This window comes from Budvicia diplopodorum, assembly GCF_009800925.1.
GTDB lineage: Bacteria > Pseudomonadota > Gammaproteobacteria > Enterobacterales > Enterobacteriaceae > Budvicia > Budvicia diplopodorum.
In genome coordinates this window covers 115,343-173,013 of the sequence record NZ_WOYF01000007.1, presented here as the reverse complement: position 1 = coordinate 173,013, position 57,671 = coordinate 115,343, and the positions used below count along the sequence as shown (strand labels likewise).

General features: G+C 49.1%; 47 protein-coding genes, 2 tRNA genes, 1 other RNA gene, 1 CRISPR repeat array and 1 riboswitch (2 of these 52 running past the window's edge). Of the genes, 22 read left to right on the top strand and 28 right to left on the bottom strand.

The window, feature by feature from the left end; all coding sequences use genetic code 11:
- The 6 genes from GVI43_RS09395 to larB all read left to right on the top strand — a co-directional run.
- Nucleotides 1-122 carry the final stretch of a UxaA family hydrolase gene (locus GVI43_RS09395; protein ID WP_159566601.1) on the top strand. The gene continues 1,399 nt to the left of window position 1, outside the view, so 122 of the gene's 1,521 nt are visible here — the last part of the coding sequence; its start codon lies beyond the left edge, outside the window; the stop codon is at nucleotides 120-122.
- 118 nt (nucleotides 123-240) lie between these two features.
- Nucleotides 241-1,536 carry a nickel pincer cofactor-dependent isomerase, group 22 gene (locus tag GVI43_RS09390; protein ID WP_159566600.1) on the top strand — a complete coding sequence of 432 codons (1,296 nt, stop codon included), beginning with the start codon at nucleotides 241-243 and terminating at the stop codon, nucleotides 1,534-1,536.
- Between the two features lie 354 nt (nucleotides 1,537-1,890).
- Complete coding sequence (locus tag GVI43_RS09385) at nucleotides 1,891-3,147, top strand: MFS transporter (RefSeq protein WP_159566599.1); 1,257 nt, start codon at nucleotides 1,891-1,893, stop codon at nucleotides 3,145-3,147.
- Between the two features lie 97 nt (nucleotides 3,148-3,244).
- Complete coding sequence (gene larC / locus GVI43_RS09380; protein ID WP_159566598.1) at nucleotides 3,245-4,504, top strand: nickel pincer cofactor biosynthesis protein LarC; 1,260 nt, start codon at nucleotides 3,245-3,247, stop codon at nucleotides 4,502-4,504.
- A gap of 50 nt (nucleotides 4,505-4,554) precedes the next feature.
- Nucleotides 4,555-5,397 (top strand): ATP-dependent sacrificial sulfur transferase LarE, encoded by an 843-nt coding sequence (gene larE, locus GVI43_RS09375; RefSeq protein ID WP_159566597.1) that lies wholly within the window; start codon nucleotides 4,555-4,557, stop codon nucleotides 5,395-5,397.
- Complete coding sequence (gene larB, locus GVI43_RS09370; protein ID WP_211959078.1) at nucleotides 5,384-6,076, top strand: nickel pincer cofactor biosynthesis protein LarB; 693 nt, start codon at nucleotides 5,384-5,386, stop codon at nucleotides 6,074-6,076. The genes larE and larB overlap by 14 nt, the downstream gene beginning before the upstream one ends.
- 94 nt (nucleotides 6,077-6,170) lie before the next feature.
- Here the strand turns inward: larB and GVI43_RS09365 are convergent, their stop codons facing one another.
- The gene (locus GVI43_RS09365) at nucleotides 6,171-6,908 is read right to left on the bottom strand and encodes a hypothetical protein (RefSeq protein ID WP_159566596.1); all 738 of its coding nucleotides are present in this window, start codon (nucleotides 6,906-6,908) and stop codon (nucleotides 6,171-6,173) included.
- A 398-nt stretch (nucleotides 6,909-7,306) separates the two neighbouring features.
- On the opposite strand from GVI43_RS09365, the gene cspE reads away from it, so the two are divergent.
- The 4 genes from cspE (at nucleotide 7,307) to GVI43_RS09345 (ending at nucleotide 13,455) form a co-directional block, all read left to right on the top strand.
- Complete coding sequence (gene cspE, locus GVI43_RS09360) at nucleotides 7,307-7,516, top strand: transcription antiterminator/RNA stability regulator CspE (protein WP_036015188.1); 210 nt, start codon at nucleotides 7,307-7,309, stop codon at nucleotides 7,514-7,516.
- A gap of 510 nt (nucleotides 7,517-8,026) precedes the next feature.
- Complete coding sequence (locus tag GVI43_RS09355) at nucleotides 8,027-9,124, top strand: NapC/NirT family cytochrome c (RefSeq protein WP_246201650.1); 1,098 nt, start codon at nucleotides 8,027-8,029, stop codon at nucleotides 9,122-9,124.
- 16 nt (nucleotides 9,125-9,140) lie between these two features.
- Nucleotides 9,141-11,597 (top strand): trimethylamine-N-oxide reductase 2, encoded by a 2,457-nt coding sequence (locus GVI43_RS09350; protein WP_159566595.1) that lies wholly within the window; start codon nucleotides 9,141-9,143, stop codon nucleotides 11,595-11,597.
- 262 nt (nucleotides 11,598-11,859) lie between these two features.
- The gene (locus tag GVI43_RS09345; RefSeq protein WP_159566594.1) at nucleotides 11,860-13,455 is read left to right on the top strand and encodes an ABC-F family ATPase; all 1,596 of its coding nucleotides are present in this window, start codon (nucleotides 11,860-11,862) and stop codon (nucleotides 13,453-13,455) included.
- An 84-nt stretch (nucleotides 13,456-13,539) separates the two neighbouring features.
- Here GVI43_RS09345 and rhlE read toward each other — a convergent pair whose 3' ends face one another.
- The 8 genes from rhlE to moaA form a co-directional block, all read right to left on the bottom strand.
- Nucleotides 13,540-14,979: an ATP-dependent RNA helicase RhlE gene (rhlE, locus tag GVI43_RS09340; RefSeq protein ID WP_159566593.1), complete on the bottom strand. Its 1,440-nt coding sequence runs from the start codon at nucleotides 14,977-14,979 to the stop codon at nucleotides 13,540-13,542.
- 289 nt (nucleotides 14,980-15,268) lie between these two features.
- On the bottom strand, nucleotides 15,269-15,973 hold the full coding sequence (locus tag GVI43_RS09335) for a Bax inhibitor-1/YccA family protein (protein ID WP_159566592.1): 705 nt from the start codon (nucleotides 15,971-15,973) through the stop codon (nucleotides 15,269-15,271).
- 174 nt (nucleotides 15,974-16,147) lie between these two features.
- Complete coding sequence (locus GVI43_RS09330) at nucleotides 16,148-16,723, bottom strand: flavodoxin family protein (protein ID WP_159566591.1); 576 nt, start codon at nucleotides 16,721-16,723, stop codon at nucleotides 16,148-16,150.
- A 217-nt stretch (nucleotides 16,724-16,940) separates the two neighbouring features.
- The gene (moaE, locus tag GVI43_RS09325; protein WP_159566590.1) at nucleotides 16,941-17,402 is read right to left on the bottom strand and encodes a molybdopterin synthase catalytic subunit MoaE; all 462 of its coding nucleotides are present in this window, start codon (nucleotides 17,400-17,402) and stop codon (nucleotides 16,941-16,943) included.
- A 1-nt stretch (nucleotide 17,403) separates the two neighbouring features.
- Nucleotides 17,404-17,649 carry a molybdopterin synthase sulfur carrier subunit gene (moaD, locus tag GVI43_RS09320; RefSeq protein WP_159566589.1) on the bottom strand — a complete coding sequence of 82 codons (246 nt, stop codon included), beginning with the start codon at nucleotides 17,647-17,649 and terminating at the stop codon, nucleotides 17,404-17,406.
- A gap of 13 nt (nucleotides 17,650-17,662) precedes the next feature.
- Nucleotides 17,663-18,151 carry a cyclic pyranopterin monophosphate synthase MoaC gene (gene moaC / locus GVI43_RS09315; RefSeq protein WP_159566588.1) on the bottom strand — a complete coding sequence of 163 codons (489 nt, stop codon included), beginning with the start codon at nucleotides 18,149-18,151 and terminating at the stop codon, nucleotides 17,663-17,665.
- A gap of 14 nt (nucleotides 18,152-18,165) precedes the next feature.
- Nucleotides 18,166-18,681, bottom strand: a complete 516-nt coding sequence (moaB, locus tag GVI43_RS09310; protein WP_159566587.1) for a molybdenum cofactor biosynthesis protein B — start codon at nucleotides 18,679-18,681, stop codon at nucleotides 18,166-18,168.
- 49 nt (nucleotides 18,682-18,730) lie between these two features.
- Nucleotides 18,731-19,714 carry a GTP 3',8-cyclase MoaA gene (gene moaA / locus GVI43_RS09305; RefSeq protein ID WP_159566586.1) on the bottom strand — a complete coding sequence of 328 codons (984 nt, stop codon included), beginning with the start codon at nucleotides 19,712-19,714 and terminating at the stop codon, nucleotides 18,731-18,733.
- A riboswitch (molybdenum cofactor riboswitch) is annotated at nucleotides 19,703-19,839 on the bottom strand. Its footprint overlaps the gene before it by 12 nt.
- A 264-nt stretch (nucleotides 19,840-20,103) precedes the next feature.
- Between moaA and GVI43_RS09300 the strand changes: the two genes are divergently transcribed.
- The gene (locus tag GVI43_RS09300; RefSeq protein ID WP_159566585.1) at nucleotides 20,104-21,015 is read left to right on the top strand and encodes a gluconeogenesis factor YvcK family protein; all 912 of its coding nucleotides are present in this window, start codon (nucleotides 20,104-20,106) and stop codon (nucleotides 21,013-21,015) included.
- A gap of 75 nt (nucleotides 21,016-21,090) precedes the next feature.
- On the opposite strand, the gene GVI43_RS09295 is transcribed toward GVI43_RS09300, so the two are convergent.
- From GVI43_RS09295 to GVI43_RS09255, 8 genes are all read right to left on the bottom strand, one after another.
- Nucleotides 21,091-21,354, bottom strand: a complete 264-nt coding sequence (locus GVI43_RS09295) for a helix-turn-helix domain-containing protein (RefSeq protein ID WP_159566584.1) — start codon at nucleotides 21,352-21,354, stop codon at nucleotides 21,091-21,093.
- 508 nt (nucleotides 21,355-21,862) lie between these two features.
- Nucleotides 21,863-25,971: direct repeats of the CRISPR family, unit length 28 nt; unit sequence TTTCTAAGCCGCCTATGCGGCGGTTCAG.
- 187 nt (nucleotides 25,972-26,158) lie between these two features.
- Nucleotides 26,159-26,761 (bottom strand): type I-F CRISPR-associated endoribonuclease Cas6/Csy4, encoded by a 603-nt coding sequence (gene cas6f / locus GVI43_RS09285; protein ID WP_159566582.1) that lies wholly within the window; start codon nucleotides 26,759-26,761, stop codon nucleotides 26,159-26,161.
- A gap of 4 nt (nucleotides 26,762-26,765) precedes the next feature.
- Entirely contained in the window at nucleotides 26,766-27,773 is a 1,008-nt protein-coding gene (csy3, locus tag GVI43_RS09280) for a type I-F CRISPR-associated protein Csy3 (protein ID WP_159566581.1), read from the bottom strand.
- Nucleotides 27,774-27,803: 30 nt separating this feature from the next.
- Complete coding sequence (csy2, locus tag GVI43_RS09275) at nucleotides 27,804-28,778, bottom strand: type I-F CRISPR-associated protein Csy2 (protein ID WP_159566580.1); 975 nt, start codon at nucleotides 28,776-28,778, stop codon at nucleotides 27,804-27,806.
- On the bottom strand, nucleotides 28,775-30,061 hold the full coding sequence (gene csy1 / locus GVI43_RS09270; protein WP_159566579.1) for a type I-F CRISPR-associated protein Csy1: 1,287 nt from the start codon (nucleotides 30,059-30,061) through the stop codon (nucleotides 28,775-28,777). The genes csy2 and csy1 overlap by 4 nt, the downstream gene beginning before the upstream one ends.
- Before the next feature lie 252 nt (nucleotides 30,062-30,313).
- Entirely contained in the window at nucleotides 30,314-33,727 is a 3,414-nt protein-coding gene (gene cas3f / locus GVI43_RS09265; protein ID WP_159566578.1) for a type I-F CRISPR-associated helicase Cas3f, read from the bottom strand.
- Entirely contained in the window at nucleotides 33,724-34,689 is a 966-nt protein-coding gene (gene cas1f, locus GVI43_RS09260; RefSeq protein ID WP_159566577.1) for a type I-F CRISPR-associated endonuclease Cas1f, read from the bottom strand. Before cas1f ends, cas3f begins: the two co-directional genes overlap by 4 nt.
- 69 nt (nucleotides 34,690-34,758) lie before the next feature.
- Nucleotides 34,759-35,073 (bottom strand): VF530 family protein, encoded by a 315-nt coding sequence (locus GVI43_RS09255; protein ID WP_159566576.1) that lies wholly within the window; start codon nucleotides 35,071-35,073, stop codon nucleotides 34,759-34,761.
- 318 nt (nucleotides 35,074-35,391) lie between these two features.
- Between GVI43_RS09255 and GVI43_RS09250 the strand changes: the two genes are divergently transcribed.
- Nucleotides 35,392-38,079 carry a hypothetical protein gene (locus GVI43_RS09250; protein WP_159566575.1) on the top strand — a complete coding sequence of 896 codons (2,688 nt, stop codon included), beginning with the start codon at nucleotides 35,392-35,394 and terminating at the stop codon, nucleotides 38,077-38,079.
- Between the two features lie 55 nt (nucleotides 38,080-38,134).
- On the opposite strand, the gene uvrB is transcribed toward GVI43_RS09250, so the two are convergent.
- Nucleotides 38,135-40,156 carry an excinuclease ABC subunit UvrB gene (gene uvrB, locus GVI43_RS09245; RefSeq protein WP_159566574.1) on the bottom strand — a complete coding sequence of 674 codons (2,022 nt, stop codon included), beginning with the start codon at nucleotides 40,154-40,156 and terminating at the stop codon, nucleotides 38,135-38,137.
- A 925-nt stretch (nucleotides 40,157-41,081) separates the two neighbouring features.
- Here uvrB and GVI43_RS09240 point away from each other — a divergent pair.
- A complete protein-coding gene (locus tag GVI43_RS09240; protein ID WP_159566573.1) occupies nucleotides 41,082-41,900 on the top strand; it encodes a pyridoxal phosphatase in 819 nt (272 codons plus the stop codon).
- A 73-nt stretch (nucleotides 41,901-41,973) separates the two neighbouring features.
- Here GVI43_RS09240 and modC read toward each other — a convergent pair whose 3' ends face one another.
- From modC to GVI43_RS09220, 4 genes are all read right to left on the bottom strand, one after another.
- Nucleotides 41,974-43,041 carry a molybdenum ABC transporter ATP-binding protein ModC gene (modC, locus tag GVI43_RS09235; RefSeq protein ID WP_159566572.1) on the bottom strand — a complete coding sequence of 356 codons (1,068 nt, stop codon included), beginning with the start codon at nucleotides 43,039-43,041 and terminating at the stop codon, nucleotides 41,974-41,976.
- Nucleotides 43,041-43,730, bottom strand: coding sequence for a molybdate ABC transporter permease subunit (modB, locus tag GVI43_RS09230; RefSeq protein ID WP_159566571.1), 690 nt, complete (start codon nucleotides 43,728-43,730; stop codon nucleotides 43,041-43,043). Before modB ends, modC begins: the two co-directional genes overlap by 1 nt.
- Complete coding sequence (gene modA / locus GVI43_RS09225; RefSeq protein WP_159566570.1) at nucleotides 43,730-44,506, bottom strand: molybdate ABC transporter substrate-binding protein; 777 nt, start codon at nucleotides 44,504-44,506, stop codon at nucleotides 43,730-43,732. The genes modB and modA overlap by 1 nt, the downstream gene beginning before the upstream one ends.
- A 189-nt stretch (nucleotides 44,507-44,695) precedes the next feature.
- The gene (locus GVI43_RS09220) at nucleotides 44,696-44,836 is read right to left on the bottom strand and encodes an AcrZ family multidrug efflux pump-associated protein (RefSeq protein WP_159566569.1); all 141 of its coding nucleotides are present in this window, start codon (nucleotides 44,834-44,836) and stop codon (nucleotides 44,696-44,698) included.
- 203 nt (nucleotides 44,837-45,039) lie between these two features.
- Between GVI43_RS09220 and modE the strand changes: the two genes are divergently transcribed.
- The 9 genes from modE to gpmA all read left to right on the top strand — a co-directional run bounded on the left by modE (nucleotide 45,040) and on the right by gpmA (nucleotide 54,558).
- Nucleotides 45,040-45,825 (top strand): molybdenum-dependent transcriptional regulator, encoded by a 786-nt coding sequence (modE, locus tag GVI43_RS09215; protein ID WP_159566610.1) that lies wholly within the window; start codon nucleotides 45,040-45,042, stop codon nucleotides 45,823-45,825.
- 274 nt (nucleotides 45,826-46,099) lie between these two features.
- The gene (gene modF / locus GVI43_RS09210) at nucleotides 46,100-47,566 is read left to right on the top strand and encodes a molybdate ABC transporter ATP-binding protein ModF (RefSeq protein ID WP_159566568.1); all 1,467 of its coding nucleotides are present in this window, start codon (nucleotides 46,100-46,102) and stop codon (nucleotides 47,564-47,566) included.
- Between the two features lie 268 nt (nucleotides 47,567-47,834).
- On the top strand, nucleotides 47,835-48,401 hold the full coding sequence (locus tag GVI43_RS09205; protein WP_159566567.1) for a cysteine hydrolase family protein: 567 nt from the start codon (nucleotides 47,835-47,837) through the stop codon (nucleotides 48,399-48,401).
- A 243-nt stretch (nucleotides 48,402-48,644) separates the two neighbouring features.
- Entirely contained in the window at nucleotides 48,645-49,127 is a 483-nt protein-coding gene (locus GVI43_RS09200; RefSeq protein WP_159566566.1) for a hypothetical protein, read from the top strand.
- A gap of 248 nt (nucleotides 49,128-49,375) precedes the next feature.
- Nucleotides 49,376-50,395, top strand: coding sequence for a UDP-glucose 4-epimerase GalE (gene galE / locus GVI43_RS09195; protein WP_159566565.1), 1,020 nt, complete (start codon nucleotides 49,376-49,378; stop codon nucleotides 50,393-50,395).
- On the top strand, nucleotides 50,388-51,449 hold the full coding sequence (galT, locus tag GVI43_RS09190) for a galactose-1-phosphate uridylyltransferase (protein ID WP_159566564.1): 1,062 nt from the start codon (nucleotides 50,388-50,390) through the stop codon (nucleotides 51,447-51,449). The genes galE and galT overlap by 8 nt, the downstream gene beginning before the upstream one ends.
- The gene (gene galK / locus GVI43_RS09185; RefSeq protein WP_159566563.1) at nucleotides 51,442-52,593 is read left to right on the top strand and encodes a galactokinase; all 1,152 of its coding nucleotides are present in this window, start codon (nucleotides 51,442-51,444) and stop codon (nucleotides 52,591-52,593) included. The genes galT and galK overlap by 8 nt, the downstream gene beginning before the upstream one ends.
- Complete coding sequence (galM, locus tag GVI43_RS09180; RefSeq protein WP_159566562.1) at nucleotides 52,587-53,630, top strand: galactose-1-epimerase; 1,044 nt, start codon at nucleotides 52,587-52,589, stop codon at nucleotides 53,628-53,630. The genes galK and galM overlap by 7 nt, the downstream gene beginning before the upstream one ends.
- Nucleotides 53,631-53,805: 175 nt before the next feature.
- A complete protein-coding gene (gpmA, locus tag GVI43_RS09175; RefSeq protein ID WP_159566561.1) occupies nucleotides 53,806-54,558 on the top strand; it encodes a 2,3-diphosphoglycerate-dependent phosphoglycerate mutase in 753 nt (250 codons plus the stop codon).
- Between the two features lie 68 nt (nucleotides 54,559-54,626).
- On the opposite strand, the gene aroG is transcribed toward gpmA, so the two are convergent.
- The 6 genes from aroG to pal all read right to left on the bottom strand — a co-directional run.
- Nucleotides 54,627-55,679: a 3-deoxy-7-phosphoheptulonate synthase AroG gene (gene aroG / locus GVI43_RS09170; RefSeq protein WP_159566560.1), complete on the bottom strand. Its 1,053-nt coding sequence runs from the start codon at nucleotides 55,677-55,679 to the stop codon at nucleotides 54,627-54,629.
- Between the two features lie 522 nt (nucleotides 55,680-56,201).
- A non-coding RNA gene (locus GVI43_RS09165) (RtT sRNA) lies at nucleotides 56,202-56,325 on the bottom strand.
- Between the two features lie 44 nt (nucleotides 56,326-56,369).
- A tRNA-Lys gene (locus GVI43_RS09160) sits at nucleotides 56,370-56,445 on the bottom strand.
- Between the two features lie 55 nt (nucleotides 56,446-56,500).
- Nucleotides 56,501-56,576: transfer RNA gene (locus tag GVI43_RS09155), tRNA-Lys, on the bottom strand.
- A gap of 176 nt (nucleotides 56,577-56,752) precedes the next feature.
- Nucleotides 56,753-57,502 carry a cell division protein CpoB gene (gene cpoB / locus GVI43_RS09150; protein ID WP_159566559.1) on the bottom strand — a complete coding sequence of 250 codons (750 nt, stop codon included), beginning with the start codon at nucleotides 57,500-57,502 and terminating at the stop codon, nucleotides 56,753-56,755.
- A gap of 9 nt (nucleotides 57,503-57,511) precedes the next feature.
- A protein-coding gene (pal, locus tag GVI43_RS09145) for a peptidoglycan-associated lipoprotein Pal (protein WP_159566558.1) crosses the window boundary here: on the bottom strand, nucleotides 57,512-57,671 show its 3' end. It continues 365 nt past the right edge of the window; only the last 160 of its 525 coding nucleotides appear in the window; its start codon lies beyond the right edge, outside the window; it ends in the stop codon at nucleotides 57,512-57,514.

Below are 57,671 nucleotides of genomic sequence, written 5' to 3'. Positions count from 1 at the left end.
AAGCGGGCGAGCGTTTATATACCATGATCCTCGAAATGGCGTCGGGCAAGAAAACCAAGAGTGAGCAATTCGGCTACGGTGGTCTGGAATTTGTCCCTTGGAATATCGGCTCAATCATGTAATTACTGATTATTGATGCACGGCTATGAATCTATGCCGTAAGACAGGAACAGATAGCGGTGCATCAATAACAAAAAGAATAGCTAATTATTTTGATAAGCATGAATAGGAGTTATTACCATGTCTTTTATTGACGAACTATTACAAGATGTCCCCTTGCCCAATATGATAAAAATTCGTCAGCACTTCGCCTCTCCGGACGAAATTGCTGATATTGAGTCGGTCGTCAGGGAACAGCTAAATAAGCCAGAAATAAGACAAACCATTAAACCTGGCATGACGATTGCCGTTGGCGTTGGCAGCCGCGGAATTGCGCAAATCCCCAGAATAGCCCGAGCAGTCATTACAGAACTAAAAGCCCTCGGCGCTAAGCCTTTTGCCGTTCCGGCAATGGGTAGCCACGGCGGAGCCACGGCTGAGGGACAGCGACACGTGCTGGAAAACCTCGGCATGACCGAAGAAACGCTGGGCTGTGAAATTCGCTCATCGATGGAAACGGTCAAGCTCGGCGAACTGGATAACGGCCTGCCGATCTTAATGGATAAGAATGCCATGCAGGCTGACGGCATTATTGCCATTAACCGCATCAAAGCGCACAACGCCTTCACCGCACCGATAGAAAGCGGCATTATCAAAATGATTACCATCGGTTTTGGTAAACAGGACGGTGCCGATTCTTGCCATACCCATGGCTTTGGCAATATGGCAAAAAACATTGTCGATATGGCCAGAATTAAGGTGAAAAAAGCTCCGTTCTTATTCGGCGTGGGTACGGTTGAAAATGCCTATGACCAAGTCGTTAAGATTGAAGCTATTGCCGCTGACCGCTTAGAAGAGCGCGAAACTGCCCTGCTGGCGGAGTCAAAAACTTACTTTCCTAAGATCATGTTTGATAACGTAGATATTGCGGTTATCGATCTCATGGGCAAGATCTATTCCGGCGGCGGTATGGACGGACACGTGATGGGACGGGCTCCTACGCCTTTCGTTGAACCTATCGCGACCATCAGGCCTGACCGCATAACCGTATTAGACCTACACCACCAAAGCGGCGGTAACGCCACCGGTATGGGATGGGCAGATTACTGTACTCAGCGCCTGTATGACAAGGTCGACCTGCCGGAAACTTATCCAAACGTGATTACGTCTCGGCTGGCCCGCGATGGCTTTATCCCGGTTATCATGTCGTCGGATAAACGAGCCATTCAGGTAGCCATTAAAACCTGCATTATATTAGACGGCCGGACTGAAGCTCGAATGGTCAGAATAGCCAACACCTTGCACGTCGGTGAAATATATATTTCTGAAAATATGCTGGAGGATGCCAAAGCAAATAATAACATTGAAATACTAACTGAACCGACTCAATTTATTTTTGACCAACAGGATAACTTTACTGATATAGGTCAATGGTAATAATTAATACGTAATAATGATAAGAATTAAAAAACCAATAATAAACCGTTTATTTAGGCTGATGACAAAGTTTAACGATTGAACGCTTGCTCTTAAAAATAGTCAATCGGAGGGAAAGCGTGACAGGCTATGTCCTCGCACTCCATAACGGCCGGTAGAAAGGCTTGGCCCTGAGCCCGTAGCATTTAACGTGCTGGCTCTCGGCCGCCTGAAAGTGACCGTATTCCGATAGTCTATTGGCAAGTAAAACTAACAAAACAATGTAATTAAACGCTTTTATCGGTAACTAAAAATAAGAATTCGGTTTATTTAATCCTAACAACATATAACTACATAATTTTATAAGGACATACTATGTCTATATCTTTACCGTCGATCGTTAATAAAACTAAATGGCGACTAATACCATTTATGCTGATGTTATATATATTAGCCTTTTTGGATCGATCAAATATCGGTTTTGCCAAACAAACCTATCAGCTAGACATCGGCCTAAGTAACGAAGCCTATGCTCTGGGTGCTGGACTGTTTTTCGTGGTTTACGCCTTTTTAGGCGCACCGGCAAACCTATGTTTAAGAAAGTTTGGCGCTAAACGCTGGATCGGTGTCACCACCCTAGCCTGGGGTGCGCTTTCAATGGCGATGGGCTATGCCGATAGCGAAGCAAAATTCCTTACCGTACGCGTATTACTGGGTATTGCCGAAGCCGGCTTCTTCCCTGGTATGATCTACCTGACCTCCCAATGGTTCCCGCAGTCTAACCGCGCCAGCGTTATGGGCCTGTTCTATATGGGTGCCCCCTTAGCCATGGCCTTTGGTTCCCCGTTATCCGGTGCGCTGCTTGAACTGCACGGCCTGCTTGGTCATCCGGGATGGTTCTGGATGTTCATTATTGAAGGTGGGCTGGCGTTTGCCGCCGGTCTGTGGACATTCTACTACTTAGACGATGCGCCAACCTCTGCCCGCTTCCTGTCTGCGGAAGAAAAGACGGTGCTGATAAATCAGCTCAGAACCGAAGAGAGCAAAAAGGAAGCCTCCAGCATTATTGAAGCGCTGAAAAACCCTAGAATATGGCATTTGGCCCTGATTTACGGAACAATCCAGTGCGGCGTGTATGGTCTGATCTTCTTTTTACCGACCCAAGTTGCCTCGATTATGGGCAGTTCAGTTAACTTCATGACCTCCGTTGTTACCGCTATTCCGTGGATTTGCGCGCTGTTCGGAACGTTCTTTATTCCTCGTTATTCAGACCGCACTCAGGAAAGACGCAAAATTGCAGCCGCAACCCTATTCGTCGGCGGTATCGCAATTATGAGCTCTTCCGTTGCAGGCCCGTATGGCGCTATCATTGCACTATGCTTAAGCGCAACCGCGTTCTTTGCCTGTCAGCCAATATTCTGGGCTATCCCGACCAGTATTCTTTCTGGTAGCGCACTGGCCGTTAGTATAGGCTTTATCAATATGTTCGGCGCTTTCTTCAGCTTCGCGGCCCCAATTATCCGCGTTCATGCAGAAACCGTGTTTAATAGCCCAGCCGCCGGACTGGTTGCCATTGGTTCCGTCGCCTGTATTGGTTCGATAGCCATTATGGCGCTAAGAAAGCAGAAGTAATAACGACAAGAAACAGGGCCGGTTATTACCCCTTTCGGGCCTAATAACCGGCTATTCTGATCAAGGTCGATAAATGAAAAAACAGCCCAGAGACCCTATGCATATACACCTTGACGCGGTCGGCGGTATTGCCGGAGACATGTTTTGTGCCGCCATGCTTGATACCTTCCCCGAACTGTCTACGCCGTTGTTTAACCAGCTTAATCAGCTAGCGTTAAGCTCATCGTTAGATATTGAACTGGAACCGGCACAGGATAAAGGGCTGAACGGGAAGCGTTTTCAGGTTCGGCTCAAAGGAAAAAACGTTAAAGACACCACCCACTTTGTTTTCCACAGTCATCAACAGCACGCCTGTGTATTAACGCCCGCGGCCAGCCAGCACCAGCACAACAGTTGGCAAAAAATTATCCATACCCTAGAACACGCACCGCTTGCCGACGACGTACGGCAGTGCGCTATCGAGATTTATACCCTGCTGGCTCAGGCTGAAAGCCAAGTCCATCAGGTTGAGCTATCGCAGATTCATTTGCATGAAGTCGGCGCACTGGATGCGTTGGCCGATATCATCAGCGCCGCATTTCTGATTATCCACTGTGGCGCTAAAAGCTGGTCGTTTTCCTCCCTGCCTTGGGGCGGAGGAACGGTACGCTGCGAGCACGGTGAGATACCGGTTCCGGCCCCCGCAACGCTAAAGCTACTCGAAGGTTTTAACTGGCATGATGACGGAGAAAGCGGCGAGAGAGTCACGCCCACCGGTGCCGCCATTCTGGTATGGCTAAAACAGTTTCAACGCCCCATCGGCGGCCACGCCGAACGTGCTGGCTATGGTTTTGGTAACAAACGCTTGAAACAGCGAGCCAACGTATTGCGGCTCTGCCCGTTCACAGCTGAACGCCCTCTTGCGCCAAGTGATAAACCCAATAATAACTACTTGAGCCAGACGGTCTGCGTGATTCAGTGCGACATTGATGATATGACGCCAGAACTGCTGGCGATTGCCCAACAAAAACTGCGTGCATTAGGCGGCCTAATCGACCTTACCAGCCAAACGTTACAGGGCAAAAAACAGCGCTGGGTAGTGAGGCTAGAAGCTATCTGCCTGCCTGAAAATTTATCTGAAATATGCGATGCGATATTCATTCAAACCTCTACTCTCGGCGTGCGCTATTGGGAAACTCAGCGTTTCATTTTGCCACGCACTCAAGAGCAGGTTGAGTTTAACCAACAAAACTGGCCGGTGAAGTATGCCCTGCGCCCCAACGGTGAACGCAGCTGCAAGCTAGAGGCCGATTCATTGCTCGACCACTTTGTCAGCCACTACCAACGACAAACCATGAAGGGCAGTATTGAAAAATAGCAGTGACCCAAGATAGAGAATCATTTATTAGTGCAGGTTAAGGAGACAACATGAACAGCAATGACCGCGCTCGGTCAGCCTTACAACGGTTGGAAGATTGGCTGATGTCCATCGGGCAATGTACCGTTGCCGTCAGCGGCGGCATCGACAGTATGTTGATGGCTTACGTTGCCCACCGGGCGCTTGGCGATAGCGCGCTGATGGTTCATGCCACTTCGGCGGCCGTCCCTCAGGCCGATGGTCTGCGGGTCGAAGAATATGCCCGTCGCTATCAGTGGAACTTTAAGCGGGTCGTCACCGGCGAAATGGATCAGGAAAACTACCAAAAAAATCCGGTTAACCGCTGTTATTACTGCAAAAGCAGCCTTTATCTTAACCTGCGTCATTTAGATCACGGTCAGACCGTCAGCGGTACCAATCTGGATGACCTCGGAGACTATCGCCCGGGGTTAATTGCCGCCCAAGAACAGAATATCCGTCATCCTTATATTGAATGCCAGATTGATAAAAACACTATTCGGGAAATGGCAGCCCTGCTTGGCCTGACCGATCTGCAAGATTTACCAGCATCGCCCTGTCTGGCGAGCCGTGTCGAAACCGGCATCCGTATTTTGCCGGGGCAGTTGGACCTGATTGACCGCGTTGAACGCTTGGTTCGCAGCCAGATTGTCGGTGAGACTATTCGTTTTCGCATTCGCCAGTCCGCCATGGTGTTAGAGCTTGACGATCGCGTATTAACCCAGCTAACGCCCTGCTACCTCGATGAGCTTTCTCAAAAGATAGAGACCATGGCAAAAGAGAGCGGATTGAATGCGCCGCTGTCTATTTCAGCCTATCAGCGGGGCAGCGCCTTTGTTGGTCATAAGGAGCCGGTAAACTATGTCCGCGCCTGATGAGTCGATACCTTCTATGCCCACGCCTGACATTATAATGGATTTCGGGCGATTACAGCGCTGCGGTATTGAAGAAGCGGTGTTTTGTGAATTCAAACGCAGCGAACAAATTGAACACATTCTGTCGCTGGCAAAAGAGAAGCAGCATCGGCTACTGCTCACGCGCCTGACGCCGGAAAAATTCGTTCAACTGTCTGAAAGCTGGATCCGTCAGTTGGAATATAACCCAACCGCACACTGCGCCGTGTTTGGCGACAATGTTTCCTTAGCGGCTCCGACCAGAATTGGCATAATTTCCGGCGGCTCATCGGACGCTTCCGTCTGCGAAGAGATCAAAACCACCCTTAACTTTCATGGAATAGGCTGCGATCTGCATCAAGACATTGGCGTTGCCGGGCTATGGCGGTTGCAGGAGAGGTTGCCCGTGCTGCGTCACTACGCCATTATTATTGCCGTTGCCGGTATGGAAGCGGCATTGCCAACGGTGATCTCCGGGTTAGTCAACGCCCCGATCATCGCGGTGCCAACCTCAGTTGGCTATGGTATTGCCAGCGGAGGCCACGTTGCGCTGAACGCCTGTCTGGCGAGCTGCGCCGGCGGCGTAATGACCATGAATATTGATAATGGATATGGCGCAGCCGTGGCGGCGATAAGAATTTATAAACAGATTGTGGGTTAACGGATTACTAAAATATCTAAGACTCAAGCAGAGAGCGGGCTACTTACCGTAGCCCGCCCGTCATCCAGCAGAAAATGGTTTTATTCCAACCTTCTCAAAATGACTTCATTTCCTGATTAACCTTACTCAACCACGCTTTATGCAATTTACGGTAGTGGGGCTTTGCCCGGCGGGCTGTAAGTTGAATGGTTTCTAACTGTTGCTTTGCCGCCACCATGTTGCCCTGCTGTTGTAGCAACTGATAATAACGATATCGCGCTTCAGGACCGGAATAGTAGTCGATCAATACCTGATATTCCTCTTCAGCCTTAGCAAACTGGCGGTTCTCAGCCAGCGCTCTGGCATACAGCAAATGGCCATCCTGCGACTGATAGCTTGGATTAGCCACTATCACTGCCTCTAACGTGCTTTGACAACTCACCGAATCGTGGCTGTCAAACTGGGCATGGGCCATTTTAACCATAATATCGGGGTCGTGAGTAAAAATGCCGGTTAGTGCATTTTTATATTCCTCAACCGCCTCTTGTGGGCGACCAACCCGGGCGAGTTCGTCGGCCAAAAGAACGTAATTTTGGCTGGTTTGGGTAATCTCGAGTTCATCCCTGAGCATACGGATATAGCGTTCCGGGTCTATTTTATCGTAGGCATGGTTAACAAGCCTATGGCCATCACGGCTACGCAGTGCGTTCGGCAGCATAACGCCAAGAGCATAAATAGCACAGCCAATGCCAGGCAGCCCGATAATCAGGTATAGCCAATAACGCTCCTGATCGGATTTAATCGCATGTACACCGCATAAAATCTGAATAAAAACCACGAAAATAACGGGCATTTTAGCACTCCTTGCTAAAAAACAAGCTCAACAGAAGCTAAACAGACGTATAAAAAGTCCTTAATAATAAGCCGTCTTCAACGTGTTGACAATCAGAACTACGGGCTAAAACCATCAGAAAACAGTAGGTTTAAAAATGCCTAATTATCGTTATTTTAGAATAATTCAAATTAAGGGTTGCTATTGCCTCACCAAAATGCGTTAATACTGGCACAGGCTGGAACGCAGTCTATTATATGTATGTCATTTTGAGTAAAGTAGTTCCTATTTCAAGCGTTATCTCTCGATATCACTTATCTGATGAATTTCTTCTTAGTGCCGCCATATGTAATAACTAAAATCACAGCTTATCGTCGCCTACTGTTTAGGCGTACATAATCACTAGAGGAAATTAAAAAATGGCTAAAATTACTGGTCAGGTAAAATGGTTTGATGCAGGTAAAGGTTTCGGTTTCATCACTCCAGCAGACGGCAGCAAAGATGTATTCGTACATTTCTCTGCAATCGAAGGTAACGACTACAAAACATTAGATGAAGGCCAACAGGTTGAATTCAATGTTGAAGCTGGTCAGAAAGGTCCTTCAGCTGCAAACGTAGTTGCTATCTAATTAAGCTCCGGCTTAATCAAGATTTAAAAAACCGCCTCAGGGCGGTTTTTTGTTGCCCGTCATTTTCCGTTCTTTTTATTCTGATTATTTCCATACCCCCTATCCTCTTTTGTTACGATTAAATAAAAAATAATATTCGTTAATCCTGAAATAGGGTTTCTTTATTTATATGAATAAACCAACCTCAGGTAAAATTATCCTGACACGCAAACTCCAAAATATGTTAACGCTTGTTAGTCATTAATTTATAAATTTGTTAAATAAAATAAAAGATTATTATCCAATTGATATAATTAGATATTTTTATTTTTCAAACCTTTCGATATGTAAATTAATATATATCGATATTTTATTATTTATAAAAAACTGTGATTGATCTGATAGATAAATAGTAGTGCAGTGACTATTATTTATTGAACAAACGGTAATGCAATCATTTCTAAATTAATGAGCACAGAGACTTAGTTTTTTTTCAAACGAGTGCTTATTGATATACAAGGTAGTCATACGATGAAAATGAAAAAAGCAAGCGTCGCCCTGATATTATTTATCGGTCTTATTCTAGGTGCTATTGGTTTCGGCAGTGGCTCTTATCTGTTACATAAAACTTCAGAAACTCAGTTTTGCCTCTCATGCCATACCATGCAAACCCCCTATGATGAATATACCGGTTCCGTGCATTTCACTAATCAGAAAGGTATCCGCGCCGAATGCTCTGACTGCCACATACCTAAAGCCCCGCTCGACTTTCTGATCGCAAAAATGAAAGCCAGCAAAGACGTTTACCATCAGTTTGTTACCGGAAAAGTTGACACGCCTGAAAAATTCGAGCAACACCGCCTCGAAATGGCTCAGGAAGTTTGGAAACAAATGAAAGAGAATGATTCTGTAACCTGTCGTTCTTGCCATCAGTTCAGCGCCATGGACATTCAGTCGCAGAGTGCAGACGCTCAAAAAATGCATAATCTGGCTATCAAAGATAAGCAAACCTGTATCGACTGCCATAAAGGCATCGCCCATTTCCCTCCGGAAATAAAAATGGACGATCAAGCCATGACAAACCTGCTCGATAGTGCCAAACAAACGCCATCAACCGCTGAAGTGGTTTTCCCTGCCCAGCCAATTCAGTTGGGGAATCTGGGTACCGCCTATCCGGCAACCGCGCTTAAAGTGACTAAAACCACCGGCACTCAGCGGGAAATCACCATCGAAGGCTCTCAAATGAAAGGTGCCGAACAGGTTATCTATCTGTCCCAAGGCCAGCGCCTGATTCTGGCAAGCCTAAGCGAAGAAGGTGAAAAAGCGCTGCAGATTAACGGCGATTTCACCAAAGACCAATATGACAATGAATGGCGGCCGGTTTCGTTAAAAGCCACCATCAACGAACCGGTACTGGCGAAGCAAGAGCCGCTTTGGGCCTACGCAGAAAATCTGGATAACGTCTATTGCTCCGGCTGCCACGCCAAAATATCCGCCACGCATTACACCGTTAATGCATGGCCAGCAGTCGCCAAAGGCATGGGAGCCAGAACCGACATTTCGCCTGAAGATTTAGAGATTTTAACCAAGTATTTCCAATACAACGCCAAAGACATAAACAGTCACTAATTATAGAGGATGCTATATGAATGTTACACGTAGAGGCTTTCTGAAAGGGACCGGAGCAACAGCCGGAGCGATGGTTATATCATCAGCAATACCGCTTCCAGCCTGGGCAGATGCACCCAATGGCATCATCCTTACCGCAGGACGCTGGGGTGCAATGAACGTAGAAGTAAAAGATGGAAAAGTGATTTCATCTAAGGGTGCGCTGGCAAAAACAATTCCTAATAGCCTGCAAGAGACCGCTCCCGATCAGCTTTATACCAACGCCAGAGTTAAATATCCGATGGTGCGTAAAAGCTATTTAGCCGCACCGGGAAAATCAGACGGCAAACGCGGCAGCGATGAGTTCGTGCGCGTATCTTGGGATGATGCCTATAAGCTAATTCATGAACAACATATGCGGATCCGCAAAGCGCACGGGCCTGCATCGGTATTTGCCGGTTCATACGGCTGGCGTTCAAGTGGTGTACTGCATAAAGCCCAAACGCTACTGCAGCGTTATATGAGCTTAGCCGGTGGCTATTCTGGCCATATGGGTGATTACTCCACCGGTGCGGCTCAGGTCATCTTGCCTCACGTTATAGGCTCAACCGAGGTGTATGAGCAGCAAACCACCTATCCAATGATCATGGAACATACTCAGGTGGTAGTGCTATGGGGCGTAAACCCGTTGAATACGCTGAAAATCGCCTGGAGCAGTACTGACGAACAGGGTATTGAATTCTTTAATAAGCTAAAAGCATCGGGAAAAACGGTTATTGCCATTGACCCTATGCGCTCAGAAACCATCGAATTTTTTGGTGATAAAGCCCAGTGGCTGGCACCAAACATGGGTACCGATGTGGCCCTGATGCTGGGTATCGCCCATACCATGGTGAGCAAATCGCTTCACGACAAGGCATTTTTAGATAAGTACACCACCGGCTACGATAAGTTTGAAGAATACCTGTTAGGTAAAACCGACAAAACGCCGAAAACGGCGGTCTGGGCAGAGGCTATCTGTGGCATTCCGGCTAAACAAATTGAGCTATTGGCAGAAATTTTCAGTAAAAATAAAACCATGCTGATGGCCGGCTGGGGCATACAGCGCCAGCAATACGGTGAACAAAAACACTGGATGCTGGTTACGCTGGCCGCTATGCTAGGCCAAATTGGTACTGAAGGCGGCGGTTTTGGCTTCTCGTATCACTACTCTAACGGCGGTAACCCAACCCGCAGCGGCGGCATATTATCCGCTATTTCAGCTAAAGTGGCGGGCGGCTCATCCGCTGGTAACGACTGGGCAGCCTCAGATGCGGTAAGCAGCTTCCCACTGGCGCGGATCACCGATGCACTGGAAAAACCTAACACCAAGTATCAGCACAATGGACATGAAGGAACCTATCCGGAAATCAAAATGATCTGGTGGGCCGGTGGTGCAAACTTCACCCATCATCAGGATACCAACCGGTTAATCAAAGCATGGCAGAAGCCAGACTTAGTGGTGGTTTCCGAGTGTTACTGGACCGCGGCGGCGAAGCATGCAGATATCGTTCTGCCTATCACGACATCGTTTGAACGTAATGACCTCACCATGACCGGCGACTACAGTAATCAACACTTAGTCCCCATGAAGCAGGTTGTCGCTCCGCAGTTTGAATCGCGCAATGACTTTGACGTATTTGCCGATATGACCGAATTGCTGAAACCTGGCGGCCGTAAGGTTTACACCGAAGGCAAAGAAGAGATGGACTGGCTTCGTGAGTTCTACGAAGCGGCTCAAAAAGGTGCCCGCGCTCAACGCGTTAATATGCCGCAGTTCAACCAGTTCTGGCAGGCAAATAAACTGATTGAAATGCGTGACAACGAAAAGAATGACAAGTATGTACGCTATGCGGAATTCCGCGCCGATCCGGTAATGAATCCGCTAGGAACGCCGAGCGGTAAAATAGAGCTATTTTCTAAAACTATCGAAGGATTTGGCTATAAAGACTGCCCTCCTCACGCATCGTGGCTGGCACCAGACGAGTGGAAAGGTTCTGCCAAAGAAGGCCAACTTCAGCTGTTGACTGCCCACCCGGCCCATCGTTTACACAGCCAGCTAAACTATGCCGGTCTGCGTAAGCTCTATGCGATTGCCGATCGTGAACCGATCACTATCCACCCGGATGATGCCAAAGCGAGAAATATCGCTAACGGTGACTTAGTCCGGGCTTATAACGATCGCGGGCAGGTGCTGGTGGGTGCGTTAGTCTCTGACGGCATCAAACCCGGCATTGTCTGTATTCACGAAGGTGCATGGCCAGATTTAGACCCAGCGGCCGGTGGCATTTGTAAAAATGGAGGGGCGAACGTTTTAACCAAAGATATTCCAACCTCACAGCTTGCCAACGGGTGTTCAGCCAATACGGCTCTGGTCTATATCGAAAAATACACCGGACCGGTACTGCCACTGACAGCGTTTAATCCACCGAAAGGTGAAAGCGCTGGCGCATAACGCCACCTAGCCCCATCGCTGGCCGATATTATTATCGGCCAGCGCTTCACGCTACAACGCGCTTTGTTACATTAGCCCATCGTTCAATCTTCGCAATAATCTCACTGCCATTAGATTAATTTAATTTTTCCGGCTAAGATGCCGTCCGGAATAAAACGATCGGATAAAATTCAGCCGGTGTTGGTTATCAATTGTGCATAACCGACGCCAATCTGTGGCATAATGTGCCCAATATCACATTTTCAACCTATGAGTACTCGTCTTGTTAATAAGTAATAACATCACTATGCAGTTTGGCTCCAAGCCACTGTTTGAAAATATCTCTGTCAAATTCGGCGGCGGCAACCGCTATGGCCTAATCGGCGCGAACGGCAGCGGTAAGACAACCTTTATGAAGATCCTCGGCGGAGACCTGATTCCCAGCGCCGGTAATATCTTCCTCGACCCTAATGAGCGCTTAGGTAAACTGAAACAGGATCAGTTTGCTTTCGAAGAATATAGCGTTATCGATACGGTTATCATGGGCCACGTTGAGCTATGGGCCATAAAAGAAGAACGCGATCGTATCTATAACCTGCCTGAAATGTCGGAAGAAGACGGCCTGAAAGTTGCCGATCTTGAAACCGAATTTGGCGAAATGGACGGCTACACCGCCGAGTCTCGCGCAGGTGAACTGTTACTCGGCGTTGGCATTCCGGTAGAGCAGCATTTCGGGCCGATGAGCGAAGTGGCTCCGGGCTGGAAACTGCGGGTATTACTGGCTCAGGCGTTGTTCGCTAACCCTGATATTCTGCTGCTCGACGAACCAACCAACAACCTGGATATCGATACCATCCGTTGGCTGGAACAGATTTTGAATGAACGCAACAGTACCATGATCATCATTTCCCATGACCGCCACTTCCTGAATATGGTGTGTACCCACATGGCCGATCTGGATTACGGTGAGCTGCGGGTTTATCCGGGCAACTACGACGAATACATGTCTGCATCAACCCAGGCCCGCGAGCGTCTACTGTCTGATAACGCCAAGAAAAAGGCGCAAATCAACGAACTTCAGTCTTTTGTCAGCCGCTTCAGTGCTAACGCATCTAAATCACGTCAGGCCACTTCACGCGCCCGTCAGATTGATAAGATTCAACTGGAAGAAGTTAAAGCCTCTAGCCGCCAGAATCCGTTTATCCGCTTTGAGCAAGATAAGAAACTGTTCCGCAACGCGCTGGAAGTCGAGAATCTGTCGAAAGGCTATGACAAAGATCCGCTGTTTAAGAAAGTTAACCTGATGGTTGAAGTCGGCGAGAAAGTAGCCATTCTGGGTACCAACGGCGTGGGTAAAACCACCATGCTGAAAACCCTGATTGATGAAATAGCGCCAGATACCGGCCGGGTTAAATGGTCTGAAAATGCCAATATTGGTTATTACGCACAGGATCACGCTACCGACTTTGAAATTGATATGACGGTATTTGACTGGATGAGCCTGTGGATGCAGCCAAGCGATGATGAACAGTCAGTGCGCAGTATTTTGGGCCGCCTGCTGTTCTCTCAGGATGACATCAAGAAGAATGTGAAAGTGTTATCCGGTGGTGAAAAAGGCCGCATGCTGTTTGGTAAACTGATGATGACCAAGCCGAACATTCTGGTTATGGACGAACCCACCAACCATTTGGACATGGAATCTATCGAATCGCTGAATATGGCGCTGGAAATGTATCAGGGTACGCTGATTTTCGTTTCCCACGACCGCGAGTTCGTTAGCTCACTGGCCACGCGGATTATCGAAATCACGCCGGAGAAAGTAACTGACTTTACCGGTAATTACGAAGATTACCTGCGTAGTCAGGGTATTTCTTCCTGATAGCTTATCGGCGCTGACCGCGCCAGATGTAAAAAGCCCGCAATGTGACTGCGGGCTTTTTTATTGAATGCGCCTGAAGCTCAGTTACTCGCCGGTAGTATTCGACCGACGTGAACCTGAATAAGTAGCACGCTTTTGCGAACTGCCATTTTCTGAGCGAGGCTTTGAGCTGCGCGGAGCACCGTTACCAGCGCCACGGCTGTCTGACGATTTACCGCCTTTATTGCCCCACGGACTGCCTTCACTGCGGCCTGCGTTTTGAGCGCCGGATGAAGAACGCGGTGCGCCAGCATTTTGACGACCGCCTTGAGCCGGACGACCACCCTGCCCTTGACGACCGCCGCTCTGGCGACCGTTAACGATCGGTTCAGCTTTAATGCTTGGATCCGGCTCATAGCCCGGCAGTGCGATGCGCTTAATTTCAAACTTCAGCAAACGTTCGATATCCCGCAGCAGTTTATGCTCATCAACGCAAACTAATGAGATCGCCTCGCCGGTGCATTCCGCGCGGCCAGTACGGCCAATACGGTGAACGTAGTCTTCCGGCACGTTAGGCAACTCAAAGTTAACGACGTGTGGAAGATGATCGATATCCAGACCGCGAGCGGCGATATCGGTCGCGACCAGAACGCGGATTTTACCATTTTTGAACTCGTCTAACGCACGGGTACGAGCGCCCTGGCTTTTATTGCCGTGGATCGCAGAAGCCGTAATGCCGTCTTTGTTCAGCTGTTCTGCCAGATGATTTGCGCCGTGTTTAGTGCGGGTAAATACCAGCACCTGCTGCCACTGGCCTTCACCAATCATTTGGGATAACAGTTCCCGCTTGCGTTTACGGTCAACGAAATGAACGCTTTGATCTACCAGTTCAGACGGCGTATTACGCTTTGCCGCTTCAACATAGGCAGGATTGACCAGCATTTTGCTGGCAAGCGCCTTGATGTCGTCGGAGAAGGTTGCGGAAAACATCAGGTTCTGGCGCTTGGCCGGTAACTTAGACAATACGCGACGGATATCATGAATAAAGCCCATATCCAGCATGCGATCGGCTTCGTCCAGCACCAGTATTTCAACGGTAGACAGGTCAACGGCGCGCTGATGCTCTAAGTCGAGTAAACGGCCCGGCGTTGCCACCAGAACGTCTACACCACCGCGCAGCTTGAGCATTTGCGGGTTAATGCTAACGCCGCCAAAAACCACCAGCGAACGCATATTTAAATGCTTGCTGTAGTCACGCACGTTCTCACCGATTTGCGCAGCAAGCTCGCGGGTCGGGGTAAGAATCAGAGCGCGAACCGGACGACGCCCTGAACGCGGCGCAGCCTTTTGGCTATCAAGAATTTGTAATAACGGCAGCGTAAAACCAGCCGTTTTTCCGGTGCCAGTTTGAGCACAGGCCATGAGGTCGCGGCCAGCTAATACCACCGGTATCGCCTGCTGCTGAATAGGGGTTGGATCGCGGTAGCCTTGTTCTTCAACCGCACGCAAAATTTCGGCACTTAAGCCGAGGGAATCAAATGACATAACTAGGAAAACTCCAGTCTCGTCCTGGCAAATCATCTTTCGCAAGATGTGATATTTGCTACGGTCCTGACGAGATAAACATACGAGGTATTACGTTGAGGCATTACCGCGAGGAACATGGCGTAGACCGAAGTACGCCGGATTGTGCGATTATATCAGATCTGGATCACATTCGCCCGTTTATTATCTGTGCAGGTAAAATGCCGATAAAAGGGTTTAAATAATAGTTCAGATAAACCAAGGGCGCGATAATCGCGCCCTTGAAATACAAACTGTATACTGCTGAGTATTAGCGACGATCGCCTAGAATACGCAGTAACATTAAGAACAGGTTGATGAAGTCTAAATACAGCGTTAATGCACCCATAATCGAGTGCTTGCGGTAGTTTTCTCTATCATCAGCCGAGACTTGCTCACCCATAGCCTTCAGCTTTTGCGTGTCATAGGCGGTTAAGCCAACGAACACGATAACGCCGATATAGGTAATCGCCCAATACATCGCGCTGCTTTTCAGGAAGATGTTAACGACAGAGGCAATAATAATACCGATAAGCCCCATCATCATCATGCTGCCTAAACCGGTAAGGTCGCGCTTAGTGGTATATCCGTAAACGCTCATCGCGCCGAAAGTACCGGCCGTCACGACAAAGGTACTACCGATAGAAGCGCCGGTGTATTGCATAAACACCACCGACAGGGTCAGACCGGTTAGCACGGAATACAGCATAAACAGAGTGGTAGCCAGACTTCCGCTAATTCGGTTAACCATTCCAGACAGGAAGAATACCAAACCTAACTGAGCGATAATCAAGCCAAAAAATAAGATGCTATTGGTCAGAATTGCTTCTTGCAGCGCTGAACCATTAACGAACCAAGCGGTAAACGCTGTCAGCAGCAGACCGCAGGACATCCAGCCGTAGACCTGTGCCATAAACGCCTGAATACCCGAACTAGTGGTATATTCTACGTAAGAACCATTGTGACGTGGATCCATTTGAAATGTCCCTCATAAAACGTTTGAACTAAAGAAAATCTGGTGATAAAAACACCTAGACCTTATTTAAGATTACCACAAATTGAGACAATCAATAAAAGAAATAATTTCTTTGTGGTTCAAGTAAATGTCGAAAAAATGAAACTCAAATGTCCCTATAAAATAACGGATAAATTATTTTTCCCAACGCTGGGTCAGCATAGCAACCCGTTGACCAAACAGCCGTGCCGTTTCTAAATCGCCCGGGAGCGGAGCCTCTTCCACCGAAGCGTCTGCCGGTGACACGGTCATTAACCCCGAGAATCCTGCTATATAATTCACATCGTTACGCGTCGCCGCTTTGGTATTCGAAGGCAGCATTCCCATACCAACCCACACGCCGCCGTGCTGCTGCGACAAATGGAACATATAGTCTAACGTGCTGAGCTTATCGCCATTCATACTAGCCGAATTGGTAAAACCGGCAAACAGCTTATCTTTCCATTGCTGCGCTGCCCACGGCTGAGAAGATGCATCACCAAACTTCTTAAACTGCCACGACGGCCCGCTCATGTAGGTTGGGCTACCAAAAATAATGCCATCAGCGGCAGATAAAATTGCCCATGCAGAATCAGGTAAATAACCCTCTGCATCAATAGGAAGCATATCAATATGGGTTCCCGCTATCTCCCTTACCCCTTTGGCTACCGCTTCTGCAGCCTTTGCCGTATGTCCGTATCCGCTGTGATATACCATTGCAACGCGCGTCATTAAAACAACCTCAGTCAAAAATAGTTATTATCGGGGAAAGCGACGCGTCATTAGGCTGAACTAAAGCTATCGCTTTAATTTAACGCTAGATATTGCGTCGGCCCCCTAAAAGTTACCCGAAGATGATAACATTTTCGGCTGCCAATGTTTACCTTGGGGAAGATGAAGGGTACGGCGAGCACCGCTCCCGCCTATGCGGCGGTTTAGTCGAAACTAACTACCAGCGTTCGGCAGCTTGCTTATCGCTATCGCGGGACTCAACCCAGCGGTCGCCCTCTTGCGTTGCTTCGCGCTTCCAGAACGGCGCGCGGGTTTTGAGGTAGTCCATAATGAACTCGGCGGATTCAAAGGCAGAATTCCGGTGGGCGCTGGTTACGCCAACAAACACAATTTCATCGCCGGGAAATAGCTCACCAATGCGATGGATCACGCTAACCCGCTGTAACGGCCAGCGCTCACGGGCTGCATCAATAATTTCGGCTAACGCTTTTTCGGTCATACCGGGATAGTGTTCCAGCGTCAAAGCGCTAACGCTATCGCCCAAGTTATGATTACGCACCTTGCCGGTAAAAGTGACCACTGCGCCGTCGTCATCGCACTGAGATAACCACTGGTATTCGTCGCCAACGCTGAACAAAGCGGCGCTAACGGTAATGCGGGTATTGTGCGTATTGGTCATATTATCCTCCCGTAACCGGAGGGAAAAATGCCACTTCATCGCCGTCAGTAATCGGATGTTCGGCGGTAACCAGCGTCTGATTAACCGCCATCAGTAGCTTATCGGACTCTAATGCCAGCGGCCATTTATTGCCGCGCGTGCATAGCGCCTGACGAAGGGATTCAACCGTCGGATAGCCTGCCGCCACCTCCAGTTGGTCAACGCCGACCAGCTCTCTGACCTGAGCAAAAAAGACAACTTTAATCATGTTATTGTTTTCCTTATACCCGATCGGCATCGGCGTTAAAGTCGCCGGACTTACCGCCGCTTTTGGTCAGCAGCCTGACCGGGCCGATAACCATATCTTTTTGAACCGCCTTACACATATCGTAAATCGTTAGCGCGGCGACTGAGGCCGCCGTCAGCGCTTCCATTTCGACGCCGGTTTTGCCGGTCAAACGACAGCATGACTCAATGCGCACGCGGTTAGTTTCCGGCAGGGCTTCGAGGGAAACTTCCACTTTACTCAGCAATAGCGGATGGCAAAGCGGGATCAGCTCCCAGGTTCTTTTTGCCGCCTGAATACCGGCAATGCGCGCGGTCGCGAACACGTCACCTTTATGGTGGCTACCTTGCATAATCATGGACAGCGTTTCGGCTCTCATTTCAACAAAGGCTTCGGCCCGTGCTTCACGTATCGTTTCAGTTTTTGCCGAAACGTCGACCATGTGGGCTTCACCGGCGGCATTAATGTGGGTTAACTGTGACATTGTTGGCCTTATTTCTATTTCTTACGCATATGGGGAATAAAATTACACGGGCGATGGCTGGCATCGAGCTGCTGCACGATGATTTGCTCCCATGCGGTACGACACGCATTGGTTGAGCCCGGCACGGCAAAAATAACGGTGTGGTTAGCGATACCGGCAACCGCACGCGACTGAAGCGTTGACGTGCCGATATCTTCAAATGAGAGCATTCTGAACAGTTCACCAAAGCCTTCTACTTCCCGGTCAAACAGCGGCAGAATAGCCTCTGGCGTGTTATCACGTGAGGTAAAACCGGTACCGCCGGTAATCACGATGGACTGCACCGTTTCATCGGCAATCCAGCCGGATACGATAGCCCGGATTTGGTAAATATCATCTTTTACAATGCGTTTATCAATCACCTGATGCCCGGCCGCTTTGGCCTCATCGGCCAAATAGTGCCCGGAGGTGTCTTCTGCGTCACCGCGGCTATCGGATACGGTTAATACGGCAATAGATACCGGAGTAAATTCGCTGGCTGCATGTCCCATGGGAACTCCTTAAAATCTTGATGTCGGGCGGCTCTAACAACGTGGCGCATCAACCGCCAATAAATGACAGATTTTGCGTGATACCGCTGTTACCCTGATGCAGAAAATGCATCTGCTTCTTAGTCTGAAGGTTGCCCTGAATCCGCAGTTTTAGCTGTTCCAACTGGCTATCGTCAGTCAGCAAATCGCGCAAAGATATCCCCTGCTCACCGAACAGACACAGGTGCAAATTCCCCACGGCAGAAACCCGCAGGCGGTTGCAGCTTTGACAGAAATCTTTTTCATAAGGCATGATCAGACCGATTTCACCCTGATAGTCAGGGTGACTAAACACCTGAGCTGGCCCATCGCTGCGTGCGCGAATGCGTTGCTGCCAGCCTTTTTCAATTAACTGCTGGCGAATAACCTGACCAGAAACGTGATGTTTGCGAAACAGATCGGTGCCCTCTCCGGTTTCCATCAGTTCAATAAAGCGAAGTTGAATCGGGCGAGGTTTAATCCACGCGAGAAAGGTGTTGAGGCTGCGGTCGTTAACATCGCGCATCAGTACGGTGTTAACCTTAATTTTGCTGAAGCCCGCTTCAAAACCGGCATCGATTCCTTCCATAACCTGGCGGAATTTATCCTGACCGGTAATAGCATGGAACTGATGAGCATCGAGGCTATCAACGCTGACGTTAACCGAGGTGAGCCCGGCGTCTTTCCAGCTTTGAACATCTCTGGCCATGCGATAACCATTGGTCGTCACGGCCAGTGTTTTGATGGCCTGATTTTCACGGATAGCGGCAATAATATCGACAAAATCACGGCGCAGAGAAGGTTCACCGCCGGTCAGGCGTACTTTTTCAGTACCCAGCTCGGCAAAGCCCCTACCGATGCGTTTAATTTCATCAAGGGTCAGAAAACGCTTACTCGCGTTTGGCTTATAGCCATCGGGCAGACAGTAATTACAACGGAAGTTGCAAACGTCTGTAATAGATAAGCGCAAATAATAGAACTTGCGCGCAAAAGCATCGGTCAGTTGCGATACCATAAAACACCTTTCCAAATTCGGGAGGCGCAGGCATTTCTACCTTGCACCCTGGTGACTTAAAGCCACGGCTGTAGCACCGTATCAATGACTGACTTAGGTAATACAGCTCAGAGTTTCATCGAGTTGCCTGATTAGCAGAAAATCTAACAGGCGATGTATCAATACTAATTCTTATTCGTTGTTCTAACCAGAACTAAAACCGCTATATAACTAATTATACAGCACTTATAGCTCTGTTTTAGTATCTCAAAAGATACTTAAAAAACCCTATACTCAGCTTGATATAGGTCAATGTTGACTTACATCAAGCTAAATAACACAGGTTTCGCCTTTTCATTCAAAATCGGTTAACTTATGCCGAAAATTGGGTTCTGCTAAAAAGGAATAACATGCGTAGTCGCACGTTGAACGATCTGGAACATGTTGTCGCTTTAGGCGGCGGTCATGGTTTAGGCCGAGTGATGTCTGCTCTTTCAACCTTAGGTTCCCGGCTTACCGGCATTGTTACCACCACCGATAACGGCGGCTCAACCGGGCGAATTCGCCAGTCCGAAGGTGGCATAGCATGGGGTGATACCCGCAACTGTCTGAATCAGTTGATCACCGAACCGAGCATTGCGTCTACCATGTTTGAATACCGCTTTAGCGGCAACGGTGAGCTGGCCGGCCATAACCTTGGCAATCTGATGCTCAAAGCGCTGGATAACCTCAGCGTTCGCCCGCTGGAAGCGATCAATTTAATCCGTAACCTGCTCAAAATTAATGCCTACCTGCTGCCTATGTCGGAACATCCGGTCGATCTTGCCGCTATCGACAGCGACGGCCATTTGGTTTATGGCGAGGTCAACGTCGACAACCTGAAGCAAATGCCAAAAGAGCTAATGCTTGAGCCGGTAGTGAATGCCACACGGGAAGCGATTCAAGCCATCGAAGAGGCTGAACTGATCTTAGTCGGCCCCGGTAGTTTTATGACCAGCCTGATGCCGCCGCTGTTACTAGGCGACCTTGCTCAAGCGATTGGACGCAGTAAAGCGAAAATTATCTATATTGGCAATTTAGCCAAAGAGCTTAGCCCGGCAGCGGCTTCGCTAACGCTTAAGCAGAAAATGGACATCGTCGAAGAGACCATCAACGGGCGTAAAATCGACGGCGTTATCGTTGGCCCGACAATCAATATTGACGGAATTCACGGTAAAGCGATCGTTCAGCAACCGCTAGAAGCCGATGACGTTCCCTACCGCCACGACCGCGATTTGTTGCGAAAGGCGCTGGAAATAGCGTTACAGCAGTTTGGCCGCTGATCGAGCCTGATTACCGAATCTCAAAAAAGCAATTTAGAAGTGCCCTCTTTGCGAGGGCATTAGCTTAAAACACCGTTAACGCTTGGTTGTATCTTTTCTATTTCTCACCTTAAGCTTTTTAGTAACCGCATCGTAGTACCTACTCGGCCATATCTTGCTCGGGTGAACGTCTATCGCTTCTGCTATCAACCATTCACCTTTCGGCCAAGGACGAATTAATGCGTTGGCCAGCGTAGATGAACTTAGCCCGGCACAGCGGGACACGGCGGCTAACGTTGTACCCTTCTTGCGTAAAGCAGCAATGATATCGGCAGAGTGCCAGTCGGATTGCATCGTCATTTGATATCACCACTTATTTTATAAATAAAATGGTGCAGGATAATGCGAAGAGAAACGGTAAGTAGGTCGGGCTATGAGAGGTTTTAGTCATGGTTAGGTTTCCAGTAGATTTGATGTAACGCCACCACCGGAGGTGCAAATCTCTTTGGTGGTGGCTCAAGCAGGGTTTGCACTACCGGCTCTACTGGATACCGGCCAGCCCGAAGGCTGCCCTACCTGAGACACCGTAGTCACGTAACAAAACAGCCTTATGAGCTGCATTATTTCGGGTGTACAAAGGCAATAACATCACTACACAGCGTAGATGATGAAACCAGTATATATCAGCAGGGTGCAAATCCTGACTGTGGATTTCACCACAGCCCGGCGATTGTATATTAAGAGCTATAGCTAACCAAGGAATGAACATTAGTTTGCGAAGTACATTCCAAAGTTTTTTTATGTTTGAGGTGTAGGCTGCCTGAGCGGCGGTTCAGATATTTCCATTCCTGTTCAAGCCATTGACGCCTTTCTAAGCCGCCTATGCGGCGGTTCAGATCAATCTCATTAATGGACATCAACAATATGGTTTTCTAAGCCGCCTATGCGGCGGTTCAGTGCTCTGGAATGCGCAGGCGTTACGCGTGCTTTTTCTAAGCCGCCTATGCGGCGGTTCAGCGATAGCCAGCGCCGTGGCGGCGGCAGTCATCTTTCTAAGCCGCCTATGCGGCGGTTCAGAAAAAAAGCTGCAGCAGGGCTCTCGCGTCAATTTTCTAAGCCGCCTATGCGGCGGTTCAGTTTATCGCCTGCTCTGTAACTTGATCCGAGTTTTTTCTAAGCCGCCTATGCGGCAGTTCAGTGGTCGTGCCTATGAAATTGATGATTACATCTTTTCTAAGCCGCCTATGCGGCGGTTCAGGAATTATTGCCTTATTTAGCGTGGGCGTTTTCTTTCTAAGCCGCCTATGCGGCGGTTCAGCAATTAGCATTAGCAGGGTTCCGCGTTCTCGTTTTCTAAGCCGCCTATGCGGCGGTTCAGAACAAGAGTTTGTAATATGGGGTGTGAGGGAGTTTCTAAGCCGCCTATGCGGCGGTTCAGCAGTATAGCCATTTTACGTCCCTCTCATAGTATTTCTAAGCCGCCTATGCGGCGGTTCAGGCTGTAGTGCATTTGTAGCTAATTCGCGAATTTTTCTAAGCCGCCTATGCGGCGGTTCAGTCATCATACACCCCCAACAGTTGATACAACACTTTCTAAGCCGCCTATGCGGCGGTTCAGTGCATGGCGGCCGGTGTGCCGCGGTGGGTGAGTTTCTAAGCCGCCTATGCGGCGGTTCAGATTGTTAGGTATTAGTCCTCGACAGGCTGATATTTCTAAGCCGCCTATGCGGCGGTTCAGCCGCCTGTAATGCATTGAGGGTCTGTAATACCTTTCTAAGCCGCCTATGCGGCGGTTCAGAGACGAGTACGAAGCTGGGATAACTCGAACAGTTTCTAAGCCGCCTATGCGGCGGTTCAGAGGGTCTGCTGCGATTGCCATGATTAGTTCATTTTCTAAGCCGCCTATGCGGCGGTTCAGGTTCGTGACGGTTATTGCTGCAAACAGGATACTTTCTAAGCCGCCTATGCGGCGGTTCAGATATAGTGTTGAGGTTTGGGAGGACAACAATTTTTCTAAGCCGCCTATGCGGCGGTTCAGTAAACCCCACCGTAGTCTTTACTCGCCTGATTTTTCTAAGCCGCCTATGCGGCGGTTCAGACTACTCGGGACTTAACTCGCTTTGTTATCTGTTTCTAAGCCGCCTATGCGGCGGTTCAGCAACCACCGACTGTAATATCTTATAGGTGAGTTTTCTAAGCCGCCTATGCGGCGGTTCAGTCGAATATTTTGATAAACAGGTGGTGAAACATTTTCTAAGCCGCCTATGCGGCGGTTCAGCCTGTGCAGCTGCCGAACTTTAGCGTCCCGCATTTCTAAGCCGCCTATGCGGCGGTTCAGGCTAGGTCTAGATTTGGTTTTGATACAGTAGCTTTCTAAGCCGCCTATGCGGCGGTTCAGTAACGCGTAGATAACTGACGACTGTTCGTGACTTTCTAAGCCGCCTATGCGGCGGTTCAGCAAACGAATACGAGGCGGGCATAACGCGCACATTTCTAAGCCGCCTATGCGGCGGTTCAGTCTAATTCATCTAGCCACAGGCTCGTGCGGTATTTCTAAGCCGCCTATGCGGCGGTTCAGTGCGTTGTATGGGCATACGCCTGCCTCTCTGTTTCTAAGCCGCCTATGCGGCGGTTCAGTTCTGTATTTTTGATTAATGCTGCGTACACCCTTTCTAAGCCGCCTATGCGGCGGTTCAGTCAAACTCGCGCGGGTCAATTCTTTCTGTCATTTTCTAAGCCGCCTATGCGGCGGTTCAGATTGTTAGGTTACCACAAAGCCCCTCTGACAATTTCTAAGCCGCCTATGCGGCGGTTCAGCAACCTGGCCATAATTCTGATCGACGCAGCCGTTTCTAAGCCGCCTATGCGGCGGTTCAGAGTGTGCAGTTGATTACTGGCGTCGGAACCTATTTCTAAGCCGCCTATGCGGCGGTTCAGGTTATTACGTGAAACGCCTCAGCGTGTCACAATTTCTAAGCCGCCTATGCGGCGGTTCAGGTAACATTTCACATGCGTGTAGCAGACCGTTGTTTCTAAGCCGCCTATGCGGCGGTTCAGGCAAGCAGGTAGCTAAATTAAACTACGCGCTATTTCTAAGCCGCCTATGCGGCGGTTCAGTAGAGAAACAGGAGTTAATGTTGTGGGGACTATTTCTAAGCCGCCTATGCGGCGGTTCAGTCTAATGTTGGTCTCCGACGGAGTCGGGATGGTTTCTAAGCCGCCTATGCGGCGGTTCAGCAACCCTCTCTCGGCCCCGGCTTAACGTCGTGTTTCTAAGCCGCCTATGCGGCGGTTCAGAGCATGTGCAGAGGTAGGGTAGCCTAGGTCATTTTCTAAGCCGCCTATGCGGCGGTTCAGGATAAAGCACATAAGCACCTGAATGCACATTTTTTCTAAGCCGCCTATGCGGCGGTTCAGAAGTTCTAGTGAGCTACTTAACTTTTACAGATTTTCTAAGCCGCCTATGCGGCGGTTCAGTTACGCAACGCGTTACATGAACTTGCTGACAATTTCTAAGCCGCCTATGCGGCGGTTCAGTTTTAAAATCCTCATTTGTTGTTGATGTACTATTTCTAAGCCGCCTATGCGGCGGTTCAGTTGTCATCTACCCGATGTATTTCATCTTTCTTTTTCTAAGCCGCCTATGCGGCGGTTCAGGTGGTTACCCCCAGAGGGGGAGGGGGTGGGGTTTTCTAAGCCGCCTATGCGGCGGTTCAGACCATCAGCGGGGGTGAGGACGGGGGAGGTGATTTCTAAGCCGCCTATGCGGCGGTTCAGCTGAACGATTCGCACCGCCCGCGCCTCGGACATTTCTAAGCCGCCTATGCGGCGGTTCAGCCAAAACCCTGCAATTCGCTATCCCAAACGCATTTCTAAGCCGCCTATGCGGCGGTTCAGAAACGCCACTTACTGAGAGCGATCGATTTTATTTTCTAAGCCGCCTATGCGGCGGTTCAGCACGGAGTTGTATTTCACCGCGACAAATCTGTTTTCTAAGCCGCCTATGCGGCGGTTCAGCTCATACACCCCAAGAACTTGTGTGAATGACATTTCTAAGCCGCCTATGCGGCGGTTCAGGCACAAGGCTTGGAAGCATACAATGGCAAAGTTTTCTAAGCCGCCTATGCGGCGGTTCAGTTGAGTCTCAATGAGGCAACATATCATAGCTGTTTCTAAGCCGCCTATGCGGCGGTTCAGAGGGCTATAGGATTATGGGATGATGTGTTCACTTTCTAAGCCGCCTATGCGGCGGTTCAGACTACCCACTTACGTCTGGTCTCTCACCTCAATTTCTAAGCCGCCTATGCGGCGGTTCAGGTGTCCAACGTGGCACTACATTTCAATTAAGATTTCTAAGCCGCCTATGCGGCGGTTCAGTGAATTGGCCCGAGGCGTTTACTTATTCTGTTTTTCTAAGCCGCCTATGCGGCGGTTCAGATTCAGCGCGAGCGGCGGCAATACGTCTATTGTTTCTAAGCCGCCTATGCGGCGGTTCAGCTCGATGAGTTGATGGGTGCTAAAATCCGGATTTTCTAAGCCGCCTATGCGGCGGTTCAGGCCGTTCTCTGCCGTGAGTGCCATCGGCATCATTTCTAAGCCGCCTATGCGGCGGTTCAATTTCCGGATATGGGACTTGACAGCACATATCCTTTCTAAGCCGCCTATGCGGCGGTTCAGTAGCAGTGTTATCACGGGCGTTTCCGGATATGTTTCTAAGCCGCCTATGCGGCGGTTCAGATAATGCAAACTATTTCTTGTCCACGACCCGTTTTCTAAGCCGCCTATGCGGCGGTTCAGCTGTGCATGTGCTGTGTATGTGTGTAGTGTGTTTTCTAAGCCGCCTATGCGGCGGTTCAGAACATATCTGAAAAAGCCCTGCTGCTTACTTTTTTCTAAGCCGCCTATGCGGCGGTTCAGGCGTCGGCGGTTACCTCGACCTCAGAGGCACGTTTCTAAGCCGCCTATGCGGCGGTTCAGTAGAAATTTAAACTAAAAACACCCTTGCAGATATTGCTATCTAAGGATAGTTATCAATTTCCGGCTAAAATACCCTTTTCTCAGCGGGTTTCGTAACTTATTGTTTTATATAAGTCAGAATTTATCGTTGAAAAAAGGGTTAGTTAAGTTCATCTCCGCATTATTAAAGAACCAACTCCATTAACGTTTAAAAAATCGGAACGGTGGCGTGGTTGGTTGGGTCGCTTAAACCATATTTTGTGAACTGACCGGTTTTCTCCGGCGTTATTCGTTTATCAATAAAGAGATAAAAATGGTTTTTGTCCATACCCTTTGCCGGTGCCGAGCTATGGCTAATCAGTTGAGCAAACGGATAATTGCAGTTGAGTTTGCCAATAAATCGCGTCAAGCTCTCTTGTGCTTCCTCATTCCATTCACCGCCTGATTTTTTTAGCAGATGCTGGCGTTTGCGTTCAACGTCGCGCGGGCTTTTAGTGTGCTTACGCACAAATACCGCATGATTTTTTACCTGTTCGGGAACGGCTAACACCTCGCTGACCGCGGCATAATCAGTAATACCATCGACGCGTCGAGTGATATCTAATGCGGTCAGAACCTTAGCGGTGCCGTGCAACCGAATACAGGAGCCTAACCCTCCGCCTTGACTATGCTGGTAGCCCGGAAAACTAATGCCAGCATGGTTATTGCCATCAACCAACAGCAGGTGCAGCTGATAAAATAGCTGATTCATTACCAGCGGTGCGGCAATTTCAGGATTAGGTAAAATCTGGATATCAATATAGTGATCCATAATTTTACTCCTTACCGCTTTCACCAAATACGCCGCCGCGGATCAGGATTGCCGCCACGTAATGCTGCTGTTCCAGTTCTGGGGCCGTATCCTTTAAAATCCACCCGTCAAACAGGCTGTAGAAATCGGTTTTAGCCTTTGGCTGGCGGAAAGCGGTTCCCATTGAAGTGACAGCGCCATAGGGTTCAACCGCAATCGGGAACTTAGCGTCCGGATACCAGGTATCGATGGTTCTTAACGCATTACTGATTTTTTGTGAATGCATGGCTGACGCCTCGTCAATGGTATACAGCGTTTTGCTTTTCTTACCTTTGCTGCTGCCCTGATCGAGGATCAGTTCCTGCGATGGATAAACTTCTTGCCCTTTGCCGACGCGGGCAAACGCTTCGATGTGCAGCAAAACAAACCGTTCGCCGGCAAGCCCTTGTTTAATCAGTTGTGTCAGTTTTTCTAACTGGGCGTCAGACCGTTTAAAATCCACCAGCGAATAGGTTTTAGCATCGAAAACCAAATCACTCTGGCCTTCTACTTTCACCACCACCTCAATATTCTCTGCACCCATTCGGTTACGCCATAGGAAGCGAGCGTTGGCAATATTGGTAGCATAGCGTTTGGCTAGCTCATCAAAGCCCACGTTATTGATATAGCTTTGCAGCGTTGCTTCCAGCTGGCTTTGATATTCAGCGCTATTACATACACAAGGCTTACCGGTAAAAGGTAATACCTTTAGGCTCCATTTAACCAATAGCGTGTCATGTTGCTGATTTAACGCAGAGACATCGACGGTTTGCAGGTTAGCTTTTTCAATTTCAGCGTTTAACTTAGCCGAATCGGCAGCAATCGCCGCTTTTAAGCGATTAGAGATGGTACCGCGCACCGATTTTTCACTGTTTGTAATTTTTATCGGCGCGGTGCGATCGTCCCAGTTGGTTTGATAAAACACGCCGTCAGACACGTCGAAGTTACGTTCAAAAGCCAATACTGACGCCGTTTTTAATGTGGTTTTAGACATGGTCGAGCTCCTTGAAAAATTTCAGATTAATTAAAATACGTTTTGTTGGCTTTCATCGCCCTGACGGGACGGAGCCACAAGAAACAGTTGATTATCGAGATCGGTCTGATAACGCCAGAAAATGTTACTAAAGGCAGGCAGGTTATTAACAAAGCGCCACTCGCCGATTGAATAAACCGATTCAACAAAATGGGTCGGGTACTGAGGTGCGCGAATATCGGCAACCTGATTCACCGCAAACTCTGGCGCAATGCCTTTATAGCCAACCGGGATCGGCACCAGCCAGCCGTTTTTGGCCGATGATGTAGTCCAGGCGACTTTCTTTTCTGTCGCGTCTACTTCTTCATCCTTGGATGTTTCAACCTCAGGATGAACATGGATGCCGCATAGATCGATTAAGGCATCCAGCGCGGTGTTATCCGGGTTTTTAGCCTGTAGCTTTGCAGTGTGTTCGTTCAGCGCATCTTGCCTGTCTATCAGTAAAAATGACGGGCTAAGCTCAATTTGAATCGCTGTAACCTTTTTCGGGTCGCCTTTAGGATCGTTGTGTAAGCTTATCGAACGCCGAGCATTACCGATGCTCAACACCGAACCACCCGCCAAGCGCTGCTGCATCATCTGTTGATAAACCGCATCGCAAAATGCCTGCTTTTCTTCGCTGTTCCAGTCGGCGTTGCCGATTACTTCGATAACCAAGCTCAGGCTTAAATGAACGTAGCCTTCCTCAATAATCGATGGAGAACTACCGTCTTTCTTGATCGGATGGCGGGATTGGATAAAGCTCCAGTCAGAGTAACTATTGGGTCTGGAACGTTGAATATCATAGTCATGAGCCGCGATGGCTACGCCGTCTAACGTGACGTTAAATGCAGCTGAGAGCTTACGGCTAAGGGCATGAACCGCGCCGGTAAATGCGGTTATCGCCGGGAAACCGTAGGTTAGCGGGCTGGAAATGCAGTTGGCGTTTTGCACTTTGATTTGCGGTATAACTAAATAGTATTTCATTCAAATACCCCCCAGCCTTCGCGAATGGTTTGCTTAATCAAATCAACCATGTCGTATTTCCATGCTTTCTGTTCGGTATCGGCTAAGTGGATTTGTTTGTTATTGTCGTATGCCTTATTAAGCTGTTGGTTAAGCCACAGGCCAAAATCATGGGCCAGCTCGGTTTTCCAGTCAGTATTTTCCCTCTGCTCGGCCCATTGGGTATCGGTTTCAGCACGCTTTGGGTCTAACCAAAATGCGTGAGCCTCCTTAAGGTTACTACCGTCAGACCAACCACCGTCAAGGCTATGAATCGATTGCCCATACTTTATTAGCGTAGAGAGAATATCCTGAATAATCCGTTGCCGTTTTTCACGAACAGACTTGTTGTTGCGCGATTCATCAATCACTTCGCGGCAAAAGCGCTGAATATCCTTTTTGGCAAAGTAGTTAAATTCGCCGCTGAATATTGACTCCTGCTGCTTCAGCGCGTTGATTCCTTGATAACGGAACTTAGGGGGAAAAGAAGGCAGCAGATAATTGCGGCCGCCGCGTTCTATATTACGCTGGGAAATATTCTGAGGCTTAAACCCACCCAGTTTGATATGAGCAATGTCAGGTAAAAACACATAACCGGTTGAATACCTTTCTTCATTTTTATGTGCCTCTTTGGCTAACTTAACCTCATCGCCAAAACGTATTTCCTTTAAATTTTGATAGACCTGATGAACAAAACTAGTGGGGTAAAGAGGAACAATGTTTCGGTAGTTACCCTGCCGTTGGGCATCATTATTAACCGGCCATAGCAGCTGTTTCATTAACTCATCGGCTTTGGCGTTTTCTGTCGAGCTGTAGGAGATGCTTTTAAACGCGGTCAGGTGCTGTTTCGCTTCCTGAACATCGTTAGAAAGCACCGGTAATAAACGAGGGTCTTCCCGTAATACCAAGTCTAATACCGTGGTATTTTTATCAATTACAACATTTAAGAACTTACAAATGTCGAGAACACCGGTATTACCGGCCACATCCAAAGCGTGTTTGCTCAGGGTTGAAGATCCGATTAAGCCTTCTGGTAACTCAGTAAACTGAGCTTTAATATTGGTCCCTTTACTGTAGGGATGAATTCCTTTTACCGTATGGGTGACAAACTGAACTTTCCCGATCCGCTTTGCTGCATCGGCTATCCATATGTATAACTGATATTCTAGCGTTACATTATCAATTTTCCGCTGAGACTTGGCTTTATCATACTTAGCCTGCAAGAGCTCATTGATAAAAGCATAAACCGCCTGTTGAATCGGCATTCTCACCTCCCTTTGTAATTATTCGTTAAAATGAAAACTGTGATGAACAGTGAATTAAAAATTAATAACTTCAATGTTAATCATTTAACTATTAGAGATAGGACACAAAAAAACCGCCTGAATGGCGGTTTATAGGATTACACTATTATTAATAATTACAAGCAGATAAAAATAGTTTCGATAATAAAACTATTAACAATCAGGACTAATCAACAACAAAAATAACACATTGAAGTCAGAATAAATCCGCTGTTATCTCGGACAAAAACCCAGCAGCGGATGGTAATTCCACTCTAGCCGATGGCTATCCAAATCAACGAATCCAAACCTTCGCGCCAGACGGGCTAAATCCTCGGTTTCCAGTTTCTGAGCTAGCTGATTTAACACTACCTCATAGTCCTGATTTAACCACGGTTGAACCGGCCCTTTACATTGAAGAATAGCTGGCTTGAATTTGGCATCTTCACTCTGATTAGGGTATTCAATATTCTCAAACTGCATACCTCCTTCTTCGTTTTGCACATAGACATAGCGAGTCTGAGGCAGCCCTTTCCTGAAAGGCGTCTCTTTTTGCAAATAGAACAGATAAGGATTAGCTAATAAAACCTCCGGTTGTCCCGCGCTCAACGAAGTTCGCCACCATGCATTGACCAGATTAATCTTGCCCTCAGGATGGTTCATTACCCGCCCAACAGCCTTATGCTCTAGGGCAATCAGTAAAATTTCAGGCATCGGATTTTCAATTCTGGGCGCAGAATTAATATGGCCTAAAGCATTAGCCAGAATCTCCGCGGTTTTATGCGACTCAAGCATCAGCGCCCGGCCGACTAATTTATTGGATCTGGTTTCAAAACCCGGCAAGCAAAATACCGGCACGATGTCTTTACCTTTAACCCCGAGATTACTCCCCTGCTTCAGCGCCCGAACGTTGGTGCTCATAATCAGCATATTCGGTTCAGTAACCGGCACCGGGCGATGGCGTTTAACCCGCCCCGCCAGTTGAATAATCGATCTCATGCTGGAAGGCTCAACAATCGCCCAGTCATAGTCGTGATCCCTTCCCACTTCCGCCACGGGAGTGGCTAACACAATAAAAATCACGTTCTCGGCCTGAGCTTTTTTAAGCACCGACGAAACCGGTTTAAGGCCAAAAACGTCTGACTCTTGATGACGGTTCAAAATACGATCCAGCTGATTTTCTAAATCGGACCGCAGGGCCAGCAGTTGGCGAGCATGGTAAACGCACAGATGAATTTCGGTATCGGCCAGCCCCTCGCTTTGGTACAACGCCTGAGCCAGCTCCACCAGCGGAGTAATATTGCTTAGGCGAATCAGGCCAAAGCTGACCTGCTTACCGGTATGTGGGCAAGGTTGCCGATGAGCGGAGTGTAAGGTCTGAACGCCGCGTAAAACGTCGTGCGCCAGTTGGTCAAACTGAACGTTTTTCTGCGGCGTGACCGACAGCGATAAAATAGCCGCCTGACGCAGCACCGGCGCTTTTTCCAGCATAGCAACCCGGCGGGTAACAAATTTAGCATTGGCCTGCGCAAACCCGGCGTTATCATCACAGTCAGCCTGCTGCGGTTCTTGCTCATCAAACCAGCCACACACGATCCGTTGCCCTTTAATACCGTGGTGACGGTTCCAAATAGCCCGCCCTGCCTGATAGGCTTCAAACAGGCCGACTAACATAGCCGGTGGCAGCGTAGCCGATGACAGTAACACTCGGGAACCCAGCATACCGGCCATATTGACTAAACGGGAAAGCGCGGGTAAATCTTCCAGATTAAAGTCATCGGGTTCATCTAAAATCAAATCGGCAGACAGTAGCCGCAGCATCGGAACAATATATTTACCGCCCCGGGCAGTCTCAGTCGCCCCCATCAGGTGATCGATGGTGCAGGTGACTATCGGCGCATACAGCAGCTTTTTGGCTTTCGCATCGCGAATAACCGAACCTAAATGATGGTCTTCAATCGGGCTGTCGTAGTGAACGTATCCGTCTTCAAGCTCCATGGCCGATTCACTACCGGCACCGTAATTCTTTATCAGCGCTTCGGTAAACGTTTTAAAACTATCTTGTTCATAAACGTTAAGTTCTGATGAGCTGAGTGCGGTACTTTCACCGGTCTCATCAGAGCGTTTATATAAATTAAACAGATCAACCACTGACTTACCGCCAACTAAAATCGCTAAGTCGTCTTCATTCAGCCCCATGCGTTGGCGATATTCCTCACCCGTTTGTAGAGTCAGCACCCGCAGCCCCAGCGCCATGGTGAATCGGGCCCCTTTGGCCGGATCGCTTAAACCATACATAATCCGGCCGTTGCCCAAGGTTTTGCCACAGCCGGTTGAAGCCATATTGATGCCGAAGAACCCCTGCATCTGGCTTTTTTCGCGTAGGCTAACCGCCAGTTCATAGGCTTTATTTTGCCAAGCAAAGCGATCGTGGGTCGTGCGCTTTTTAAACCCCCGGTGTTCACCAATGCCCGGCAGGCTATCTGTTATGCGCGGCAGCAGTTGGCTGAATTTTTCCGCATGCTTTGCCACACCGACTAAATGCTCATCTAGCCGCTGTCGGGGGGTTCCTGCTGGCGTGTCTGAGTCAACCTTTTCCGTATTGGCATATAGCCCAAAATCGCTATCGCCGTATTTATCGTGGCGGGGTAAGCCAGAATAGGTGTGGTCGCCCACCATCAGGCTCATGCGGGCCAAGTGCATAAGCAGCGGGTCAAAAAAGGCAAAGCTGATCTGTTTAGTCAGGTGATTATCTCTGAGCGCCCGCTCGGCCCAGCGGGATACCGATTTGCGCCATGACTGGCTGTCGGTCACCATGGCGTTAAACGTCCAGAAAGGGACGATCGGTTTGGGGCCCGCTTCCGCTGGATAATGATTGCTCACCCAGCCGTTAACCGGCTTCAGGTGCCGTTCTAAGGCTTCAACAATCGAGCGGTTCTCTTCTCCGTCGTTGTCGGCATAAAACGGCATTCGATGGTGGGAGGTGATTAACCAGCCGACCGCCTGAGCCAGCGGTGGTAAATTAGCCCATGCGTAGTCAGAGCTGGCCTTCGCATCAATATGGTCTTTGAGAATATCCTGCTGCCAGTTCGGGTACCGTTGTTCAAAGGCATCAAAGTCCGCCAGAAAGCCTAGCCATTCGGCGTCGGTTTTAGCCTTACCGACAATAGCCTGAAAGATCCGCATTGAAACCCATTCATGACGATAAGGATCGCCCTTCAGCCCGGAATCAATGCCCTTCAGCTTTTGCTGAAAACCCACCGATGATTTGCCTAAGTCATGCAGCAGTGCGGCCAAAACGCTGAGAATTTGCAGGCTGTGGCTAAGCTGCCAGCTCTCTTCATCGGTTTTGCGTAAAATATTGCGCTGTGTGCGGTTGGTTGGCACCCTGCCTTGGGCGTTAAACGCGTTACGATTACCGACCACCCACAGCAGCTCCGTATTATTCTTGCCGTGGGTCCAATAGCAGGCTACGGCGGTATTTCTACGGGCCGTTTTGCGCAGAAGTTTACGTAGAGTATCTAATCCCTGAGCGGTGATAACGGTCTGCCAGGTCCGATCGCCACAGCGCTCGGCAAACTGATCGACAATGCGTCGGGTTTCGGTCAGGGCTTTTTTATGACATTGGGAAATCAGTAGCACGTTCATGGCTGACGCTCTGAACAGTCCATGGTTTCGGCAATCAGCTTTAGATTGTCAATCATGAAATCCAGCGCGCTATGGCTGGTCAATGTCTGAATGCAAGCCTGTCGGAACTGTTGTTCCGTGTGTCCAGCCGTTGATGAGATAAAAGCCTGCGGTAAAATCAGCGCGTCTTTGACTAAGTCAGCGGCATCAAAAACCAGACCACCGCGTCGGGTTTTACCATGCAATAGCGCAACGCCGTGCGGTAAACCCAATACCCAAGTGGCCGTAGCGCCCAAACCGTAGGCTAAATAGTTACCGTGATCGAGAAAACGATTGGCACCATCGCCTCCGCCGCCTTTGGTGCGGGTAAAATCACCGTAGTTAACCGCTTTTACCGCTAAGGCATACAGTGCCTTGGTCAAACGGGCTTCCTGAGTCAGTAAGTGAGTGATGTCCGGCGCCAGCGCGATCTCATCGCTGTACTTTTTGAGTAATGTCGTCAGCCAGTTGCCATCAATATCGAAATCGGCATGTTTGGGCCAGCACAGTCCAATCAGGGTTAAACGAGCCTGTTGCAATAATTTAGCCGCCGCCAGCCGCTTTTCATCGTTAAACCAAAAGCTCATCCACTGACGTAAATACTCGGTTGGCCGGTATTCACTCTGTGGCGAAAACCATGCCACGTCGCAGTCCACTTCATTGGCAGAAAACAGTGGCGTTCCGCCTCCGCCGCAAAAACCGATCAACACGCCGGCTTTGGCCAGTTCCCGCACGGCGGCCTGAGTAATTGAGGTTCCCGTTCCCAGTAAAATAGAGGTGGTATTTGCGATCGGGATATTCCAGTAAAGCGACTCTTTTCCGGCGTCGGTGACATACTCAACCCGACCGCCGTTAACTAACACCCGGCAGTGTTCAAGATAATAAAGATTGGCGCGTTTTGAATGCAAAATACTTTTAAGATCTGACGGTGCAAAATCATCCATTATCTATGCCTCAATACCTGAATAATCAAAAAAATACCACGATATAAGCGCTAGCCGATCATCCATACGCTACTTCGCCCACTTCCCCCATGGCCCATTGGCGTCATCGCTTTTTTCTGATTTTTCTAACCGTTGAGGTTTGTCTGATTTTTTTGGCTTTTCCAACGCGTCCTGAAGGTCGCGGATATACAGCTCTTCTACCTGCTTTCGGGCCCACGGCGTTCGGCGCAGGAATTTTAAACTCGACTTAACGCTGGGGTCGGATTTAAAACAGTTGATGTTCACTTCACCGGCCAGCTTCTCCCAACCGTGTTTATCAACCAGAATGGTTAATAAACGTTCTAGAGTGACGCCGTGGAGGGGATCGTTTGTTTGCTGGTCCATAAGTGCCGTTGCCCGCTGAGTTGAAGAAAGCCGAGTATACCAAGCATGCCACTTAAGGTAAAAAAACGATTCAACGGAAGGAGTAATAGTGAGCCATAGAGAGTAATAAAGCTGATTTGGCCAAAGCGTTAGCATAAACCGAAAGAATATCATTGCGCGGAGTTGGCGAAGAGAGATAAGTCGTCTTATGCTTGAATATAAAGGTTATTTCAACCTGCATGCGTCATTCAGGCCGCCGATCCGCACGCTTTATGGCGATATGGACAGCAACTATCAGCCCCACAGACCGTTAGATCGGGATCCGAGAGAGGCTTTATCATGTACAGAAGAATCACCGCCCTGCTGTCCGCATTGCTGTTGAGCTGTGCGGTACTGTCGGCAAGCGCCGCCACCGCCGACAAAACGACGCCCAACGGTCCTTGGCCCCATAATTACACCATTGATGGCACTTCCCTGACGTTTTATCAGCCACAGTTAGACAGCCTGGAAGGCAATATTCTCAAAGGCCGGTTAGCCGTTTCGGTTAAACAAGGCGCTGCCGCCACTGGAAAAAGCAAGGCAAAAGACAAGCTGGCCTATGGCGTGGTCTGGTTCTCCGCCCGGACCAGTATCGATACCGTTGGCCGTACCGCTCAGCTCGATAATATCACTATTGATAAGGTCAGCTTCCCAACCGAAGCGGCCAGTCAGGATGCCTATCTGGCGCTGATCCGCAAGGCCCTTCCGGCGCATAGTTTAGTCACTAACCTCGATCAGCTAGAGGCCGCGCTGGCCATTAAGCAGGCGGAAGGCATTCAGACCGGCATCAGCGTTGACAATAAGCCACCACAAATTCTGTTTACCTTCAGCCCGGCGCTGTTGGTGTTGGTCGACGGTGAGCCGGTGATTAAGCCTACCGAGGTGAAAGGCGTATCCCGAGTGATTAATACCCGCTCATTATTGCTGGTTGAAGACAATAGCTGGTACCTGAACTTTGCCGGCCACTGGATGAAAGCGCCGGGGCTAAATGGCCCATGGGCCGGGGTTAAAACCGTCTCCCCGGAATTGAATCAGGCAAGGGAATCGGCGATAAAAGCCAAAGCGGTCGACGTGATGGATAAGCCCAGCGATGAGATGAAAAAAATGCTGGCGGACGGTCGGTATCCAACTATCTATAGCTCAACCGGAGCGGCAGAGCTGATTACCGTTCAGGGCGAGCCCGAGTTTGCGCCGATTGAAAACACCGGTTTGGCCTATATCACTAATACCACCAGCGACGTGTTTATTGATGCCTCGGCGGATAACGCGTGGTATGTGCTGTTATCCGGCCGTTGGTTTACCGCCTCCTCCACCAAAGGCCCGTGGGCTTACGTGCCCGGCGACAAGCTACCGGCGGACTTTGCCAAAATACCGCCTGTGCATGAAAAAAGCCCGGTTTTAGCCTCGATTCCCGGCACACCGGAGGCCAGAGAGTCGTTGATCGCCAACGCCATTCCACAAACTGCCAGCGTGAATATCAGTCATGCCAAGCTCCAAGTGGCCTATGACGGCGGCGCGGCAAAATTCGCGCCCATCGATGGCACGTCAATGTCTTACGCGGTGAATACGCCGTTACCGGTGATTCAGCTAAGCCCGGTGCTGTATTTCGCGGTGCAAAACGGCGTATGGTTTACCGCTACAGCGCCGAATGGACCATGGTCGGTTGCGCTGTCGGTTCCTTCTATTATTTATACCATTCCGGCCAGTTCGCCGGTGCATTACGTAACCTATGTTCACGTTTACAGCCATACCGATACGGTGGTTTACGTTGGCTATACGCCCGGCTATTACGGCACGGTGGTGACTAATGGCGTTGTGGTTTATGGCACCGGTTATGCCTATACGCCATGGGTTGGCACCGTCTGGTACGGCTATCCGGCGACCTATGGCTATAACGCCGCCTTTGGCTACGATCCTTACGTGGGCTGGACCTTTGGATTTATCGCCGGTGCCGCATGGGCTTCAGCCTGGTATGGCCCGTACTGGGGGCCATGGTATGACCACGATGACTGGGACGACCACCATTCGTGGTACGGCGGCCCGTCGGTGGCGGTCAGCAATGCTTACGGGCGTTGGGGAAACACCGTGGCTCAGGGAACCAGAGTCAGTTGGTCTAACTCATGGACCGGCAACTATGGCACCAGCATGCGCGGTAACTTCTATAATCAGGCCACCGGTACTCACGGATTTGGCTATGCGGCCAGAAATACCAACGACTACACCGGCGTCACCCGCGGTGCGGCGGGCGACGTTCGCTATAACCCAGAAACCGGCAGGGCCGTTGCAGAACGCGGTGGTGCCGCGGTTAACCGTAATAACGGCAATGCGGTTGCCGGTGGCAGTAGAACCACGGTGAATACCCGCACCGGGCGCGTCACCAACAGCGTACACGCGGCCGGGCGAACTGACCAAGGGGCGACGGCGGCCGGTTCATTTAACAGCCGGGGTGCCGGAGGCGATGTCCACGGCTCAGGCTATGTCCACTATGATGCCAGCACCGGGCAGGTCACCCACGGCGGCGTGGTGAATACCAACGGTGGCGTTTATGCGGGAAAAGACGGTCAGATTTACCGCTATCAACGAGGCCAAGGCTGGCAGCAGGCTCAGCCTGACGGTCAGTTTAAATCAGTACGGCCTTCGGCTGATTCAGGCGTGACCACCGACAGGCTAGCCCGCAGCCGCGGTGATGAACGCACCGCACAGCGCAGCCATCCGGCGGCAGATAGCAATCAGGCTCAGCAGCTCATAAGCCGTACGGGCCAGAACCACCAACAGTTTCAACAAAATCATCCTAACGTTCAGCAAAACCGCCAGTCAGGTCAGCGGCTAGGCCAGAACGGTGCCGGGCAGCGGATCCAGAGCAATGGTGACCGGTTCCAAGGGCAGCAGAATGTCAATCGGGGTAACGTGAACCGAGGTAACTTTGACCGAGGTAACTACAGCCATGGATTTCAGGGCCACGTTGGCGGAGTAAGGCGATTCAGGTAGGTAATAGCCACATCTAAGGGCGTTCGGCCCTTAGATGCTGGCGACCGTCATAGGGTTACGACAGCGCAATAAACTGGGCTCTAAGCTGCTGTAGCTCATCTCTGAGATGCGCGGCCTCTTCGAACTCAAGGTTTTGCGCATGAACGTACATCTTGCTTTCCAGCTCTCTGATACGTTTATCCAGCGCCTGCGGCGTAAATGCGGTGTAGTCGGTAGTGGTTTCGGCCGCTTTCTTCTTACCGCGCCCTTTGGCGTGCTTCAGCGTGCCTAGCCCTTGGCCAAGTTCCAGAATATCTTCAACCGATTTATTCAGCCCCTGAGGCACAATGCCGTGCTCGGCGTTATAGGCAATTTGCCGCGCTCTGCGGCGTTCGGTTTCATCAATCGCCTTAGCCATAGATTTAGTGATTCTATCGCCGTACAGGATGGCTTTTCCGTTCAGATTACGGGCCGCACGCCCGATGGTTTGAATCAACGAGCGTTCAGAACGCAAAAAGCCTTCTTTGTCGGCGTCCAGAATCGCCACCAGCGATACTTCCGGCATGTCCAGACCTTCCCGTAACAGGTTGATGCCGACCAGCACGTCGAACTCGCCAAGGCGCAGGTCGCGAATAATTTCAACCCGCTCAACGGTATCGATATCAGAATGCAGGTAACGCACCCGTTCGCCGTGCTCTTCCAAATATTCGGTCAAGTCTTCGGCCATCCGCTTGGTCAGCGTGGTTACCAGCACCCGCTCGTTAATCTCTACCCGTTTGCGAATTTCAGACAGTAAGTCATCGACCTGAGTGCCAACCGGCCGCACTTCAATCAGCGGATCTAATAAACCGGTAGGACGAACCACCTGTTCGATAATCTCACCGCCGGATTTTTCCAGCTCGTAATTGCCCGGCGTCGCCGAAACATAGATAGTCTGAGGCGCCAGTTGCTCGAACTCTTCAAACCGCATTGGCCGGTTATCCAATGCTGAAGGCAGACGGAAGCCGTATTCAACCAGCGTTTCTTTACGCGCCCGATCGCCCCTATACATACCGCCAATTTGAGGCACCGTTACGTGAGATTCGTCGATCACCAGCAGGCCGTCAGCCGGTAGGTAATCAAACAGTGTCGGCGGCGGTGCGCCCTCTGGCCTGCCGGATAAATAGCGCGAGTAGTTTTCGATACCGGAGCAGTAACCCAGTTCGTTCATCATTTCGATATCGAATTGGGTACGCTGGCTTAAGCGCTGCTCTTCCACCAGCTTATCGTTGGCTAATAATACCCGCTTGCGGTCCGCCAGTTCGACCTTGATGCCTTCGATGGCCTCAATAATTCGCTCTCTTGGCGTCACATAGTGGGTTTTAGGATAAATAGTAAAGCGCGGCACCACCTGCTGAATTTGGCCGGTCAGCGGGTCGAAAATAGATAAACGTTCAACCTCTTCATCGAACAGCTCTATACGCAGAGCGTATTCGTCAGATTCCGCCGGGAAAATGTCGATCACCTCACCGCGCACCCGGAAGGTACTGCGCTGAAACACCTGATCGTTGCGGACGTATTGCAACTCCGCCAAACGGCGCAAAATAGAACGCTGATCGATAATCATGCCGCGGGTAAGGTGCAGCATCATTTTCAAATAAGCGTCGGGGTCGCCTAAGCCATAGATAGCGGAAACCGATGCCACCAGAACCACGTCGCGGCGCTCTAACAGAGCCTTGGTCGCCGATAGCCGCATTTGCTCAATGTGTTCGTTAATCGAAGCGTCTTTCTCAATAAAGGTATCTGAACTGGGAACGTAGGCTTCCGGCTGGTAGTAGTCGTAGTAAGAGACAAAATACTCCACCGCATTTTCGGGGAAAAACGCTTTCATTTCACCGTAAAGCTGAGCCGCCAGCGTTTTGTTGGGGGCCAGAATCATGGTCGGGCGTTCAAGCTTGGCAATCACGTTGGCAATGGTAAAGGTTTTACCCGACCCCGTTACCCCTAGCAATGTTTGATGGGCTAAGCCGTCTTCTAATCCTTCAGTCAGCCGCCGGATAGCTTCTGGCTGATCGCCAGCAGGTTGAAAGGCTGAATTTAGTTTGAATGTTTTGCTCATTGTAAGCTCTATCTGGATTAAAAAATCGGATGCCGGAAATGAAATAACGACGATCAGCGTTAGCAAAAAGGACCACAGATCTATTATGTAAATCTTGTCGTCTTTTTGCCATCTTTAGTATACTGTATATTAATCCAGTGAAAAACAAAAATAAGCTAACTGGCTAATTCTAAAACAACATTATTGGCCTTATTAGAAGTTCTATATTTTGAGTAAAGTCAAGTTGCAAAAGTGTAATTTATCCCCAGAAGTTGATTGACATTATGGGATACAACTCATTGAATCAGTCACAAATCCCGAAGAGAAAAGAGACAAATTGAGATCTCTTGATTTTAGTTAACGCAATGATAATTAATGTATTTAAAAGAACGACGACAATACGGACAAAATTCCAATAGGCCGCATAGGCTCTAGCCCTAAACTACTTTTCTAACGTTAATGCACAAGGTTATCCACAGGAATGGTGGATAAGTGAAAATTTCCTACTAATACTGCTACATTGCGAACCATCGCATTTTTTAAAAAGGCATTTCACTGACACTTTTTTAAATTTTTTTTACACATATTTACTAGCGATTTATGCTTAAAAATGTCTAAAAAAAGCAGTAGTCCGATGACCATATTTTTAATTTAAGCCATCCGTTAAATATTACCCAAAACCACTCAATAGCTAGGGGTATTGGCCTGTTGCCCGTCGGTTACCGCTGGTATCGGCAGTTTCACCCGATCGCTCTCTTATCAGCAACGCGTTTCTTAAAATTAGCCTATCTTTGCTTTGTTACAGAATGGTTACTTGGAATATATTTATTTTCAGCGCCGTCGGCCGAATTAACCTTTGATCAAACGCCGGTTTTATGCTCGAATTGCGCATTCCGACAACGACTCTCTCCTGTCATCACCCAATAAACAGATGAAATCAGCCGATATGAAATATCATACTATTGCGCTCGATCTGGACGGAACCTTACTCAATCCCCAGAAGCAAATTCTGCCAGAATCGTTAGACGTTCTCTCTCAGGCCCGCCAGAAAGGCATTCAGGTTATTATCGTTACCGGCCGTCATCACGTGGCGATCCATCCTTTTTATCAGGCATTACGGCTCGATACGCCGGCAATTTGTTGTAACGGAACCTATACCTACGATTATCAGCAAAAGCAGGTGCTGTCAGGCAATCCGCTAACTAAATCGCAGGCTATTCGTGTGGCGGAGCTACTACGCGACCATCCAATACAAAGCCTGATGTACATTGATAATGCGATGACGTTTGAACATCAGGATGACAGTATTACCCGTTGGTTTGACTGGTCGGCCCGTTTACCCGAGAACCAGCGTCCGAATATGCTGAAGGTAGACAAGTTTGAAACCGCAATTAACCGCGCAGACAACGTCTGGAAGTTTGCGACGTCAAGTGATGATACCGATGCTCTCAACCACTTCAGTTCATTGGTTGAGCAAGAGCTGGGGCTTTCCTGTGAGCGTTCATGGCATAACCAAATCGATCTGGCCCAGCGCGGTAACAGCAAGGGAAATCGCCTGCGCCTGTGGGTTGAATCTCAGAATTTAACCATGGACAACGTGATTGCCTTCGGCGATAACCTCAACGACGTTAGCATGCTGGAACAGGCGGGAATGGGCGTTGCGATGGGTAATAGCACCGATGAAGTAAAAAACGCGGCCAATATGGTGACGACCGATAACGATGTACCAAGCATTGCTAACGTCATTCGAGAGTACGTGCTTTAATTCACTTGTGACACCGTCATGCCACTCACCGCGTCGACCAACAAAATAGCGTCGGTGGCGGTGAGATAGCGGATTACCAGTTCTCCCGGCTCATTGATACGCTTTTGACTTGCGCAAACAGTTGCTGGCCCGGGTGAATGTTCAAATCGTCTCTGGCCCATGGGGTAATCCGGGCCCAGAGGTAATGAGGCCCTACCGCTAGCTTCACGTCTACCCGCCCGTTGCACTCATGAAGCGCGACCACGTCTGCCGGCAGAATGTTACGGATGCTGCTGTGTAGCGGCCGCTCCAGCACCAAAGAGACGTCTGCGGCGTGGATCCGAATACGTAACGTTTGCCCCGGCACCCCGTCTACCTGATTGACCCACAGGCAGTGTTCGCCCAACGCCAGCCCGCTCATTTGATAATCTTGGTGGTGATGAAGCAACGTAACGTTCAGCACGCTGCTTTGCTCCTCCTGCTGAAGCCAAGGTGCCATGGCGTCGCTGGACCATACCGACTCCAGCTCACCCGCAGCGATCACTTTGCCACTATCCAGTACCACCACCTGCTCCGCCAAACGCAAAATCTCTTCCATGCTGTGAGTGACATACAGAATCGGAACGTTCACGTCACGGGCCAAACGTTCCAGATAAGGGATCAGCTCGCGTTTACGCGGAACGTCCAGTGAGGCTAAAGGTTCGTCCATCAATAGCAGTTCAGGTCCGGTTAACAGTGCCCGGCCAATAGCCACGCGCTGCTTCTCTCCGCCGGACAGGGTTAAAGGGAAGCGTTTCAATAGGTGGCCGATGCCCAACAGCTCGACGATGTCATCAAACTGCCCTTTCATGCCGTCACGCATGCCGTACTGCAGGTTTCCCTTGGTGCTGTAATGCGGGAACAGCCGGGCATCTTGGAACACGTAGCCAATCCGGCGTTTTTCCGGCGGTAAATAAAAGCGCCGGGCGCAGTCCACCAGAACCCGATCGTTTAATACAATGTGGCCGCTGTCGGGGCGAGTTAGCCCGCTGACTGCGTTGATCAACGACGTTTTACCGGCGCCGGATAGGCCGAAAATAGCGGTAATGCCCTGGCCCGGCACCTCAGTAGAAATATCTAATGTAAGATCGCCCAGTTGCTGTTTGAAATTGAGTTTTAGCATCAGATACCCAGCCTGCGTCGGCTCCAGCGAGCCAGCCATTCGGACAATAGTAGAGAAACCAGCGAGAGTAAAATGGCAATAGCGCACAGCCGGGCCGCGTCGCCTTCTGCGCCGGGCGTTTCAATCAGCGTGTACATGGCTAGCGGAATGGTGCGGGTTTCGCCGGGAATATTGGAAACAAAGGTAATGGTCGCGCCAAATTCCCCTAGCGAACGGGCAAATGCCAGCACCACCCCCGCCAGAATGCCGGGAAAAGATAGCGGCAGCGTCACGGTAAACAGCACGCGCCAAAAGCCAGCCCCTAGCGTTCGGGCCGCCTGTTCCAGCTTTAAATCCACCGCTTCAAGAGCCAGCCGAATTGCTCTAACCATCAGCGGGAAAGCAATCACCGCCGATGCCAGCGCGGCTCCGCGCCAGCTAAACGTAAAGCTAAAGCCAAACCACTGATAAAGCCACTCACCGATAACGCCGCGCTTTCCCATGCCGATTAACAGCAGGTAGCCAATAACCACCGGAGGGAGAACCAGAGGAAGATGAATAATACTGTCGACCAAGGCCTTACCCGCAAAGCTGCAGCGGGCAAGGATCCATGCGACAAAAATGCCCAGAGGCAGGCTGAAGGCTACGGCAACGCCGGCCACTTTGAGGCTAAGCAGTAGAGCCTGTAGCTCGTATTCAGATAACATCACTATTTCCGTGGACTAAAACCATAGCGTTTAAATACTTCAGAAGCTTCCGGCGTTGAAAGATAGGCAGAGAAGGCTTTTACCGCCGGCGTTAAGTGGCCTTTAACGGTTGCGATCGGGTACTCTACCGGCAGGTGGCTCTCCGCCGGGAAAATGCCGACGACTTTCACTTTTTTACTGGCTACCGCATCGGAACCATAGACAATACCCAGCGGTGCTTCTTCACGTTCTACCAGAGCCAGCGCGGCCCGAACGTTATTTGAACGGGCCATTTTAGATTCCAACTGGTCCCAGTTGCCTAAATATTGTAAAGCCTGCTTGGTATAGATACCGGCCGGTACGTGATCAGGATCGCCAACCGCTAAACGCCCGCCGTTAAGCAGCGATGTCCAGTCAGTTTTTTTATCGATGGTAACCGTTTTCAGCGCGCTGTTTTCTGGAGCAACTAACGCTAAATCATTACCCAGTAGGGTTAGGCGAGTATTGTCTTCTATCACCTTTTTATCTACCGCGTAATCCATCCATTGCTGGTCGGCCGAGATAAAAATATCGGCCGGTGCGCCCTGTTCAATCTGGCGGGCCAGCGTTGACGATGAAGCAAAAGAGGTCAAAATTTCATTACCGGTTTTTTTCTGATAGTCGGCTGAAATTTCCTGTAGCGCATTGGTGAGTGAAGCCGCTGCAAATACGGTGATTTTTTCAGCGGCTGATGCCGTGTGAAAAACGCTGGCGGTAAATAATGCGATAAAAGCCGTGAGTTTTAATCTGTTTTTCATCATGACCTCATTGGTTGGTCGACTGAACGGTGATAGCGGAAGCTTTCGATATATAAACCACAATATAGCGACTTGAATCTTATTTGTCACCGACTGAATCAACCTATTCGCAGAAGATGATTACCCAATAATACGCAAAAAAATACCGGCCTGATTAAACAAGGCCGGTATTTTTTGCCGCCAGGCAGAAACTTAAATTTTCTTTTTATCTTTATGACCAAGATTAGAAATAAAGTTAAAAAGTTCGCCAAGACCGTAAATCGAACCCAGAATAAAAGCCATTACGACGGGTACCATTAAGGTGGCTACAAACAAACTTTTTAATATTTCCATAGGTACCTCATTTAAACCTTAACGCGCTGGTGAACTGTATATTTACAGCTAATCAATAGCCAGCAGATAGCTAAATAATAACACAAAGTTTAGCAACTATCCGCAGATAAGTTTCATCTAAACGTGCTGCAAAAGGGAGTTTGGCAGAATACCAAAAATAGGTAACAATGAATCATACCTTTGTTAAACGGGCAGATACATCCATGGACGCTGAAATTCTACTGACGCTCAAACTACAGGGCAATCTATTTGCCGACCCTCGACGTATCGCACTATTAAAGCAAATAGCACACACGGGCTCAATTAGTCAGGGGGCTAAACTAGCCGATATCAGCTATAAGAGCGCCTGGGACGCGGTTAATGAAATGAATCAGCTCACTGAACACCTGCTGGTTGAACGCAGTACCGGCGGTAAAGGCGGCGGAGGTGCCGTACTGACCACCTACGGCCAGAGGCTGATTCAGCTTTACGATCTGCTGGGTCAAATACAGCAAAAAGCCTTTGACGTGTTACAGGACGACAGCCTGCCGCTTGACAGCCTACTGGCGGCGATTGCCCGTTTCTCGTTACAAACCAGCGCCCGCAACCAGTTTTTTGGCACGCTGGCATCCAGCCATGAAAACTCAGTTCAGGACAATATTGTGGTGCTGATGGCCGACGGCAAAACCCAAATCAATGCGTCGCTGACCCAACAAAGCGCAGCACGCTTGCAGCTATCGGCGGGCAAAGAGGTATTAGCCTTAGTGAAAGCGCCCTCGATCTCGTTGCATACGGCTCAGGTAAAAAACGGCGATAACTGCCTTCATGGTCAGGTAACGTCGGTAAAACGCGGTGAAAAAAGCAGTGAAGTGCTGATGCAATTGGACGGCGGTGAAGCCCTGTGCGCCACCATCGTTAATGAAGAGGCGGATAGGCTGTGCCTTAAGAGCAAGCAATCGCTTTGGGCAAGCTTTAGCGCAGAAAGCGTGATTATTGCGACGCTGTGCTAATCCGGAATTAACCCTGAGTTTATCACTCCGCTCATATCGCTATGTCGTTCTAACGGGATGGCGATATTGTTTCCCCTCTTTTGGCCTGTTTGAAATTCGTTAAACCTCAATGGCCAAAATTTCACGAGCTCTGTCGAATATCTGGCAAATAAATCTTAATTTACCCACCACCCGCATTTTATGTCGATGATTTTTAATTTACTCTTTGCCATGCTGGCTGACCGGGGCAATAAGCAGAAATAGCCGATCAACATTCAAATTGAAGGGGCATTTTATGAAACAGTTAACCATTTCAGAAGGGTGCTTTAGGCTTAGCCATACTAAAACCCTATCCTTGCCAATATTGTCTTTAAATGAAGGGCAGCGTTGGGCTTTTGTCGGCTCGAACGGTAGCGGAAAGTCGGCGCTCGCCCGAGCGCTGTCGGATGAACTGACGCTATTAACCGGTCGCAGAGAATGCAGTTTTAAACACATCGTTCGCCTCTCCTTTGAGCAGTTACAGCAATTGGTGACTGAAGAGTGGCAACGAAATAATACCGATATGCTGAGTGAAAGTGAGGATGATACCGGTCGAACCACGGCGGAGATTATTCAGCTAGAACGGGCCAATGAGCTAGAATGCCTGAAGTTGGCCAAGATGTTTGGTATCAGCCACCTGCTCACCCGTCGGTTTAAATATCTTTCAACCGGAGAAACCCGAAAAACGCTGCTTTGTCAGGCATTACTTTCCTCACCTGATTTACTCATTCTGGATGAGCCGTTTGACGGGCTGGACGTTGCATCCCGGCAGCAGTTGGCGGAGCTATTGTCAGAACTATCGGCCGCAGGCTTGACCGTAGTTCTGGTGCTTACTCGCTTTGATGAAATTCCCGAGTTTATTACCCACGTTGGCGTATTGGCCGACTGCCACCTGACCCGTTCGGGGCTGCGTCAGGCAATTCTGTCAGAAGCGCTGGTGGCCCAGTTAGCCCAAAGTGAGCGGCTATCCGGGATTGCGCTTCCACCGGCCGAAGTCACCGCAACGGCGCTATTTCCCCCGAACACGCCGCTCATCACGCTGAATAACTGTATTATCCACTATAGCGATCGGGCAATCATTAACGGCCTTAACTGGCAGGTAAAGCCCGATGAACACTGGCAGATTGTTGGGCCTAACGGTGCGGGTAAATCCACCTTACTCAGCCTGATCGCTGGCGATCATCCGCAGGGTTATAGCAATGACCTGACGCTGTTCGGGCGTAAACGCGGCAGCGGTGAGACCATCTGGGATATCAAAAAGTACATTGGCTACGTCAGCAGCAATCTGCATCTGGACTACCGGGTCAGCGTTAGCGTGCGTAACGTGATTCTTTCCGGCTACTTAGATTCTATTGGCATCTATCAGGCCACGTCGGATACGCAGGAAAAACTCACTCAACAATGGCTCGATTTGTTAGGGTTAACTCAGTTGGCCGATATGCCTTTCCATTCACTGTCGTGGGGGCAACAGCGGTTAACGCTGATTGCCAGAGCCTTAGTCAAACATCCTACGTTGCTGATACTGGATGAACCATTACAGGGGTTAGACCCGCTGAACCGTCAGTTAGTTAAGCGTTGGATTGATGTGCTTATCGGCGAAGGAAGAAGCCAGCTGTTGTTTGTTTCTCATCATGCCGAAGATGCGCCAAAATGTATTACTCATCGGCTAAGCTTTATCCCTACGGGCAACAGCTATGCTTACGCCGTTGAAAAAAGGGGCTAGTTACACCGCATTCGATAATTCCACGCTTAAGAAGATGAGAAAGCCACAAGAAGTGACAGTGTAGCGTTTATTAATTGAATTGATATCATTAATACAGTCAAAAAAACCGTAGTTTACGGATAAAAACCACCCTGCCGGTGCGCTGATAGCAACCGGTAATCTACAATAAGACATACTGAACGATAATAGACATATCCGTTGGTTTTAAGCGTTAAAGAAGCGCGCCACAACGTTTGATTTCCCTTGAGCCAGTATATTAGGAGCGTTTATGTCATCTGCACTAATTATTATTGATTTAATTCAGGATATTGTCGGCGAGCACTCGGCCAGCCACTCACAGACTCAGGCCAGAGGCATTATTCCACTGGCGAACAGCACCGCGGCCTATGCCCGCCGCCAAAACGTTCCGGTTATCTGGATTAAAGTCGGTTTTGCTGATGATTACCATGATATTCCGGCTAATTCTCCGATGTTTAGCGGCGCTAAACGGGCAGGAAGGCTGCGCCTGAGTGCTAACGGTTGCGATTGGGCCGAAGGGTTGGACGTTCACGCTCAAGATGAAATTGTAGTGAAAAAAGCCGTTTCAGCCTTTGCCGGTAATCAATTACAGCAGTGGCTAAATGACCGCGGTTATGACCATCTGTTGCTCGGTGGCGTTAGCTCATTAATGGCGATCCAAAGCACGGCCAGACAGGCTCACGATTTAGGATTTAAAGTCAGTATATTAGAAGATCTTTGCGCAGCGGCAACGCAAGAAGCTCATCAACAAAGCATGACGGCCTTAGCCGGTATGGCACATATCACCAATACCACCGCGTGGGTACAAGAGTCATAATTTCCTCTAGCCAAAGGCGCTGCATCCAATGTAGCACTAGCTTGGAACGGTAAAAAGAAAATGTTAGACTTGCCAAAGAGTAGATAGGGAAAACCATACTTAGCTGATATACCCAAAATAATTCAAGTTGCCATAACGCAGCCAACGCACAGGCAGCCTGAAGTATGACGGGTATAGCGATGGTCCGATCTTACGACTCCATTATTATTATGCTTTGTTACTCTATTAAGGGATTAATACATCATGTTTTCTATTGTTACATTTCAAATCATATTTGGCGTAATCGCCGTTATTTTAGCCGTTTCGCTATTTGTTCTTTTTCGTAAAAACATCAAACTTAGAAAAGGCGCAGGCGTCGTTGGTTTACTGATTGGTGCCGCCGGGTACTTATTTCTGGTCAACCACGTTTATATCGTTACCGACGATAACCAAGTACAACAGTTTGGCTTGATTAAGAGCAGCGATTTTGAATTGGTTAACGGCTCCACTATTCGCTTAGTACCTGAATATAAAATGGATAAATCATGGTTAGTCAATAACGGCAAGCTTCCAATGACGTTTGAAACCGTGATTTATGGCACTACCAGCAAGAATCCGTATGGCTTTGAACTGGCTGGCTATCAATCTATTGGTTTAGATAATGCCGTCGACTATATGTTTCAAACTCCGCCTAACAGCGTTAAAACTAAGGGTAAATCAGCGACTAAAGGCTGGTTACACCGTTAATTAGATTAATCTATTTCTAAACAAACCCCGGGCATTCCGGGGTTTGTTTTTTTTACGGCAAAGCATAGATACCCGCGTCGATCGCTTCCCCTCTTCTCTTGCTGTCTATTTATTCGCTTCCCATTGCTATGACGTCAACTCAAAATGTAATCGGTTTCACAATTTACAATAACCGCCCTTTTAGTTAAAAAAGATTATGCTAATATATATCCAATATATACCCATAGATATATACGAGAGGATGTTCAATGAAAGTGTTAATTACGGGTGGTACCGGTTACATAGGCAGCCATACCTGCGTACAACTGATCGATGCCGGGCATACTCCGGTGGTGATTGATAATCTCTGTAACAGCAAAGTCAGCGTTCTCGATCGTATTGAAAAGTTAACCGGCCATAGGCCCGAGTTCTATCACGGAGACGTGCGCGATGCGGCGCTACTCAACAAAATTTTCACAGAACATACTATCGACTCGGTTATTCACTTTGCTGCGCTGAAGGCGGTCGGTGAATCGGTCAATAAGCCTCTGGAATACTATGATAATAATATCCACGGCTCGCTGGTATTAGTTGAAGCCATGAGCCGTGCTGGCATCACTAACTTTATTTTTAGCTCATCGGCTACCGTTTACGGCGAACAGCCGGTTGTTCCTTATGTCGAAACCATGCAAACGGGTAGACCTTCCAGCCCCTATGGCAACAGTAAACTCATGATCGAGCAGTGCCTTCAGGATCTGCAAAAAGCGCAGCCTGAGTGGAGTATTGCCTTACTGCGCTATTTTAATCCGGTCGGTGCCCACCCTTCCGGCACCATGGGTGAAGACCCTCAGGGTATTCCTAATAATCTGATGCCGTTTATCGCGCAGGTTGCCGTTGGTCGCCGTGACTCGCTCTCGATCTTTGGTAATGATTACCCGACGCCGGACGGTACCTGCCAACGCGACTTTATTCACGTACTTGACGTTGCTGACGGGCATATTGCCGCACTGAACAAAGTGACAAATCGTCCCGGCGTTTATATTTATAACCTTGGTGCCGGCTTTGGCTACAGCGTTATGGACGTGGTCAATGCGTTTAGTCAAGCCTGCGGCAAACCCATTGCCTACCGCTTTGCTCCCCGCAGAGAAGGCGACTTAGCCAAGTTTTGGGCCGACCCGACCAAGGCCGCTAATGAGCTAAACTGGCAGGTAAAGCTTAATCTTGCTGATATGTGCGCCGATACCTGGCGCTGGCAGTCTGCGAACCCTCAAGGATATCCTGATGAATAACCCAGCGTTCAATCCGGTGGACCATCCGCATCGGCGTTTTAATCCATTAACCGAACAATGGATTTTAGTTTCACCACACCGGGCAAAACGCCCATGGCAGGGCCAGCAGGAATCGATTGAACAGGTTAAGCGCCCTGCTCACGATCCTGAATGTTTTCTCTGTGCCGGAAACACCCGGGTTACCGGTGATATTAACCCTGACTATCAGCAAACTTACGTGTTTACCAATGACTTTGCGGCGCTGATGCCTGATACGCCAGAAGCCGCTGAGTCACAGGATCCGCTAATTCGCAGCCAGAGCGCGCGAGGTACCAGCCGGGTGATCTGCTTTTCGCCAGATCACAGTAAAACCCTGCCGGAGCTGCCACTGAACGGTGTTGAAAAAATTATAGAAACCTGGCAACGGCAGCTCGCCGAACTGGGCCAGACCTATCCTTGGGTTCAGGTATTTGAAAATAAAGGCGCCGCAATGGGGTGCTCTAACCCTCATCCACACGGTCAGATTTGGGCAAACAGCTTTTTACCTAACGAAATTGAGCGAGAAGACCGCCTGCAAAAGGCCTACTTCGACCAGTATCACTCCCCCATGTTACTGGACTATGTACGCAAAGAAATGGCCGACGGAAGCCGTACGGTAGTTGAAACTACACACTGGCTGGCGGTGGTTCCTTACTGGGCCTCGTGGCCGTTCGAAACGCTGTTATTGCCCAAAGTTCAGGTTCAGCAAATGACAGAGCTGACCAATGAACAAAAAAGCGATTTGGCGCTGGCGTTGAAAAAGCTGACCAGCCGCTATGACAACCTATTCCACTGTTCTTTCCCCTACTCGATGGGATGGCACGGTGCGCCGTTTAATCAACAGGATAATCAGCACTGGCAGCTACACGCTCATTTCTATCCACCGCTGCTTCGCTCGGCGACGGTACGTAAATTTATGGTGGGTTATGAAATGCTGGCCGAAGCTCAGCGCGATTTAACGGCCGAACAGGCCGCCGAGCGTTTACGGGCCGTCAGCGATGTTCACTATAACCAGTCAGGAGAGATTGATGAATAATTTAAAACCTCAGACTCAGGCGATTTTTCAGCAGCAGTTTGGCTACTCTGCGGAGTTAACCATTCAGGCTCCGGGCCGGGTTAATCTGATTGGCGAACATACCGATTACAACGATGGATTTGTTCTGCCCTGTGCCATTGATTATCAAACCGTTATCAGCTGTGCCAAGCGCAACGATCGACAAATTCGGGTAATTGCCGCCGATTATAACAACCAGCAGGATATTTTCTCGCTGGATGGAAAGATTGAATCACACCCTGAATATATGTGGGCTAACTATGTGCGCGGCGTGATTCTGTTTCTACAGCAACGGGTTGATGGCGTTGGCGGAGCCGATTTAGTCATCAGCGGAAACGTACCGCAGGGTGCCGGGCTGAGCTCATCGGCATCGTTAGAAGTGGCGGTAGGCAAAACCCTTCAGGCGTTGTACCAGTTAGATATTGATGACGTTGCGCTGGCGCTTAACGGCCAACAGGCTGAGAACCAGTTCGTTGGCTGTAACTGCGGCATTATGGACCAGCTTATTTCGGCATTAGGCGAACCGGATCGCGCTCTGTTAATTGACTGCCGTAGTCTGCATACTCGGTCTGTACCCGTGCCGAAAGATATGGCGGTGATTATCATTAACTCCAACGTTAAGCGCGGCCTAGTGGATAGCGAATACAACGCTCGACGCAAGCAGTGCGAAATAGCCGCCGCATTCTTTGGCGTGCCTGCCCTCAGGGACGTTACGCTAGAACAGTTAAACAGTGCCAAAGATCGTCTTGACCCGATAGTATTTAAACGCGCTCGCCACGTGATTACGGAAAATAACCGCACGCTGGCAGCGGCCAGTGCGCTAGCCGCGGGTAATTTGCCTGAATTGGGCCAGCTAATGGCGGATTCTCACCGTTCTATGCGCGATGATTTCGAAATCACCGTTCCGGCGATTGATACGCTGGTTAACATCGTGAAACAGGTTATTGGCAATCGCGGTGGCGTTCGGATGACCGGCGGCGGCTTTGGCGGTTGTATCGTTGCGCTGGCACCGCAATCGCTGGTTGACGCGATCCGTCAGGCGGTCAGTGAGCAATATCATCAACAAACCGGCATGAAAGAAGTGTTCTATGTTTGTCGGGCTTCAGGAGGCACCGGACTATGGTAAATACTCAACGACAAATAGCCCCGGACGGTAAACCGTTTACCCTCGTTACGCTGAAAAATGCGCAAGGAACCCAAATTCAAGCCATGGACTGGGGGGCAACATGGCTTTCGTGCCGCTTGCCCTTGCTCGATGGGTCCGTAAGAGAAGTGCTACTGGGATGTCAGCATCCGCAGGACTATCTGGCCCAGCAGGCGTACTTAGGCGCGACCGTTGGCCGTTACGCTAACCGTATCTCTCAGTCTCGCATTGAACATCAGGGCAAAACCCTTGTTCTTAACGCTAATCAGGGCGAACATCAGCTCCACGGCGGCGAAAACAGCTTTGATAAACGTCGTTGGGAGATTCTGACGCGCGCTGAGCAAGCCGTTACGTTCCGGCTAGAATCTGAAGATGGAGACAATGGCTACCCCGGCAATATGCGGGTCGAGGTGACCTATAGCCTGACCGATGATAATCGGGTAGAAATCAGCTATCAGGCAACGGTCGATCGCGATTGCCCGATAAATATGACTAACCACGCCTATTTTAATCTGGACGGAATCAACCATGATAGCCGTGGGCACCGGCTGCAAATAAATAGCGATAGGTTCCTGCCCGTCGATAGTCAGGGAATTCCGAACGCTGATTTAACGCCGGTAGATGGCCTCAGCATGGATTTCCGCCAGCCTAAGACCCTTAGCCAAGACTTCCTGCAGGACGAATTCCAGCGTCAGGTCAGCGGCTACGATCACGCTTACCTTCTTGATGCGCAGTGCCTGAGCGGAGATAAACCGGCGGCTCACCTGTGGTCGTCTGATAACAAAGTCAAGATGTCGGTATTCACCACCAAACCTGCACTGCAGCTCTACAGCGGTAACTTCCTTGCGGGAACCCCCGCCAGAGACGGTGGCACTTATGAAAATCATGCCGGGCTGGCGCTGGAAACTGAATTTCTACCAAACAGCCCTAACCATCCGCACTGGCCGCAGCCCGACTGCTGGGTATCACCCGATGGGGCTTACCGTTCAATGACGGTTTATCAATTTGAGACAAATTAGGCTAACGCCCGGTGAAATACCGGGCTTTTTCACGATGTTATCTGAATCTTATTCTTCCCCCGATTAATTCAACTATGATTGTATATCAGCAACATTCTGCTATTTAATTGTCGTTCGCTTAGAGTACAATGATAATCATTACCATTTGTATCGCGAGTTTATTAAGGAGAAAATGATGGCTGTAACAAAATTAGTTCTCGTCAGACACGGTGAAAGTGAATGGAATAAAGAAAACCGCTTTACCGGCTGGACCGACGTTGAATTATCGGATAAAGGGCGTGCTGAGGCCATTCAGGCCGGCGAACTGTTAAAAGCCGAAGGTTTTACCTTTGACTTCGCGTATACCTCGGTGCTGAAGCGGGCTATTCATACGCTGTGGAATATTTTGGACCAAATGGATACCCAATGGCTGCCGGTAGAAAAATCCTGGAAGCTCAATGAACGTCATTACGGCGCACTTCAGGGGCTAAATAAGGCCGAAACGGCTAAAAAATACGGTGACGAGCAGGTGAAACTCTGGCGCCGAGGCTTTGCAGTAACCCCGCCGGAATTGACCAAAGATGATGAACGTTATCCCGGCCACGATCGCCGCTATGCAAACCTGAACGATGCGGATTTACCGGTAACCGAAAGCTTGGCTACCACCATTGAGCGCGTTGTACCCTACTGGACCGACGTGATTAAGCCCCGTATGGCGAAAGGTGAACGCATCATTATTGCGGCCCACGGTAACTCGATTAGAGCCATGGTGAAGTACTTAGACAATATGGGCGAAGATGAAATCTTAGAGTTGAATATTCCAACCGGCGTGCCGCTAGTATATGAGTTCGATGAAAAGATGAATCCAATTAAGCGCTATTATTTGGGTAATGCCGATGAAATCGCCGCGAAGGCAGCGGCGGTGGCCAATCAGGGAAAAGCAAAGTAGCCGTTGTGTAACCGGTAAAAATGAGAAGGGAAAGCCTACGCTTTCCCTTTTTCTATTCTTAACTCAATTTATTTACGGCGCGCTTTAACCGCATCGGCCAGCTTCTGTAGCAGAAGCTCGGTATCATCCCAGCCAATACAGCCATCAGTAACGCTTTGGCCATAGACCAGCGGCTTACCGCCCTCTAAGTCCTGCCCGCCTTCAACCAGATGGCTTTCAACCATCACTCCGGTAATCGCAGCATCTCCGGCGGCAATTTGCTGGCAAACGCTATCACAAACTTCCATCTGCTTTTTATATTGCTTACAGCTGTTAGCGTGACTGAAATCGATCATAACGTTTAGCGGCAGTTTAGCCTTATTCAGCGTCTCTTTAACCGCCTGTACGTCTTCCGGGCCGTAGTTTGGTGCTTTACCGCCGCGCAGAATAATATGGCAATCGTGATTACCTCGGGTAGTCACAATCGCTGAATGTCCGTATTTATTTACCGATAAGAAGCAGTGAGGCGCGCTGGCTGCGTTGACGGCATCAATAGCAACTTTGATGGTGCCATCGGTACCGTTTTTAAACCCAACCGGACACGATAAACCCGAAGCCAGCTCACGGTGAACCTGAGATTCTGTGGTTCTGGCACCAATGGCTCCCCAACTCATTAAATCAGCCATGTACTGCGGGGTTATCATATCGAGGAACTCACCGGCCGTCGGCAAACCGCTGTCGTTGATATCCAGCAGCAATTTACGCGCAATGCGTAAGCCGTCGTTGATTTGATAGCTGTTATCTAAATGCGGGTCGTTAATTAAGCCCTTCCAGCCAACGGTGGTACGCGGCTTTTCAAAATATACGCGCATCACGATTTCCAGCTCACGTTCAAAACGTGAACGAATATTCAACAGGCGCTGGGCATATTCGAGTGCAGCTTTGGTGTCATGAATGGAACAAGGACCAATAACCACTAATAAACGATCGTCTTCACCGGTGAGAATATTATGAATCGCTTCTCTGGCACCAGACACCGTTGCCGCCGCCGTCTCCGTTGCCGGATACTTTTCCAGTAAGGCAACCGGAGGTAATAATTCATTTATTTCTTTTATTCTTACATCATCATTTTGGTAATTCATCGTCACTCATCCGGTGTCAAATAATAGAAGCAAGCTTACAGCCTACAACAATCTGCTATAAGCAAACAATACTATCTATATCTGCGGCCAATTACAGACAGTTAGGCGGTAAATATCCCCTTCAACATATTTTTGTTTGACGAATATCTTATAAATTGAACAAATGGTCTATCGATTAACGGTAAGCATAGCCATGTGAGCCGCGTGAAGTCAGGCTATGGGATTTATTAGCCAAAGTGACTCAATGATCGGGGTTGATGGTTAAGAGGCTTAGACAGGCGTTCAGGATGATAAAATTAGAATTAATGGTTCACTGATAGACAGGGCTGACAAAGAGGTTTGATTTGGTTATAGCTCGAACATTGTGAGGTTGCTGACAGATTGGTTTAATTGGATTGCAGCGTAAGTTTCGTCCGCGAACACAATGTCGAAATACTATCTTTTTCTAGCGGCCGAGGAGCGATGTTTTTTAGCTCAGATGCTATAAACGAAAAAAGCGCCTAAGGCGCTTTTTTCTGAAATTGGTGGGGCGTGCAGGATTATTCGGCCGTTGGCCTCACCCTACGGGCCGTTATCTTCGATAACATTGTCTCGCTGCGCTCGGCTCGAACCTTTAGGTTCTCATCCGGCACGCTTTGGCTTCCGTGGACTATAAACGAAAAAAGCGCCTTAGGCGCTTTTTTCTGAAATTGGTGGGGCGTGCAGGATTCGAACCTGCGACCAATTGATTAAAAGTCAACTGCTCTACCGACTGAGCTAACGCCCCAATTTCTTAATACTTTATCGTCGGACCCAACGGTACTCTTTGATTGATAAAAGAGTGGTGGGGCGTGCAGGATTCGAACCTGCGACCAATTGATTAAAAGTCAACTGCTCTACCGACTGAGCTAACGCCCCAACGTTTTTACCGTTCCCAGTTATCTCCGGCAACGGCGGCATATATTACTGAATTACTGACAGTGTGCAACAATAATTTCATCTTTCAGAGTCTAACTGCCTGAATTTCACTCGGTTAGACTCATAAAATGCACAATCAGATAAAATAGTAGGCAGACTATCACGACTCAAGGCCATTACAGACCAGCTAAACGCTTTTCAGCCTGTTTCGCAATATCCGTATTGGCATACTGACTAACAACACGTTGATACACCGCTTTCGCTTTATCTTTGTCGCCCTTCTCTTGCATGATAATGCCCACTTTCAGCATGGATTCAGCAGCTTTTGGCGATTTCGGATAGTCTTTAACAACGGTAGCAAAATAGTATGACGCATCGTCTTTTTTGCCTTTGTTGTAAAACAGCTGGCCTAACCAGTAATTAGCGTTCGACTGGTAGGTTGACTTTGGATATTGCTTCACAAAACTTTGAAATGCCGAAATAGCACGATCGTAATCTTTGGTATTAACAACCAGCGCCACAGCGTTATCATAGTCCTGCTTTTCATTACCCGTACTAGCAGGTGCAGAACCGGTAGCTGGCGTTGAAGTAGTGGCTCCAGCGGCCGCTGTTGCTCCGGTGGTCGCTGCGGCTGCAGAACCTTTAGAGCTCAGCTCATCCATTTGCTGCAAAATGAATTTTTGTCTTTCTACGATCTGATCCACTTGATACTGGCTGGTCTGAATCTGTCCACGCAGTGTATCCACATCCCTTTGCATATCCGAAAACTGCTGCTGCAGTTGTGTAAATAGCTGGCTGTGGGCATCAGATATTCGCTCAAGCTGAGTAAGACGATCGTCAGTTGAAGCAGCAATAGCAGCCCAAGGGGCCGCTATGCCAGCCAGTAACGACAGACTTAGTAAATAACATCTGAAATTACTGTTCATGTTGTTCTCTTAGTAAACCAGTACTGCACGACGGTTTTTAGAAAACGCAGCTTCGTCATGACCTAACACGGCTGGTTTTTCTTTACCGTAAGATACGATAGAGATTTGGTCGCTAGATACGCCTTTGCCTTGCAGATACATTTTAACTGCGCTAGAACGACGCTCGCCC

Bases quoted from the DNA above. Each gene is read 5' to 3' on its own strand.
- GVI43_RS09390 (WP_159566600.1), top strand. From the start codon at position 241: ATGTCTTTTATTGACGAACTATTACAAGATGTCCCCTTGCCCAATATG.
- GVI43_RS09385 (WP_159566599.1), top strand. From the start codon at position 1,891: ATGTCTATATCTTTACCGTCGATCGTTAATAAAACTAAATGGCGACTA.
- larC (WP_159566598.1), top strand. From the start codon at position 3,245: ATGCATATACACCTTGACGCGGTCGGCGGTATTGCCGGAGACATGTTT.
- larE (WP_159566597.1), top strand. From the start codon at position 4,555: ATGAACAGCAATGACCGCGCTCGGTCAGCCTTACAACGGTTGGAAGAT.
- larB (WP_211959078.1), top strand. From the start codon at position 5,384: ATGTCCGCGCCTGATGAGTCGATACCTTCTATGCCCACGCCTGACATT.
- GVI43_RS09365 (WP_159566596.1), bottom strand. From the start codon at position 6,908: ATGCCCGTTATTTTCGTGGTTTTTATTCAGATTTTATGCGGTGTACAT.
- cspE (WP_036015188.1), top strand. From the start codon at position 7,307: ATGGCTAAAATTACTGGTCAGGTAAAATGGTTTGATGCAGGTAAAGGT.
- GVI43_RS09355 (WP_246201650.1), top strand. From the start codon at position 8,027: ATGAAAATGAAAAAAGCAAGCGTCGCCCTGATATTATTTATCGGTCTT.
- GVI43_RS09350 (WP_159566595.1), top strand. From the start codon at position 9,141: ATGAATGTTACACGTAGAGGCTTTCTGAAAGGGACCGGAGCAACAGCC.
- rhlE (WP_159566593.1), bottom strand. From the start codon at position 14,979: ATGTCATTTGATTCCCTCGGCTTAAGTGCCGAAATTTTGCGTGCGGTT.
- GVI43_RS09335 (WP_159566592.1), bottom strand. From the start codon at position 15,973: ATGGATCCACGTCACAATGGTTCTTACGTAGAATATACCACTAGTTCG.
- GVI43_RS09330 (WP_159566591.1), bottom strand. From the start codon at position 16,723: ATGACGCGCGTTGCAATGGTATATCACAGCGGATACGGACATACGGCA.
- moaE (WP_159566590.1), bottom strand. From the start codon at position 17,402: ATGACCAATACGCACAATACCCGCATTACCGTTAGCGCCGCTTTGTTC.
- moaD (WP_159566589.1), bottom strand. From the start codon at position 17,649: ATGATTAAAGTTGTCTTTTTTGCTCAGGTCAGAGAGCTGGTCGGCGTT.
- moaC (WP_159566588.1), bottom strand. From the start codon at position 18,151: ATGTCACAGTTAACCCACATTAATGCCGCCGGTGAAGCCCACATGGTC.
- moaB (WP_159566587.1), bottom strand. From the start codon at position 18,681: ATGGGACATGCAGCCAGCGAATTTACTCCGGTATCTATTGCCGTATTA.
- moaA (WP_159566586.1), bottom strand. From the start codon at position 19,714: ATGGTATCGCAACTGACCGATGCTTTTGCGCGCAAGTTCTATTATTTG.
- GVI43_RS09300 (WP_159566585.1), top strand. From the start codon at position 20,104: ATGCGTAGTCGCACGTTGAACGATCTGGAACATGTTGTCGCTTTAGGC.
- GVI43_RS09295 (WP_159566584.1), bottom strand. From the start codon at position 21,354: ATGACGATGCAATCCGACTGGCACTCTGCCGATATCATTGCTGCTTTA.
- cas6f (WP_159566582.1), bottom strand. From the start codon at position 26,761: ATGGATCACTATATTGATATCCAGATTTTACCTAATCCTGAAATTGCC.
- csy3 (WP_159566581.1), bottom strand. From the start codon at position 27,773: ATGTCTAAAACCACATTAAAAACGGCGTCAGTATTGGCTTTTGAACGT.
- csy2 (WP_159566580.1), bottom strand. From the start codon at position 28,778: ATGAAATACTATTTAGTTATACCGCAAATCAAAGTGCAAAACGCCAAC.
- csy1 (WP_159566579.1), bottom strand. From the start codon at position 30,061: ATGCCGATTCAACAGGCGGTTTATGCTTTTATCAATGAGCTCTTGCAG.
- cas3f (WP_159566578.1), bottom strand. From the start codon at position 33,727: ATGAACGTGCTACTGATTTCCCAATGTCATAAAAAAGCCCTGACCGAA.
- cas1f (WP_159566577.1), bottom strand. From the start codon at position 34,689: ATGGATGATTTTGCACCGTCAGATCTTAAAAGTATTTTGCATTCAAAA.
- GVI43_RS09255 (WP_159566576.1), bottom strand. From the start codon at position 35,073: ATGGACCAGCAAACAAACGATCCCCTCCACGGCGTCACTCTAGAACGT.
- GVI43_RS09250 (WP_159566575.1), top strand. From the start codon at position 35,392: ATGTACAGAAGAATCACCGCCCTGCTGTCCGCATTGCTGTTGAGCTGT.
- uvrB (WP_159566574.1), bottom strand. From the start codon at position 40,156: ATGAGCAAAACATTCAAACTAAATTCAGCCTTTCAACCTGCTGGCGAT.
- GVI43_RS09240 (WP_159566573.1), top strand. From the start codon at position 41,082: ATGAAATATCATACTATTGCGCTCGATCTGGACGGAACCTTACTCAAT.
- modC (WP_159566572.1), bottom strand. From the start codon at position 43,041: ATGCTAAAACTCAATTTCAAACAGCAACTGGGCGATCTTACATTAGAT.
- modA (WP_159566570.1), bottom strand. From the start codon at position 44,506: ATGATGAAAAACAGATTAAAACTCACGGCTTTTATCGCATTATTTACC.
- GVI43_RS09220 (WP_159566569.1), bottom strand. From the start codon at position 44,836: ATGGAAATATTAAAAAGTTTGTTTGTAGCCACCTTAATGGTACCCGTC.
- modE (WP_159566610.1), top strand. From the start codon at position 45,040: ATGGACGCTGAAATTCTACTGACGCTCAAACTACAGGGCAATCTATTT.
- modF (WP_159566568.1), top strand. From the start codon at position 46,100: ATGAAACAGTTAACCATTTCAGAAGGGTGCTTTAGGCTTAGCCATACT.
- GVI43_RS09205 (WP_159566567.1), top strand. From the start codon at position 47,835: ATGTCATCTGCACTAATTATTATTGATTTAATTCAGGATATTGTCGGC.
- GVI43_RS09200 (WP_159566566.1), top strand. From the start codon at position 48,645: ATGTTTTCTATTGTTACATTTCAAATCATATTTGGCGTAATCGCCGTT.
- galE (WP_159566565.1), top strand. From the start codon at position 49,376: ATGAAAGTGTTAATTACGGGTGGTACCGGTTACATAGGCAGCCATACC.
- galT (WP_159566564.1), top strand. From the start codon at position 50,388: ATGAATAACCCAGCGTTCAATCCGGTGGACCATCCGCATCGGCGTTTT.
- galK (WP_159566563.1), top strand. From the start codon at position 51,442: ATGAATAATTTAAAACCTCAGACTCAGGCGATTTTTCAGCAGCAGTTT.
- galM (WP_159566562.1), top strand. From the start codon at position 52,587: ATGGTAAATACTCAACGACAAATAGCCCCGGACGGTAAACCGTTTACC.
- gpmA (WP_159566561.1), top strand. From the start codon at position 53,806: ATGGCTGTAACAAAATTAGTTCTCGTCAGACACGGTGAAAGTGAATGG.
- aroG (WP_159566560.1), bottom strand. From the start codon at position 55,679: ATGAATTACCAAAATGATGATGTAAGAATAAAAGAAATAAATGAATTA.
- cpoB (WP_159566559.1), bottom strand. From the start codon at position 57,502: ATGAACAGTAATTTCAGATGTTATTTACTAAGTCTGTCGTTACTGGCT.